This is a genomic window from Meridianimaribacter flavus (assembly GCF_004366715.1).
Classification (GTDB): Bacteria; Bacteroidota; Bacteroidia; order Flavobacteriales; family Flavobacteriaceae; genus Gaetbulibacter_B; species Gaetbulibacter_B jejuensis.
Genome location: NZ_SOQZ01000003.1, coordinates 381,591 through 439,261, shown reverse-complemented (window position 1 = coordinate 439,261; position 57,671 = coordinate 381,591). Strand labels below are relative to the sequence as shown.

The 57,671-nt window shown below is 32.3% G+C and carries 39 protein-coding genes, 1 tRNA gene and 1 pseudogene (1 of these 41 only partly in view); 14 read left to right on the top strand and 27 right to left on the bottom strand.

What is annotated here, in order from left to right:
- A protein-coding gene (locus A8975_RS08955) for a sodium:solute symporter (protein ID WP_134199923.1) crosses the window boundary here: on the top strand, positions 1 to 1,590 show its 3' portion. Its footprint begins 111 nt before the window's first position; 1,590 of the gene's 1,701 nt are visible here — the last part of the coding sequence; its start codon lies beyond the left edge, outside the window; its stop codon occupies positions 1,588 to 1,590.
- The gene (locus A8975_RS08950) at positions 1,574 to 2,560 is read left to right on the top strand and encodes a Gfo/Idh/MocA family protein (protein ID WP_134199921.1); all 987 of its coding nucleotides are present in this window, start codon (positions 1,574 to 1,576) and stop codon (positions 2,558 to 2,560) included. The genes A8975_RS08955 and A8975_RS08950 overlap by 17 nt, the downstream gene beginning before the upstream one ends.
- Positions 2,561 to 2,611: 51 nt before the next feature.
- Here A8975_RS08950 and A8975_RS08945 read toward each other — a convergent pair whose 3' ends face one another.
- Positions 2,612 to 3,433: a DUF2911 domain-containing protein gene (locus A8975_RS08945; RefSeq protein WP_243832964.1), complete on the bottom strand. Its 822-nt coding sequence runs from the start codon at positions 3,431 to 3,433 to the stop codon at positions 2,612 to 2,614.
- Between the two features lie 248 nt (positions 3,434 to 3,681).
- On the opposite strand from A8975_RS08945, the gene A8975_RS08940 reads away from it, so the two are divergent.
- Positions 3,682 to 5,418: an FG-GAP-like repeat-containing protein gene (locus tag A8975_RS08940; protein WP_134199917.1), complete on the top strand. Its 1,737-nt coding sequence runs from the start codon at positions 3,682 to 3,684 to the stop codon at positions 5,416 to 5,418.
- A 68-nt stretch (positions 5,419 to 5,486) separates the two neighbouring features.
- Here the strand turns inward: A8975_RS08940 and murA are convergent, their stop codons facing one another.
- From murA to A8975_RS08925, 3 genes are all read right to left on the bottom strand, one after another.
- Positions 5,487 to 6,803, bottom strand: a complete 1,317-nt coding sequence (murA, locus tag A8975_RS08935; protein ID WP_129761673.1) for a UDP-N-acetylglucosamine 1-carboxyvinyltransferase — start codon at positions 6,801 to 6,803, stop codon at positions 5,487 to 5,489.
- Between the two features lie 6 nt (positions 6,804 to 6,809).
- Entirely contained in the window at positions 6,810 to 7,448 is a 639-nt protein-coding gene (locus tag A8975_RS08930; RefSeq protein WP_134199915.1) for a DUF4290 domain-containing protein, read from the bottom strand.
- Between the two features lie 86 nt (positions 7,449 to 7,534).
- Positions 7,535 to 7,828: a DUF493 family protein gene (locus tag A8975_RS08925; protein ID WP_134199913.1), complete on the bottom strand. Its 294-nt coding sequence runs from the start codon at positions 7,826 to 7,828 to the stop codon at positions 7,535 to 7,537.
- Positions 7,829 to 7,998: 170 nt separating this feature from the next.
- Between A8975_RS08925 and A8975_RS08920 the strand changes: the two genes are divergently transcribed.
- The 5 genes from A8975_RS08920 to A8975_RS08900 all read left to right on the top strand — a co-directional run bounded on the left by A8975_RS08920 (position 7,999) and on the right by A8975_RS08900 (position 12,550).
- A complete protein-coding gene (locus tag A8975_RS08920) occupies positions 7,999 to 8,538 on the top strand; it encodes an AAA family ATPase (protein ID WP_134199911.1) in 540 nt (179 codons plus the stop codon).
- Positions 8,539 to 8,540: 2 nt separating this feature from the next.
- Positions 8,541 to 10,439 (top strand): ATP-dependent DNA helicase RecQ, encoded by a 1,899-nt coding sequence (locus tag A8975_RS08915; RefSeq protein WP_134199909.1) that lies wholly within the window; start codon positions 8,541 to 8,543, stop codon positions 10,437 to 10,439.
- A 3-nt stretch (positions 10,440 to 10,442) separates the two neighbouring features.
- Positions 10,443 to 11,393, top strand: coding sequence for a methionyl-tRNA formyltransferase (fmt, locus tag A8975_RS08910; protein WP_134199907.1), 951 nt, complete (start codon positions 10,443 to 10,445; stop codon positions 11,391 to 11,393).
- A 195-nt stretch (positions 11,394 to 11,588) separates the two neighbouring features.
- A complete protein-coding gene (locus tag A8975_RS08905; protein ID WP_129761679.1) occupies positions 11,589 to 11,861 on the top strand; it encodes an HU family DNA-binding protein in 273 nt (90 codons plus the stop codon).
- 125 nt (positions 11,862 to 11,986) lie between these two features.
- The gene (locus A8975_RS08900) at positions 11,987 to 12,550 is read left to right on the top strand and encodes a YqgE/AlgH family protein (RefSeq protein ID WP_129761680.1); all 564 of its coding nucleotides are present in this window, start codon (positions 11,987 to 11,989) and stop codon (positions 12,548 to 12,550) included.
- Here A8975_RS08900 and A8975_RS08895 read toward each other — a convergent pair.
- Positions 12,547 to 13,392 carry an aminotransferase class IV gene (locus A8975_RS08895; protein ID WP_134199905.1) on the bottom strand — a complete coding sequence of 282 codons (846 nt, stop codon included), beginning with the start codon at positions 13,390 to 13,392 and terminating at the stop codon, positions 12,547 to 12,549. The genes A8975_RS08900 and A8975_RS08895 overlap by 4 nt on opposite strands.
- A 54-nt stretch (positions 13,393 to 13,446) precedes the next feature.
- Positions 13,447 to 13,839 carry an START-like domain-containing protein gene (locus A8975_RS08890; RefSeq protein WP_129761682.1) on the bottom strand — a complete coding sequence of 131 codons (393 nt, stop codon included), beginning with the start codon at positions 13,837 to 13,839 and terminating at the stop codon, positions 13,447 to 13,449.
- Between the two features lie 136 nt (positions 13,840 to 13,975).
- Here A8975_RS08890 and A8975_RS08885 point away from each other — a divergent pair.
- From A8975_RS08885 to A8975_RS08870, 4 genes are all read left to right on the top strand, one after another.
- Positions 13,976 to 14,049: transfer RNA gene (locus A8975_RS08885), tRNA-Met, on the top strand.
- Positions 14,050 to 14,313: 264 nt separating this feature from the next.
- Complete coding sequence (locus A8975_RS08880; protein ID WP_129761706.1) at positions 14,314 to 15,438, top strand: T9SS type A sorting domain-containing protein; 1,125 nt, start codon at positions 14,314 to 14,316, stop codon at positions 15,436 to 15,438.
- Positions 15,439 to 15,908: 470 nt separating this feature from the next.
- Entirely contained in the window at positions 15,909 to 16,655 is a 747-nt protein-coding gene (locus A8975_RS08875; protein WP_134199903.1) for a hypothetical protein, read from the top strand.
- Positions 16,656 to 16,754: 99 nt separating this feature from the next.
- Entirely contained in the window at positions 16,755 to 17,249 is a 495-nt protein-coding gene (locus A8975_RS08870; RefSeq protein WP_131508545.1) for a YqiA/YcfP family alpha/beta fold hydrolase, read from the top strand.
- An 84-nt stretch (positions 17,250 to 17,333) separates the two neighbouring features.
- Here the strand turns inward: A8975_RS08870 and A8975_RS08865 are convergent, their stop codons facing one another.
- From A8975_RS08865 to A8975_RS14560, 18 genes are all read right to left on the bottom strand, one after another.
- Positions 17,334 to 18,680, bottom strand: coding sequence for a hypothetical protein (locus A8975_RS08865; protein ID WP_134199901.1), 1,347 nt, complete (start codon positions 18,678 to 18,680; stop codon positions 17,334 to 17,336).
- The gene (locus tag A8975_RS08860; protein ID WP_131508542.1) at positions 18,680 to 22,030 is read right to left on the bottom strand and encodes an AAA domain-containing protein; all 3,351 of its coding nucleotides are present in this window, start codon (positions 22,028 to 22,030) and stop codon (positions 18,680 to 18,682) included. Before A8975_RS08860 ends, A8975_RS08865 begins: the two co-directional genes overlap by 1 nt.
- Positions 22,031 to 22,133: 103 nt before the next feature.
- Positions 22,134 to 25,343 carry a type I restriction endonuclease subunit R gene (locus tag A8975_RS08855; protein ID WP_134199899.1) on the bottom strand — a complete coding sequence of 1,070 codons (3,210 nt, stop codon included), beginning with the start codon at positions 25,341 to 25,343 and terminating at the stop codon, positions 22,134 to 22,136.
- 1 nt (position 25,344) lies between these two features.
- Positions 25,345 to 26,790 carry a 5-methylcytosine restriction system specificity protein McrC gene (locus A8975_RS08850; RefSeq protein WP_134199897.1) on the bottom strand — a complete coding sequence of 482 codons (1,446 nt, stop codon included), beginning with the start codon at positions 26,788 to 26,790 and terminating at the stop codon, positions 25,345 to 25,347.
- Between the two features lie 5 nt (positions 26,791 to 26,795).
- On the bottom strand, positions 26,796 to 28,880 hold the full coding sequence (locus tag A8975_RS08845; RefSeq protein WP_134199895.1) for an McrB family protein: 2,085 nt from the start codon (positions 28,878 to 28,880) through the stop codon (positions 26,796 to 26,798).
- Positions 28,881 to 28,892: 12 nt separating this feature from the next.
- The gene (locus A8975_RS08840) at positions 28,893 to 30,191 is read right to left on the bottom strand and encodes a restriction endonuclease subunit S (RefSeq protein ID WP_134199893.1); all 1,299 of its coding nucleotides are present in this window, start codon (positions 30,189 to 30,191) and stop codon (positions 28,893 to 28,895) included.
- Positions 30,188 to 31,780 (bottom strand): type I restriction-modification system subunit M, encoded by a 1,593-nt coding sequence (locus tag A8975_RS08835; protein WP_134199891.1) that lies wholly within the window; start codon positions 31,778 to 31,780, stop codon positions 30,188 to 30,190. Before A8975_RS08835 ends, A8975_RS08840 begins: the two co-directional genes overlap by 4 nt.
- A 9-nt stretch (positions 31,781 to 31,789) precedes the next feature.
- Entirely contained in the window at positions 31,790 to 34,027 is a 2,238-nt protein-coding gene (locus A8975_RS08830; protein WP_134199889.1) for a hypothetical protein, read from the bottom strand.
- A 389-nt stretch (positions 34,028 to 34,416) separates the two neighbouring features.
- The gene (locus A8975_RS08825; RefSeq protein WP_134199887.1) at positions 34,417 to 35,148 is read right to left on the bottom strand and encodes a hypothetical protein; all 732 of its coding nucleotides are present in this window, start codon (positions 35,146 to 35,148) and stop codon (positions 34,417 to 34,419) included.
- A 359-nt stretch (positions 35,149 to 35,507) separates the two neighbouring features.
- On the bottom strand, positions 35,508 to 36,890 hold the full coding sequence (locus A8975_RS08820) for a DUF4407 domain-containing protein (RefSeq protein WP_134199885.1): 1,383 nt from the start codon (positions 36,888 to 36,890) through the stop codon (positions 35,508 to 35,510).
- Positions 36,877 to 38,298 (bottom strand): protein kinase domain-containing protein, encoded by a 1,422-nt coding sequence (locus A8975_RS08815; RefSeq protein ID WP_134199882.1) that lies wholly within the window; start codon positions 38,296 to 38,298, stop codon positions 36,877 to 36,879. Before A8975_RS08815 ends, A8975_RS08820 begins: the two co-directional genes overlap by 14 nt.
- Before the next feature lie 9 nt (positions 38,299 to 38,307).
- Positions 38,308 to 38,958: a hypothetical protein gene (locus A8975_RS08810; protein ID WP_134199880.1), complete on the bottom strand. Its 651-nt coding sequence runs from the start codon at positions 38,956 to 38,958 to the stop codon at positions 38,308 to 38,310.
- A 1-nt stretch (position 38,959) separates the two neighbouring features.
- Complete coding sequence (locus tag A8975_RS08805) at positions 38,960 to 39,967, bottom strand: protein kinase domain-containing protein (RefSeq protein WP_134199878.1); 1,008 nt, start codon at positions 39,965 to 39,967, stop codon at positions 38,960 to 38,962.
- Positions 39,968 to 39,969: 2 nt separating this feature from the next.
- Complete coding sequence (locus A8975_RS08800; protein WP_134199876.1) at positions 39,970 to 41,205, bottom strand: hypothetical protein; 1,236 nt, start codon at positions 41,203 to 41,205, stop codon at positions 39,970 to 39,972.
- 17 nt (positions 41,206 to 41,222) lie between these two features.
- Entirely contained in the window at positions 41,223 to 42,071 is an 849-nt protein-coding gene (locus A8975_RS08795) for a vWA domain-containing protein (protein ID WP_134199874.1), read from the bottom strand.
- Positions 42,072 to 42,286: 215 nt separating this feature from the next.
- Positions 42,287 to 42,952: a response regulator transcription factor gene (locus tag A8975_RS08790; RefSeq protein ID WP_134199872.1), complete on the bottom strand. Its 666-nt coding sequence runs from the start codon at positions 42,950 to 42,952 to the stop codon at positions 42,287 to 42,289.
- The gene (locus A8975_RS08785) at positions 42,952 to 44,604 is read right to left on the bottom strand and encodes a tetratricopeptide repeat-containing sensor histidine kinase (protein ID WP_134199870.1); all 1,653 of its coding nucleotides are present in this window, start codon (positions 44,602 to 44,604) and stop codon (positions 42,952 to 42,954) included. Before A8975_RS08785 ends, A8975_RS08790 begins: the two co-directional genes overlap by 1 nt.
- Positions 44,605 to 44,629: 25 nt before the next feature.
- Positions 44,630 to 44,800 carry a hypothetical protein gene (locus A8975_RS14560; RefSeq protein ID WP_166667456.1) on the bottom strand — a complete coding sequence of 57 codons (171 nt, stop codon included), beginning with the start codon at positions 44,798 to 44,800 and terminating at the stop codon, positions 44,630 to 44,632.
- Positions 44,801 to 45,159: 359 nt separating this feature from the next.
- Here A8975_RS14560 and A8975_RS08780 point away from each other — a divergent pair, with 359 nt between their 5' ends.
- The gene (locus A8975_RS08780; protein ID WP_134199868.1) at positions 45,160 to 45,849 is read left to right on the top strand and encodes a hypothetical protein; all 690 of its coding nucleotides are present in this window, start codon (positions 45,160 to 45,162) and stop codon (positions 45,847 to 45,849) included.
- An 88-nt stretch (positions 45,850 to 45,937) separates the two neighbouring features.
- Here the strand turns inward: A8975_RS08780 and A8975_RS08775 are convergent, their stop codons facing one another.
- The 3 genes from A8975_RS08775 to A8975_RS08765 all read right to left on the bottom strand — a co-directional run bounded on the left by A8975_RS08775 (position 45,938) and on the right by A8975_RS08765 (position 54,651).
- Entirely contained in the window at positions 45,938 to 46,942 is a 1,005-nt protein-coding gene (locus tag A8975_RS08775; protein ID WP_129761731.1) for a PorP/SprF family type IX secretion system membrane protein, read from the bottom strand.
- Positions 46,943 to 46,951: 9 nt separating this feature from the next.
- Positions 46,952 to 52,948 (bottom strand): PKD domain-containing protein, encoded by a 5,997-nt coding sequence (locus A8975_RS14715; RefSeq protein WP_134199866.1) that lies wholly within the window; start codon positions 52,946 to 52,948, stop codon positions 46,952 to 46,954.
- Between the two features lie 188 nt (positions 52,949 to 53,136).
- Positions 53,137 to 54,651, bottom strand: a complete 1,515-nt coding sequence (locus tag A8975_RS08765; protein WP_134199864.1) for a hypothetical protein — start codon at positions 54,649 to 54,651, stop codon at positions 53,137 to 53,139.
- A gap of 476 nt (positions 54,652 to 55,127) precedes the next feature.
- Between A8975_RS08765 and A8975_RS08760 the strand changes: the two are divergent.
- Positions 55,128 to 57,671 (top strand): annotated as a pseudogene (locus A8975_RS08760) (hypothetical protein); the annotation flags it as partial.

Genomic DNA, 57,671 nt, shown 5'->3' with positions numbered 1-57,671 from the left:
AATACTGCACATTGGTGGACTATTGGACTCTCAGTAATGGCAACACAAGCGAGTGCTATTACGTTTTTATCAACTCCTGGTCAAGCGTTTAATGATGGCATGGGCTTTGTTCAATTTTATTTTGGACTTCCTATTGCTATGGTTATTATATGCATGGTGTTTATTCCATTATACCATCGACTTAAAGTATATACAGCTTACGAGTTTTTAGAAAACAGATTTGATTTAAAAACAAGAACTCTAACAGCAATACTCTTTTTAATACAAAGAGGTTTAGCTGCAGGAATAACCATTTTTGCACCTGCTATAATCTTATCAGTTGTATTAGGTTGGAATCTGCTTTTACTCAACATTATTATTGGTGTATTGGTAATCATCTATACAGTTACAGGCGGTACAAAAGCAGTAAACGTAACTCAAAAACACCAAATGCTGGTTATTTTCTCAGGAATGATTGTCGCTTTTATTTTAATCATCAATAAGCTACCAGAAGATATCACCTTTAGCAATGCCATAGAAATTGCAGGAGCTAGTGGCAAAATGGATGTTTTAGATTTTTCATTCGATCTTAATAACCGTTATACCTTTTGGAGTGGAATTATTGGTGGTACGTTTTTGATGCTCTCCTATTTTGGAACCGATCAAAGTCAAGTACAGCGTTATCTTTCTGGAAAATCGGTTAAAGAAATGCAATTAGGACTCATTTTTAACGGCTTGTTAAAAGTCCCTATGCAGTTCTTTATTCTATTGGTTGGCGTTATGGTGTTTGTGTTTTATCAGTTTAATGAATCACCTTTAAATTTTAACCCTTTAGCAACTGAAACCGTTTTAAATTCAGAATACGCTGAAGACTACAAGCAACTTCAAACACAGCAACAAGAACTTTTTCATGTTAAAAAGGAAGCTATTAATTCGTTTAACACTACAGGAAAGTCCATTTCAAAATCTACAATTGCAAACTTCAATACTGAAAATGATAAACTAAGAGCTGAAGCAAGAGTTTTAATTGACAAAGCTGCTGAAGCCAAAAACCTAAAAATTGAAAGTAATGATAAAGACTACATGTTTATTTCTTTTATCTTGAAGAACCTTCCTCGTGGTCTTATTGGGTTGTTGCTTGCTGTAATTTTAAGTGCTGCAATGTCTAGTACTTCTAGTGAGCTCAACGCATTAGCATCTACAACAACTATAGATTTATACAAACGAAATGTAAGTGAAAAATCTGAAGCTGAAATGGTAAAAGCCTCAAAATGGTTTACTCTAGCTTGGGGATTAATGGCAATAGGTGTAGCTTGTGTTGCTAATCTTGCAGAAAATCTCATTCAGTTGGTAAACATCATTGGTTCTATTTTCTACGGAAATGTGCTTGGTATTTTCTTACTTGCTTTTTTCTTTAAACACGTTAAAGGAAACGCGGTTTTTATTGCTGCATTATTAACTCAAGTTATTGTTATTGCTCTGTTTTTTTTAAACCATTTTAGCCTTATCAATCTACCGTATTTATGGTTAAATTTTGTAGGTTGTCTTATTGTTATTGTATTAGCATTAGGTATTCAATTGAATCAAAAAACACATGTCACAACAAACTAAAACCATACGCTGGGGAATTATTGGTCTTGGAAAAATAGCCAATAAATTTGCCCAAGATATTTTAACAATTGACAATTGTCAATTATATGCTGTAGCTTCCCGAAGCCAAGAAAAAGCTAACGAATTTGCTAAAACTTATAATGCCGAAAAAGCGTACAACAGTTATGAAGATTTAGCTAAAGACCCAAATATTGACGCTGTTTATATTGCTACTCCTCATGCGCTCCATAAAGAAAACGCCATATTATGTCTAAAAAATAAAAAAGCGGTGTTATGCGAAAAGCCTTTTGCTATGGATAAAAATGAGGTTGAAGACATGATTACAGTAGCAAAAGAAAACAATGTACTGCTCATGGAAGCCCTATGGACGTATTTTTTACCACATTATAAATTTGCTCTTCAACACCTTGAAAATAAAACCTTTGGAAACATCACAAAATTAGAAGCTGATTTTGGTTTTAAACCAACAGTTGACATGAACTCTCGTGTGTTTAAAAAGTCTTTAGGAGGAGGAAGTCTTTTAGACATTGGTATCTATCCTATTTTTGCAGCATTGTCTACTTTAGGTCAACCAAATACCTTAGAAACGAATGCTACTTTTTTTGAAAATGGTGTAGATTCGTCTTGTACAATAACTTTTGACTATAACAATTCTGTAAAAGCACATTTAAAAAGTACACTTTTAGAAAAAACACCTACTGAAGCTATATTTTATTACGAAAACGGAATTGTAAAAATAAACAGTCGTTTTCAAGAGCCTTCGACAGTGAGTTTAATTCCTAATGAAGGCAAAGAAGAACATTTCGATTTTGGATATACTACCAACGGTTATAATTTTGAAACCATACACTTTAACCAATTACTTAGAGATGGAAAAACAGAAAGCGATGTTATGTCGTTTGAATTTAGTAAAACTCTAATTACAATGTTAGATACTGTAAGACAAAAAATAGGTTTACATTATGAATAAAAAAAAGCGCAACAATTGTTGCGCTTTTTTAGTATTATTATTGGTTTACAATTACATTGCTCCCCATTCTTTTAATGAATCTGTATTCATTTTCACATAATCATCATTTCCTGCTTCTTTGGCTGCAGCTAAAGATTTTTTTGCTGCTTCAATAGCCCCTTTTTTATCGCCTGCAGCAGCATAGATTAACGACTTTTTTCTTAATTGCCAAAATCTAGGAGTTTCTGTCAAAGACATTGATTTGTCTATCCACTCTTTAGCTTTATTAATATCTTTACCTTCTTCTAAATAATAAACAGCAGCTGCATAATAATCATTAGCACTCGGTCCATTCATTACTCTGTCAATAGAAGAGGTTACTTTTGTATCTGTTGGTACAGTAAACGGTACAGCAGCATAAGTTTTTTCCCAAATAAACTCTAATGCAGCACCACTATTTGATATTTGATTAACATCAATTGTATACGTTTCAACATTAAATGGTACTTCGTAAGTTTTAACAGTAGTTTTAGCTGCTACTTTAGCATCATCCCAATTTTGAGGATTTCCCCAGTTATTTGTATCAGTGTAGAAAAATACTTCCCAAGAACCTTTCATAGGCTTAACAAAAATCGCATAAGAACCAGCCTTAAGTGTTTGTCCATCAATAGTAACATCATCACTAAATGTCACCATTGTATTTTTATTAGCTCCTGCTCTCCAAAGTTTATCATAAGGTACTAAATCTCCAAAAATAGCTCTTCCTTTTACTCCTGGACGAGAATACTCTAGAGTAACATCAGTTAAACCAACCCTTTGTTCAAGCTTACTAGCAGGACTAGATTGTGGTGTTTCAATTTGAGCATTCACGCTAAATGTAAACGCAATTGCCAAAGTGAGTAGTAATAGTTTTTCATTTTTGATTAGATTTTGATTAGAATTAATGTATCGCTTTTAAAAAATTAAAATTACAAATTAGAAAGCCCTCTAGATGTTAATAAAACCTTAAATTAAAGCATAAATCAACCATCTTGACCACAAAAAAAGACTAAACATTCTACAAACTTTTAAATAACAAATTAACTAACAATTAGACAATTATATAATAAAAACACTATATTTAATCACAAAAAAATCTCATCATGATAAAAAAATTACTTTTAAGTAGTATACTACTTTTTCCTTCTATTTATTTCGCACAAGTAACATTTACTAATGCAACTTCAAATTTGGTAAACCCTAATTTAACAAGTGGAGTAGCCATAGGAGTTTGCGATATGAATGGAGACGGTTTAGATGACATCATTAGACTGGATGATGCTAGATATCTTCAAATAGAATATCAAAATACGAATGGCGTTTTCACATGGTTAAATTATGGAAATTTAGCTGGTACTGGTAATGAATGGGGACTTTGTATTGCCGATGTTGATGAAAATGGCTATAACGATATTTTCACAGGAGGAGCTTACAATGGCAAAAAGCTATTAATTGCAAATTCAACTGGAACAAATTACACTTCAAATTCATTAAGTGGTTCAAATATTTTCATTCAAAACCTTAATTTTATTGATATTGATAACAATGGTACAATTGATATTTTTGCTTGTCATGATGAAGGTGTTTCATCTGCGTACAATAATGATGGCAATGGCAATATGACACAAGATAATGCTGGTTTAATAAATGCTGTTTCTACGATTCCTTCTGATAATTCAGGTAATTATGGTTCTATTTGGGTTGACTATGATAATGATGGCGACCAAGACCTTTATATCTCAAAGTGTAGACTTGGAGTAAGTAACCCAAACGATGGTAGACGTGTCAACCTATTATTTCAAAATGATGGCAGCGGTAACTTTACCGAAGTTGGTGTCGCAGCTGGTTTAGTGCCTTATGCACAATCATGGTCAGCTAATTTTGAGGACATAGACAACGATGGCGATTTAGACTGCGTGTTAATAAACCATGATGTTAGCAGTATTATATACGTAAATAATGGTAACGGTACGTTTACAGATATAACTGCAACTTCTGGGATTGCTACAGAGTTGAACGATTTAGGTAGTGGAGGAATTCAGGTTATTATGGAAGATTTTGACAATGACACTTTTATTGATCTTTTTATCACTAGTAGATATGCTTCTCATGCACTATTTAAAAACAATGGCGACCTTACTTTTTCAAAAATGCCATCACCTTTTGGTTTAGGCAATGACAATATACAAAGTGCTGCTGTTGGAGACCTCAATAACGATGGTTTTATTGATGTTGTAGCTGGTTTTGCTATAGGCTATAACAGCCCAACAAACGACCCAGACATTTTATTCTACAACAATGGAAACTCTAATAATTGGAGTGAAATACGTTTACAAGGAGGTCCAAGTAATATTAATGGTATTGGAGCAAGAATAGAATTACATACCGCTACTGGTATTCAAATTAGAGAAGTACGTTCGGGTGAAAGCTACGGAACCATGAACTCACTAATGACACATTTTGGTTTAGGAACACAAACTGCAATCACTAAGATAGTTGTTAAGTGGCCTTCTGGTATTGTTGATGAATTATTTAATCCTAACATTAATGAATCTATATTAATTATTGAAGGTGCAACACTTGGAGACAATCAATTTACTAATACTGATATTAAAATTTATCCTAACCCAACAAAAGACAATGTAACTATTGAAGGCTTAAAAGATATTACTAATGCCTCTTATTCAATCTTTGATATTTCAGGGAAAATGATAAAAAACAATAGCATGTTTTTTAACAATGAAGCTACTATAAATTTATCTAGTTATGATAGTGGTGTATACTTTGTACATCTTAAAACTGATAGTAAAAAACTTGTTTATAAGGTTGTAAAAGAATAACCTTGTATAGACACATACAAAAAAAGGCTTCGAAATTTCGAAGCCTTTTTTATACTTATATTTTAGGTTTAGTTACCTTCTACTCTAGTAATTTTTGCACCAATTGCTCTTAAGCGTTCATCAATATTTTCATAACCTCTATCAATTTGTTCAATATTATGAATTGTAGATGTTCCTTTAGCTGATAAAGCTGCGATTAATAACGACACTCCTGCTCTAATATCTGGCGATGTCATAGTCGTTGCTTTTAATGTAGATTTAAAATCATGTCCAATAACAGTTGCTCTATGTGGATCACATAGTATAATTTTCGCTCCCATATCAATCAATTTGTCCACAAAAAACAGTCGACTTTCAAACATTTTTTGGTGTACTAATACACTACCTCTAGCTTGTGTAGCCACTACCAAAACAATACTTAATAAATCTGGTGTAAACCCAGGCCATGGCGCATCAGCTACAGTAAGTATTGAACCATCAATGTAACTTTGTATTTCGTAACCATCAGTATGCGCTGGTATATGAATATCATCACCTTGTTTTTCAACAGTAATACCTAGTTTTCTAAACACATTAGGTATTTGTCCAAGGTCATCCCAACTTACATTAGTAATGGTCAACTCACTTTTTGTCATTGCAGCAAGTCCAATCCAGCTTCCTATTTCAATCATATCAGGAAGCATTCTATGTTCAGTTCCTCCTAAGCTATCAACACCTTCAATAGTTAACATATTAGAACCTACTCCAGTTATCTTTGCTCCCATTCTATTGAGCATTTTACAAAGCTGTTGTAAATAAGGCTCACATGCTGCATTGTAAATTGTAGTAGTCCCTTCGGCTAAAACTGCAGCCATAACAATATTTGCTGTTCCTGTTACTGAAGCTTCATCTAAAAGCATATAAGTACCTTTTAGTTTTTCGGCTTCAACACCATAGAAATAGTCTTCGCGATTGTATCTAAATTTTGCACCTAAGTTTATAAAACCTTCAAAATGGGTATCTAGTCTACGTCTACCAATTTTATCACCTCCAGGTTTAGGAATATATCCTTTTCCAAAACGTGCTAAAAGCGGACCAACAATCATAATTGACCCTCTTAAACCTCTACCATCTTCTTTAAACTCGGCAGATTCAAGATATTTTAAGTTAACCTCATCTGCTTTAAACGTGTAAGACCCAGAACCTATTTTGTTGATTTTTACACCTAGTTTTTTTAATAATGCGATAAGTTTATTGACATCAACTATATCTGGTATGTTATTAATAGTTACTTGCTCTGGAGTTAGTAAAACTGCGCATAAAATTTGAAGTGCTTCGTTTTTTGCGCCTTGAGGTTGTATTTTTCCTTTTAATTGGTGACCTCCTTCAATTACAAATGTACCCATGAAATGTTAGTAGCGTTTTCTGTTACGATTAGAATTACTTTTTTTGTGTCCTTGTTTTTTAGAATACTTCTTTTTACCTCTCATTAAACTTGTTGAGTCCGAAAGGTCTTCATCACTATTCTTAAGGTTTATTTTACCACCTGAAAGTTCAAATAAATGATCAAAAATCACATCGTCTTCAACTGTATCTTTGTTCCAGTTTAAGAAGCATTTTTTCATGTGGTTTGCAATGGTATAGATTAAAGCGTCTTTTAGCTCTCCTTCTTCCCATGTATTAGCAACGTCAATCATCGTCTTTATATTGTTTCCATAAAAACGATATTTAGGATGATTTTGTGGGTATGTTAAAGGCTCTGGTCTTGCTTGCAACTCATCTTTTAATGGTTGTGGATATGGCGAATCTGCATCTAGCTCAAAATCGGCCATAATAAATAATTGATCCCAAAGTTTATGTTGAAAATCTGGTACATCTCTTAAATGAGGTTGCAAATTTCCCATTACAGATATAATGGCTTTTGAGACTTTATTGCGCTCTTCTTTTGTTGGAAGTTCTTTAGCGTAATTAATCATTTTCTGCAAGTGCCTTCCATATTCCGGAATGATTAAATGCTCACGCTCTGTATTGTATTCTAAATCGTTTATCAAAATAAGATATAGGTATTTTATTACTGTGCATGTAGTTGTTTATGCACTAGCGCAAAATACAAAAAAATAATTAGTTCTATCTTAAATTATAATGAAATTACGCCTTCTACTTTTTCGGTAACTTCCTTGTATTTTGCAATAACAGCATCAGGATCTCTCATCAATAAATTAATCGAAACACTAGTATATTTACCGTTTTTAGATTCAATAGTATTTATAACTGCTCCCATATTATCAAAAAGCGCTTCTATTTCAGCTATTTTAGCTAGTTCTGATTTTACTATAAATTTATATAAATACTCTGAAGGCCAACTAGCTGTATCGTATAATTGTTCTCTTAATTTGTTATAAAATTCCTCTGTTCTTTTATCTTCTGCCATAGTTTTCATTTAAGAATGTAAAAATACATTTTGCATTACTTTATTCTGTTATATTTTTTAGGTAATTGCTGCTTCAAAAATATTATGCAATTAAACCTTTGTTTTGTTAAAAAATAATTATTTTCGACCAAAACACATTATACGCTTTATATAGCTAAAATCTTGCCAATTTGAGTACGAAAACAATTGTTATTACTGGAGGACCAGGTACAGGAAAATCTTCTATAATTAACGAACTAAAAGAAAGAGGATATACTTGCTTTGATGAAATTTCGCGTCAAGTAACACTTGAAGCTAGAAAAAATGGTGTAGAGCAACTATTTTTAACTGAACCTTTACTATTTAGCGAGCTTCTTTTAAAAGGTAGAATTAAGCAGTTTGAAGATGCAAACGCTCACAGCTCCAATACTATTTTTCTTGATAGAGGTATACCTGACATATTAGCATATATGGACTATATTGGTGACACGTATCCTGAACCCTTTATTGAGGCTTCTCAAAACCTTGTCTACAATCATGTTTTTGTTTTAGCACCTTGGCAAGAGATTTTTATTAGCGATGCTGAACGCTACGAAAACTTTGAGCAAGCAGTAGAAATACACAAACATTTACTAAACACTTACAAAAGATTCAACTACAATTTAATTGATGTTCCTTTTGGTCCTATTGAAGAAAGGGCTAACTTTATACTAGAGTTGTTAAATTTATAGTGATGCAACATCCTATAACCATACTTGAACATTATTTTAACCACACTAGTTTTAGACCACTGCAAGAAGACATCATTAATGCAGTACTAGATAATGAGGATACTTTTGTATTACTCCCTACTGGTGGAGGAAAATCTATTTGTTTTCAAATTCCTGCGCTTATTAAAGACGGTATTTGTATTGTTATTTCTCCATTAATTGCCTTAATGAAGGACCAGGTTAATGCACTTAACCAAAAAGGAATAAAAGCAATGGCTTTAACAAGTGGCATTTCTTATGACAGACTAGATACGCTTTTAGACAATTGCATTTATGGAAACTATAAGTTTTTATACTTATCTCCTGAACGTTTGCAACAACAAATTGTAAAAGATCGTATACAGCAAATGAATGTAAACCTAATTGCTGTTGATGAAGCGCATTGTATATCGCAATGGGGAAACGACTTTAGACCTGCTTATAAAAACATAAGTATTTTAAGGCAATTACATCCATCTGTTAATATTATTGCACTTACAGCTACTGCAAAAGCAAATGTTGTTGATGAAATTATAACCGAACTGGATTTTATTTCACCAAAAGTATTTAAAGCCTCATTTAGTCGTCCAAACATTTCGTATCAAATTATTGAAACCGAAGACAAGTATTATAAACTTGAGCAAGCTTTACAAGCCAATAAAGGATCATCGATTGTTTATGTAAGAAATAGAAAAGCGACCGTTGAAGTAAGTGAGTTTTTAGCAAAAAAGGGGTTTAGTTGTACTTTTTTTCATGGTGGTATAAATACTAAAGAAAAGCAAGACCGTTTGTACCAATGGACCAACAATGCGGTTGAAATAATGGTTGCCACAACAGCTTTTGGGATGGGAATAGACAAAGCCGATGTAAAAAATGTTATCCACTTTAATTTACCAGAGAGTCTTGAAAGTTATTATCAAGAATCAGGTAGAGCAGGAAGAAATGGTGATGATGCTTATGCAATTTTATTAAAAACAAATGCCGATGAACAACATTTAAGAAATCAATTTTTAAAAACATTACCATCAATAGACTTTATAAAACTGGTATATAGAAAACTATGCAATTACTTTCAAATCTCTTATGGCGAAGGCGAACAAACTCAGTACCAGTTTAGTTTTGTCAATTTCTGTAAAGCTTATGACTTTAAATCTTCATTAACCTTTAACGCTTTACAAATATTAGACAGAAATAGTGTAATTAGCTTATCGCAACAATTCAATTATAAAACCAAGCTACAATTTATTGTAAGTAATGCTGCATTGTTCAATTATCTTGAAACTCATGAAAAGCAATCAGTAATTATAAAATCTATACTTAGAACTTATGGCGGAATTTTTGAACATTTACTTAATATTAATGTTTCCATAGTTGCCAAAAAAGCATCAACTACAGAAGAACACGTTCTTAAAGTATTAAGCCAGCTTAAAACCGATGAAATTGTAGACTTTCAATATTCAAACACTGATTCTGAACTTACTTTTCTACAACCTAGAGAAGATGATAAAACCATAAATAGGATTGCTGCAAATATTGAAAAACAACATCAGCTAAAGCACGATCAAATTGAAGCTGTTTTACACTATACAAATACTAGTTCTGTTTGTAAAAACATTGTATTGTTAAATTATTTTGGCGAGAAAACATCAACTAATTGCGGAATTTGTTCAGTATGCAAATCCAAAGAAAAATCTAAACATTCAACAGATACTAAATCCGTTAAAAATGGTATTATTGTTGCTTTAAAAGAACAAGACTTGTCCTCAAGAGCATTGATAGAATTGCTTCCGTTTGATGACACCGAAATATTACACACTTTAAAATTATTGTTGGAGCACAACATTATAAGCATTACTCCAACAAACACATATAAATTAAATTAATCTATGACTGAAAAGTTACGAATAGTATTTATGGGAACTCCAGATTTTGCAGTTGCCACTTTAAAAACTTTGGTTGAACACAATTACAATATTGTTGGTGTAATTACTGCACCAGACAAACCTGCTGGTAGAGGACGAAAACTAAACGAATCGGTAGTAAAGGTATATGCACAATCACAAAACCTTAATGTGATGCAACCTACAAATTTAAAATCTGAAGCTTTTCTAGATGAGTTAAAAGCACTAGATGCTAATCTTCAAATTGTAGTTGCTTTTAGAATGCTACCAGAAGTGGTTTGGAGCATGCCTAAATATGGAACGTTTAACCTCCACGCATCATTACTTCCTAATTACAGAGGTGCAGCTCCAATACATTGGGCTATTATTAATGGTGAAACTAAAACTGGTGTTACCACCTTTTTTATTGATGAAAAGATTGACACAGGAGCTATGATTCTTCAAAAAGAAACAACTATTTCTCCAAACGAAACTGTAGGTCAATTACATGACAAGCTAATGAGTATTGGTAGTGAATTGGTTATTGATACTGTTAAGCAGATTGAAAATAATGAAGTTACTACAACTATTCAACCTAAAAATGATAACCTAAAAACAGCCTACAAGCTTAATAAAGACAATTGTAAGATTGACTGGACTATGCCTTTAGATGCTATTTATAACAAAATACGAGGTCTTAATCCGTTTCCTTCTGCTTGGAGCTTTTTAGAAAACAACGGAGAAACTGTTAGTGTTAAAATTTTTGAAGTTGAAAAGGAGCATACAGCCCATTCAAATACTGTTGGTTCATTAAAAATTGACCATAACAGCTTAAAAGTTTCAGTCAAAGACGGTTACATTATTATTAAAGAAATTCAGCTTCCAGGAAAGCGAAAAATGGATGTAAAATCATTAATAAATGGATATTCATTTAATGACGACGCTAAAGTGCTGTAAACCCTTATATTTACTGATATATTAAAAACATCGATAAAAAGCACCTTCTTTATTAACAAATTCTCAAAGTTATTAACAAAAATTTGCATTTCCCTTGCTATTACTTGCGTGAATGGATATTCCGTATAAATTTGTACGAGGATTAACAATAACGTTTAACCCAACTATTATTTTAATAATTAAAAATTTAAATTTATGAACAAAACAGATTTAATCAATGGAATGGCAGAAAACGCTGGAATTACTAAAGCTGCTGCAAAAAAAGCATTAGATTCATTATTAATTGATATCGAAGGATCTTTACAAAAAGGTAACAGAGTTTCTTTAGTAGGATTTGGTTCTTGGTCAGTTTCTAAAAGATCTGCTAGAGAAGGAAGAAACCCTCAAACAGGACAAACAATAAAAATAAAAGCTAAAAACGTAGTAAAATTTAAAGCTGGTTCAGATTTAAATAATGCTATCAACTAGTATTTTAATTTCTTTAAAAAAAGCCCACTCCCTAAAAGTGGGCTTTTTTGTTTTATAGAGTTTCCTAGTCAAAATGTTGGTTTTTATTAAAATATGTTTTAGTTTTAATACAAAATCATTTGCCTATGATTACTTTAAAGCCCGAAAAAGGATACTTACTCATTGCCGAACCTTCTATTATTGGTGACATGTCGTTTAACAGATCAATAATTTTACTTGCTGATCATGGAGATGAAGGCTCTATTGGTTTTATTTTAAACAAGCCACTGCAATACAAACTAAAAGACTTAATAACAGACACTGACGCCAATTTTAAGATTTACAATGGTGGACCAGTAGAACAAGACAACTTATACTTTATCCATAAAGTTCCCGACTTAATACCAGACAGTATTGAGATTTCTTTAGGAATATATTGGGGAGGAGATTTTGAAGTTGTTCTAGACCTTATTAATAATAACAAGCTTAAACCCTCTGATATTAAATTCTTTTTAGGTTACTCTGGTTGGGAACCTAACCAACTAGATATGGAGTTACAATCTAACTCTTGGGTAGTTTCAATGAACATGTATAAAAATGGTATTATTGAAAAAAGCTACGATAATTTCTTTTGGAAAGAAAAAATGCTAGAGTTAGGTGGTGACTATTCTATTTGGTCCAATGCACCTGAAAACCCTAGTTACAACTAAGATAGTCTTACCTTAATATTTAATTTTTCAACCAGTAAAGTAGCTACATCAGCTGTGAAACTTTTCTTTCTATAATTGGTTATAGGCTGTATTCCTGTGATTACGTTTGTTGTAAACAGCTCATCTGCTTTTTGAAGCTCAAAAGGAGAAATTGATGCTTCTAAAAGCTCGTAATCTTCTAGTTTTGTAATTATCTCAATAAGTTGTTTTCGCATTATTCCTTTTAAGCAACCATCTTCTAGTGGTGGTGTTTTAATGGTTTTTCCTTTTACTAAAAACAAGTTTCCATTAAGTGCTTCAACTACATTTTTATTGGTATTAAGCAGTAAGCAGTTTTCAAAACTGTTTTCTTGAGCATAAATGCTTCCTAAAACATTAATAATTTTATTATTTGTTTTTATAGTATTTAGTAAACCAGGAGACATATAGTAGTCTTTAAACAAATCGACAGTATAAGGTTTTGTATCTATAGTGTAAAACTCGTTTTCTAGTTCATCAACTACAATACTGTAATTTATTTTTTTAGTAATTGGTGTATACTTACCTCCTTCTCCTCTATCAATGTTTAATCTAACGCGAGCAGCAGACTTTGCTAAACCATTCACTGAAATTGTTTTGATAATTTCCTGCTCTAAAAATTCCATTGTAAACTCCATAGGAATTTCCATACGCAGAATACGCATAGAAGCCATAAGTCTAAAATAGTGATCTTCCCAAAAAAATATTTTGGAGTGCACCACTTTTAATGTTTCAAAAAGTGCGTCTCCATACTTATAACCTCTATTTTCTAGTGTTATATTTACTTCGTTTTGGTCTAAAATAGTTCCGTTTAAATTAACCATAAAAAAATCCCGATTAAAAATCGGGACAAATATATCAATTATAAAAGTGTTTGTCTAAGCAGAACCTAAAACTTGTTTTAAATCTGAAATTTGATTATCCCAAAGCATTTTGGCTTCGTCAATTTCATCTTCTTCAGTAAAATCTGTCACAATTAAAGACACGTCTTTAGTTATTTCATCTACTTGAATTTTAATTTCAAAAAAATATGATGCTCCATCTTCATCGTCACTCATCCATCTAAATTTTATACGCTCGCCACTTTTTTTACTTAACATTTTTGCTTTCTCCTCACTACCATCCCAAATAAAGGTATATATTTCTCCTCTAGAATTTACATTATCAGCAAACCATTCAGATAATCCTGAAGGCGTTGAAATATATTGATATAACAACTGTGGAGACGCGTGAATAGGGAATTCCATTTCAAACTTAATCTTTTCGTCCATAGGTAAATTTAATTATAGTGCTCAATATATACATTAATTGTTTAGTTTAAAAACTAATTTTTAAAAAATATTTTAAGTGTATTATGTTTGTTGACATTAATTTTGTTTTTATATTTGCAGCCGCATTAGAGCAAATGGCGAGGTAGCTCAGTTGGTTAGAGCGTCGGATTCATAACCCGGAGGTCTCGAGTTCAAATCTCGATCTCGCTACAAAATGTTAAATCAAAACAAATCAACGGTTTAGTTCACACTAAACCGTTTTTTTATGTGTATTATTTATGAATTAATCTGCTTAAACTTTAATGCACTTTATTTTTTATATGAAAAGGGCACGATTTTAATACTAAAGTATTTAATCAAAAACTATAAATACTGTATAGCTTAAAAATAAGATTTTTACTACATTGCGACTCAAAACGATACCGCTTAAACTTAACACGTTTTAGTTAACATTAAACCAAATTATCAAATCAAATGAAACAAACCTACTTATCTCTTGCCCTATTTTTTTATTTATTCTATGCCAACACTGTTAATGCCCAAACCGATTTAATATACCATGTTGATTCTGGAGAAGGTATATTTACTACTCACTTAGATGGTACTTCAAAAAACTCATTAGTTTCTTACACAGCTAGCTCTTCTTCTTTAGCGCATGATGTTGAATTAGATGTTGCCAACAGCCATATATATGTGCTTGACTTTAATGGCAGAAACTTAATGCGATATGATTTAGATGGTAACAACTCTACACTTATTTACTCCTACTCAACAATACCAAGAGATATGGAATTAGATACCACAAATGGTATAATTTATCATACTGTAAATGGTGAAGTATTCTCAACAAATTTAGTGGGCAACAACAAAAACTCTCTTATAACATATACACCATCAGCTACTAATTTATTGGACGAACTAGAGTTGGATGTCAATAATAATCATATGTATCTTTTAGATGTTAATGGAGATCATTTAACACGATACAATTTAGATGGTAGTAATAGTACTCTTATATATAGCTATACAGGTGGCACACAATACCCTAGTGACTTTACTACAGACCTCGCTAATAATTTAATTTACCACATTAGTAGAGATTTTACCGCTGGAGAAATTTTTACAACAGATCTATTAGGGAACTCAAAAACTGTATTAACGACCTTTACTGCAGGTGCTTCGCTTTTATATGTTGATATTGAGTTAGATGTTGAAAACAACCATATGTATCTACTTTCAACAAATGGAGATTTACTGGATCGTTATAATTTAGATGGTTCTAATAAAACTACAATACAGAGTTATCCTGGTAGTTTCCCTAAAGATATTGTTATTTTTAAAGTTGATTCTACATTATCTTTAAATGACTCTGAAGTTTTTAATGAGACACTCTCTCTTTACCCAAATCCGTCAAGTGATTTTATTCAAATTATGAATATAGAATCGAAGCTTTCTTATACTATTTATAATGCATTAGGTGCAGAAATTGAAAAAGGTAGTATTACCAGTGAAGATCAAATTGATGTTCGAGGATTCGTAAATGGATTGTATTTTATAACATTTGAGAATGGGACAGCGCTTCAGTTTATAAAAAAATAAGACTTCTTTTGTCTTTTAAAGTCGAAAGCCACAACGTGTATACTAGTTGTGGCTTTTGTTTTTATAGTTGTTTTTAAGAAGTAAGCTCTACAAATGCCCTCAGTATTACCCGCTCTAAAAAATTACGATTCAAGCTTCTTTGAGCTCATTTTAATTTTATTTTTTCCTATTAATAGAAAGTCCCTATACTATCCTAAGACAGGTGTGTTAATAGATTTTGTTGCAATAGTGTCTCTTCTATTTCTAATGTATTAACATGCTATACTTTACTGCTTATTTTATACTAAATCACTGGAAGTTGTAGTAGATTAGGCATAAAAGATGGTTTGGTATTGGTGGTGACCTGGGTTTGTATTAAGGTTAATGCAAGGAAAACCCGAATAAAACCTGAATATCACCTAGAGTTAATACGCTATATACACGCTATACCTATTGATTAACTCGCTAATTTTCACTACCTTAGACGCATTATGGCACGACAAAAAGGCATATTGAAAATTAGTGGTACACTAGACGGTATTAATTATTACTTCATTAAAGGTGTTGGCTATGCTAGAAAGGCAGGTGGTGGTTTTAATAGTAAAGCTATACGTACACAACCCAATATGCAGCGCGTACGCGAAAACGCTAGTGAGTTTGGGCATTGTAGTCAAGTGAAAAAGTGTTTACGATTAGCTTTAATGCCTTTTTTACATGGGTATAAGGATAGTACTTTGCATGGTAGAATGATGTCTTTACTGATCACAGTAAAAGCTCTTGATTTGGTTTCGGAACGTGGGTTTCGACGTGTTGGTATTGGGCTACAAACTGCAAAAGGGAGGACCCTTTTGCGACAGTTTGCATTTACTCCTCATCACAAGTTGCTTGAAGCTTTTACAAAATATTGTCATTTTGATTGGGCCTCACAAAAGTTATCTCTTTCTGATTTAAAGATTAGCGGTTTTAAGTCTCCTAAACCCGCTACTCACATTGGAATTAGTCTTGGCGTTATGGATTTTGACTTTGAAGGTTTGACCTCTTCATTAGAGGTTTCGCCCACACAATTTTTTGCTATTGACTCTGACTCCATCTCTTTTGAATTGATTCCTGAGGTTGTTGTTGCTCCAACATATATTGGTCTTGTTGTTCTTGGTATACGCTATTATGAAGTCATTGACAATGAGGTTTATACTTTGAATAGCCAAATTGGTGTAGGGTTGTTGGATGTTAGGGTATAGTTATATAACTGTGAAGACTTTTGTTTGAGTCTGTTTTTTTTTAAATACACTACATTCCTAGGTTTTCTTATAGTATATTTGATTTTAAGTTAAAACACAATGAATATCTTATATCTACACGGATTAAATGGTAGTTTAAAACCAGAAAAGCGCAACATACTTGAGGCTTATGGAACTGTTATTGCGCCTTCTATTGATTATCAGAATAACTCGAATGCTATTTCATGGCTTTACGACTCATATGCAAACAAAAGTATTGATGTTGTTATAGGTAGCAGCATGGGTGGATTTACTGGGTTTCACCTTAGTAAACTGATGCAAATACCAGCACTACTTTTTAATCCTGCCCTAGCCTCTAGATCTGTTGTGCAACAACTACCAAATACGCCTTCTAATAATGGAAGTACTATTTCTATGGTGCTAGGTGCAAAAGATACTGTTATAGACCCAAAAGGCACGCTGTCTTTTTTAGGCAACACCTTATCACAAAAGCAGCTTTACAAGCTAACTATTCTCCCAAATATGGAACATCGTATTCCACTAGATGTTTTTGAGGAGGCTGTTTTAAAATTTTTAAAAAATAAAAGGGCATAAAAAACTTGTAATTACACCCTTAAAGAAAATAAATCGAATTTAATATACGCATTTATTACTTATATTAATCTCATCTAAATTTGATTATTTCAAGTTAAGGTTAATTTCATATTCTTTCAGGGTATTTTCCCATTTCATTTCCACATTTTGAGGAATTAATGTGCTTTCTTCGTTTGCTATTTTTTGACCTTGTTCTTTATTGAATGAGAGGAAATTAAAACTTCCGTTTATATAGTAATCGTTGTCCTTAATAATTAGTTTTTTGTGAGTTCCTGTCATTTTAGAATTACCTATTTTATCAAAATGAGTAGGCAAATGTATTAAATGAAAGTTTACATACAGGCTAGTCAATCGCTCCATTTCCTTTTCAGCTTTTCTATGATGTTCATCTTTTTCTTCAATGCCGTATAGTACAATCACATTCACATTCCGTTTCAATGCTTGTTCAAAGGCTTCAATATATTTCAAAGTTGCACGCTTTATCCAAGGGCTTTCTATCAGTATTTTAGATTTAACTGTTTTTAATGCTTCAGCAAATTTTTCTTGCGTTTCCCAAACGGATAATGTTTGAACTTCTGTGTCCTTTTTCTCTGTAAAGCCTGAATGAAAACTTTCTAAATTTTCTTCTTGAATTTTTGAAAAACTAGTTCTTTCAGAATCCGATAATAGATCGATTAACTCCTGATGTCTATTTTTTAAAATTCCAGTTAGCCTTTTTTGTTTAGAAACATCTTTGTCTGTATTTCTAATTTCCATATATGGTTCTAACTCATTTTCTTTTTCCTTTATTGGAATATACTCAATAAAATAGTACATACAGAATTCTTTATTTTCACTATCAAAATTAATATTTGACTTGTCATAATCTACTAAATAGGCTGCCCCTTCATTCTTATTTTTATAAATATCAGAAAGCTGTACACTCCTATCTTTTAATAATTCAGGGGTTCTATTAGGATATGTTATTTCAGATGGTAATTTTTTAACGTCCTGTTTTATTTGATGTGTTTTGAAATCTTTATTTAGAACTTCATTTGATATTCCATCAATTAAAAATTCGAACTCTTCCTCTTCTAGAATTTTTAAAATACTATTATCTTTTACAAATTCTTCTCCTTGTTCGGTTACTGACCAAACGCCCGAAGCAAAATTCACAAAACCTCTTTCACGTAGAAAGTATAACTCTCTTAATATGAAGTCCTCTTTATTAAGTCCTAAAAACTTAATTATTTGTTCTTCTTTGTTGTAACCTGCTTTTATTGTTCTTAAAAAAACTGAATACACTTGCTGTATTGACTTTTCAGGCGATTTATTTACGGTTGCGTTTATACGAACTCGTCTGTAAGGATAAGCAAATGGTATAATTTCGTTTATTCTATAATCGCTTGGACATTGATTATCCAGCTTTTTATGTATTTCTTGTATGTCCATTAAAATATTTGTTCAACGTTTTTAACAACCCAGTCTTTCTTCAATTCACTTAAATATTTTTGTAATGCTGGTTTTTGATTTTTATCCTCCAAATTTTTTGGTGGTTTAACACTTAATATACTGTCTAAATTACCGACAATAATTAATAGTCTTTTTTGCCTTGATAAAGCAACATTTATACGATTTGCATTAGATAAAAATCCTAATGTTTGTTGCTGACTTCTTACTAAATCAAAAATGATAATATCTTTTTCTAAACCTTGAAATTTATCTACTACATCTATAACTACATTGTTAGATTTCACATTTTTTAGTTTACGATAATCAACTTTACGATTAAGAACTTTTGATATTTCTCTTTTCTGTGCTGAATATCCTGAAAGAATACCAATTGTGTAATTCTTTACTTTATTAAATTTATCTAAACCATTTAGAAGTTCTGGAATTAATTCAGCACTTAATTTATTTCTAGAGGAACCATTTCTGTCAACTTCACTTTTGTATGAATTACCAATATCAAGAAAGACAATTGAACTATCAATTTTTAAATCAAGATTATGTTCTTTGTCTGTGTTTCTTTCAACTGGTTCTATCTTTTCTTCAAAAGGCTCGTAAAAGCATTTTGAAGTAAGTAAAACTTGGTCTTTTGAACATCTTCTACATTCTTCTAACTGACTTTTAAAGTCGTCCCCAATAATTTCTATAATATTTTCAAATAAACTTGGTCTATTAAAATAATCATCCCAACTATCGAATTCATCCGTATCATTTTTAAACTTTTTTCTTAACCATTTTTCAACTTCTCGATTTGCAGTTAGCATTGGTCTTAATTGCCTGTGGTCGCCAACTAAGACTAGTTTATCAGCCATAACAATGGGTATTAAAGCTTCTGCTGTGGTTGCTTTACCACTTTCGTCCATTATGACATAGTCAAACTCAAAATCATATTTTTGATATTTTTTTGACGCAATATGATTAGTTGTTGCTCCAATTACTCTAATACTATCTATTAATTTTTGATTGAGATTGCTATTTTCATCTAACGAACTAATTGCATATATCCAATCTGTATATATTTTTTGTTTTAAAAAATAGTCGCTAAAATTTACTTTTACCAAACCATTGATTGATGTTATAAACTCTGTTTCAGAATTTAAAGATTGCTCTAAATCTATAAAGGTTTTAGAAAATGTTAACGCCTTTTCTATATCTCGTTTTTTTACATTCCATTCTACATCAAGTGAGAGTATTTCAAAAATTTGTTGAATAATCAAATTTTCGTTTTTAAGTTTTTTTTTGATTTCAGACTTATATAAATTCCAATTCGCTTTTGCTTTTTTCTTAACCTCATTTTTCCAACCTTCAATTTTTCTGTCTAAAGTATGTTTTTGTAAACTTTTAATTGGTTTTCTGACACCACTTAATCGGACAATTGGAACTTTTTTTTCTAACAGGTTTTCTAACACATTATCAACTGCATCATTTGTTTGAGAAGTGATTAAAATTTTAGCATCAGGATTGTTATTTAAAATTTGAAAAACAATTTCTGTGATTACAGTTGTTTTTCCTGTACCTGGTGGTCCTTGAATAACAGTTAAAGGTTCTCTATGTATTGCGTTTAGTATTGCTGTTTGTTGATTAGCACTATACTCAAGTGGAACATTATTATCATCAGTCTGATAAACTTTCTCTAAGCCATATTTATCTATAGGTTTATTTGGAATATCTAGAGGATTAAAAATATAATGTATTAAATCTCTATTTTGAACTTCATTATGTTCTACTTTTCTGATAGCATCTTTTTGTCTTCTTTTCTCAACCTCTTGTTTACTTGTATCTTCAAATATGTATCCATTTTTCGGTATTTTATTAAAATTTAAACCTTCACAATCTCTAAACTTTAAAACTCGTGATCCACTATTGAAATTATAAGCAACTCCAGAAAACAATAATGGCTCTTTCATCTTTTTTTCGTCCGCAGTATCACTTATAATAAATTGAATAGGATCTTTATTTTCTTTGTCTAAATTCCCTGCCTTTTTAATGTGAGAGTCGATTAAACCATTTTTACTGTATTTTTCATTGTCTTGAATTTTAAATGAAATTTCATGGTTTCCTTTTTTTTCAAAACTTACAAACTTAAGTCTCAATGAGTTTGTTTTAATTACATCCAATTCTTTGTCAATTAAATCTTTAAAAAACTTTAACTCTTTAGTAATTTTTCTTTTTCCTTTTCTATAATCTCCTTCGTGCTGTTTTTCTTTTTGTATTTTTTTTAAAAAAGGTGTTAAGTTGAAATGTTTACCATAACTATATTGCGAAGTGTAAACTATTGGTAAACCCAACATTGTTCCGTTTTTTAAAACTCTATTATATTTATTTTCATCTCCTGACTTATGCGCATAGTTTCTAATTAGTAATTTGTTTTCAGAAATCAACCATAGGCAGTGGATATTATAGTTATAAGTTATTATGTCAATTAATATATTTCCTCCTGATTTTGGGCTAACATCAAACTTTGGTGTAAAATCAATTGTTTCGTCAATATATTTGTTGTTAAGTTCTTCAATTAATTCTGAATTAAATTCACCATCAATTAAAACTGTATTCACATTATCAAACGATATTTCGTTTACTATTTTAGATAATTGTTCTAAAAAAGCAGTGTAGTTTAATCTATTAGATGGTAATTGTTCACAACTTTTATCTATTAGTTTTTTTATTTCTTCAAATTCATTAATTTCATTCTTTTCAAAATACCATTCAATAACTTTACCTATAGAATAGATATCAGATTGATAAGAGAATCCCTTTGGGATATTTCTATCCCATTTTTCAGGTGGTGCAAATGCTTTTGCGAAAATCTCTAATTCTTGTGATTGGCTTAATGTTGCGGAAATATCTGAAACTCCAAAATCAATTAAGTAGAAATCAAAGTTTTCATCTACAAGTATATTTGCAGGTGTTATATCTCCGTGAGTAAGTTTATGTTTTTGTTGCAATTGCTGTAAGCAATTTGTAATTTGTTCAATTCCTTTTAAAAAATGCGTTGGTTTAATTTCAGAAACACTTTCTTCTAAAGAAGTTGCGGTTTTGTTTTCGAATATGATGCAATAAGCACTTTGATTTTCATCCCAATCATATTCAAAAATTCTTGGCAAAGAATTATGAAATGCTTTTTTTAAGTGTCTTAATTTGTTGTAAAGAATTTTACTCGGTTGCGAGTTTTGCTCAATTCCTTTTATCCATTTGGCAAAATAAATTTCTCCACTTTCATCTGTTACTTTTGCGGTTGATGAATAACCTCTGTTTTGGATTTCTCCGTATTGTTGATATTTGTTTAAAATCATTTAATTAAATTATATCCTAGATTTTTATAAATGCATAAATGAGATGGTAAAACTAAACTTTGATTTTAGATGAACTAAAAAAGATCATTTAAAAATATTACTATTAGCTAACATTGGAATAAACACTCTTTCCACTCCCATAATAGTTAGTAAAGATATGCTGGTAAACATTGGCTGTTTTTATTCCTACTTCTTCATCAGAATATTGCTCTTGTGGCAAGTACAGTAAATTGTCATAAATTAAGCTCTTTACTTGTGCTTTAATTTGACGACTCTCTCTCCAATTATCTATTTTAAGTTTTTCAGACTTTAATGTTTCCAATGTTTTGGCTGCTACTTTTTTTACGTCTTTAATTTCTTTACTTGATAATTCTTTACCCTCTTTTAGCAGATCAAAAATAGCTAGGGTTTCTTGATCTTTTAAATTTTCACGAACTACACGTTGTTCTTCAAAAGAAAGATCTTTTATAAAATCACTTAAGTTCTCAAACGTCTTCATGGTATCTTCAAGACTTTTTCCTTTGTTATATTCTTCTATGATTTTTTTATATCTATCGTAAAATTCTATCCGTAACGGATTTTCTTTCATCATTTGTTCTAAACGTTGCTCAATCGCATCCTGTAAATTAAACACTAAAGTGTTCTTTCGTGGTGTCTTAGCAAAAGCTGCTCTTAATTTATCAAAATCTAAGGATGCTAAATCAACATACACTTCTTCTTCATCTTCTTTAATTATATTATCTTGAATAGTTACACTTTCGCTCACAATCGCTTGAAGATCCATTATGATTTGCGTTACATCTGCTCCTTTTACATTTTGATTGAGAGCTGTATAAATGGCTTCAATTGCATTAAAATCTTTAACATGCTTCTTTAATTTATCTGAAGGAAATAGTGCTTTGTATTTTCTAAATACATTACGCGCCATCGTCTCAAATGTAGTTCTTGTAGTCTCATTAAGACATACAGCATCTGTTGCTTGTTTTATTTTAGCAATTTTAGACATTGGCTTCGCATCTTTTAACTCTTGTAAAGAAAAATTAAGTTCCTTTAAATAGGCTTTTACGTCTTTAATGGCTTGTTTTAACTCTACCTCAACATCTTCTAATGGTTCTACTGGTTTTCCTGGCTTATTTGTATTACCTGAGCCTTTACTTCCTTCTCCATAAATAGAATACGCTTTCTCTAATTGTTTATACACATTACCATAATCGACAATTAACCCATTTTCTTTCTCGTCATCATACACACGATTGGCTCTTGCTATAGTTTGCATTAAGGTATGTCCTTTAATAGGTTTATCTAGATATACTGTAGAAACACATGGCGCATCAAAACCTGTAATCCACATGGCACAGACTATTGCTAAACGAAACGTATTATCTTCGTCTTTAAACTCTTTTTCAAGATTACGCTCAACCATTTTTTTTCGGTGTATTTCAATGTCTAAATTCATTTTCTTGAACTTATCCACTTCATTTTGTTCACCACTAACCACCACACAAACTTCAGTTTCCTTAACTTTGTTATACTTTCGTTTTAACTCCTGCTCTTCCTGCTGGTCGGTTGCGTTATCTATACGCTGTTGCAATTCTTTAAGGTATTCTGGCCTATATTGTTGTACTAAGTCGTACATTTTTACTGCAGTAGGTTTATCTAAAGCCACATACATGGCTTTACCTTGATAACCGCGTTCGTTAAAGTGCCAAACCAAATCTTTCGCAATAGCTTCTAATCTTGGTTGAGAAGTTAATATTGGATAATCTCTACTAAAAAGGTATTCTAATTTCTTTTTTTGATCATCATCTAAATCTTCATTTTCAAACACTTCTGCCATACGTTCATCCAATTCTGGATTAGTAATGTCTAGCTTTTCACCTCTATTCAAGTATCGCAAAGGAAGCGTTGCTTCATCTTCAATCGCACGTTTAAAGTCGTATATAGACACATACTCACCAAAAATGTTTTTGGTTAGCTCTTCTTCTTCTTTTATAATGGGCGTACCTGTAAAGCCTAAATAAGACGCATTTGGTAATCCATGAAAACGCATATTTCTAGCATAGGTACCTGACTGTGTACGATGGGCTTCATCACTGATGACGATAATATTTTTACGCTCTGTAATAAGTGGATATTCGTTTTCTATTTTGGGGTCTATCGAAAATTTATGAATCAACGTAAATACATAACGATGATTTTCGGCTAACAACTCTCGCAAATGCTCACGACCTGTCATACCTTTTTTCTTTCCTGCTATTATATTTTTATCATTAACAACACCAACACCAGAAAACGTATCGTACAACTGGTTTTCTAACTCGGTTCTATCAACCGCAATTAAAAACGTATAAGAACCACCGAGTTTACGATGAATTTTTTCGCATAAAAACACCATAGAATAGGATTTACCAGATCCTTGCGTGTGCCAAAACACACCAAGTTTACCTTCTAGGTCTTCTATATTATCAACATTGTCTATAACTTTATTTACACCAATGTATTGATGATTTTTAGCCATTAATTTAATAACATCACCTTGAGAATCGTCAAACAAGAGAAAGTTTTCAAAAATATCCATCAATCGATGTTTGGCGCAGGTACCACGTAACATCGTATCTAAGCTAACTTCTCCTTCTTCTTCCTCTTCTATACGTTTCCATTCTAAAAAGAATTTGTAAGGGCTAGTTATGGTACCTACTTTAGCATCTGTACCATTACTCAAAATCACAAATCCATTGTTATGAAACACATGTGGTATTGTATCTTTATAATCTTTTAAATTATCGTTGTAGGCATGACGTAAATCTTGGTGATGCGCTTTTAGCTCAAAAAACACTAAAGGAATACCATTTACAAAACCTACCACATCTGGTCTACGTAAATAGAGTTCACCTAAAACCTCAAACTGTCTAACCGCTAAAAAGTGATTGTTTTCGTAGCTTTTAAAATCAAATACCTTTAGCTTGGTTTTAACCAATTCGCCTTTAGTATTGGTATAGCTAACTGGCACACCATTTTTAAGATAGTCGGTTTTTTCTTTATTGATTCTTCCTAAGGTTTGATCTGCTACGTTTTGGGTAATTAACTCTATTGCCTGTTCATAAGCTACATCTGGATGATTAGAATTGAGTTTTTGTAATGCTTGTAATAGATAGCGTTTTAAAACCACCTCGGTTTTATCTTCTCTACCTAATAAACCATCTTCTCCAAAGGTTTCTTTGGTCCAAGCGTAGGTAATTGTCCACCCTAATTCTTCTAACACATCTTGTGTAGCCTGTTCTATTAAACCGTCTTCTGAGTATTCGTAGCTCATATTATGTTACTTCAAAATATTGTTCTTTTAAATTTAAACTACTTTCAATCAATGTATCAATCCTAGTTAAAAATTCTTGCTCAGAATTTAACAATTGTTCCATATTCATATTTTCATTTACAAAAACACCATCAACAATAAACTTAATTGTATTTGAATCTTCTTTACCAAACAAACTATTTGAATATGCTTTTTCTTTATTTAAAGGTTTTGATAAAGGATACAATAAACCTCCAATAATGACATCTTGCTGAAAATATTGAATATAAGTATGTATTTGGTAAAAGTCGCTTCTATCTAAATCTGAATATTTGCTTTGTTTTGTTTCTAAGTGCATCTTTTTAAATTTTGCATCAAAAACAATAATCTTATTGGAATACTTATGTTTTAAGACTAAATCTGGAAACATTTTACGACTGTAAAATAAGCCTTGATACAATTTCAATTCCTCTTGTCCTGTTAAATACCAATCTTTAAAATGTCGACTTAAAAGTTTTTCTAAATAGACTTCAAATAATTGTGAAACATCAAATAAATAACCTGAAGTTTCAAGCGTATTATTCTCTTTTGGATTTAAATCATGCTCTAACAATATTATCTCTGCATATTCAATAACGTTTTTAAATGGTGCATATAATGGATTATGAAGAATTCTATGTTTTTTTGCCTTATGTAAAGTTTCTATATTTACATATTGACCAGAGTAATTTTGTTTTAGCAATTGATTAATATTAAACAATTTGTTATTAATATCCTTACCAAACTTTCTTTCTAGCTTCTTTAAAGTTAAATACAAGACATCACAAATTTCTTTAATATAAACTTGCTCTCTATATGTTGTTGTTAATTCTCCTTGAAAAGGAATATCTTTTTTTAGATACGCATTTAAATCTATTTTTCCTCTTACCTTGTGACTGCGTTGTGTAATACTTTGGTATTCTTTAGGCAAACCTAAGACCGAAGCTTTTTCTAAAGACTCTATGAATAGATAAGATATAATGTATTGAAAATCATTGTATTCTTCTTTCCTAGAGGCGTTTGAATTTTCTTTATCTACATAAATATCATTTACAAAATTTAGCATTCTACGAAGAAAAACATCACCATGTCTAGTTGTTATATTAAATTTGCAGCCTTTATGATAAACCACACCAGAAAATAAGCCAGACTGTATAAAATACTCTTTTTGATTTTCAGAAATTTCTTTAGTATAAAGTTTTAAAATTAAATTATCTTCTTCTTTATTTTTTTGATTTTTAAATCCAACAATTTGTAATTTCTTTAGTTTTGTGTTATTTGTTTTTAATTCAAAAACCGAAGAAAACAAATTATTAACTAAATCTCTTGATTTTTTTTTTGAGCGTATTCCAGTCTGTTCTCTTAAGTATGCTTCACTTAATGGATCTTCTTCATAGTAATTATGATTATTGGGAATACTTATCTCCATTCTTTTTATTTTTTTGAAAATGGTTCTTTAAAAGTGTCTAATGCTATATCTAGTTTAGCATCTAATTCGCTTTCTGGATATAAAGCTCTTAGATATTCTTTTAATGTTGGTTTTAAATATAAATCAAACAACTGTTTAATATTGTTTTTTGAAATAATTGAACGCTTTCCAATATCTTTCATTTTCATAAAAAAGGAATGACCAAACTCATAAGATTTCCCTAATCCCAATTCTTGAGAAATATATAAATTTAGTTTTTTGCAAGCTGCGACATAGTCTTCAATATTATCAAAATCACCGCCATTTCTATATTTGGTCTCATCTGAAATAACATTATAATCACAATCTTTTCTTATCCATTTAAAACGTCTTCTTAAAGCCAAATCGAAGGTGTCAATACTTTTATCAACATCGTTCATCATTCCTATAAAAAAAACGTTACTTGGTATTCCAAAAAAAGCTTCTCCATCAATAAGCTCATAAGCTAATTTATTTTTTTTATCTTCAGATAATTGTTCTATTAACGATGAATATTGAGTTTTAATTAAATTTGATGTATCATTATTTATAACATCGTGTCTGTAATCTTTTTCTAATCTAGATAAAGTTTCACCAAAAACAGAAGACAAATTAGCTCTGTTAATTTCATCTACCACAAAATAATAAGGTTTCGCAGCTCTATTTTCTTTTAAAGCAATTAAACACTCTTGCTTTGCTTCCTTACAAAAAAGCTTAAAAACACCATCTACTAATTCAAATTTTATATTACCATCTTTTGTAACACCTTTTGGTTTAATACCTTCAATAAAATCTTCGTAGGTAAAAGATGGATGAAATTGTAAAATTTTATACCTAGTTTTCTCTCCTTGACAGACAAAATCTAAACTATTTGTTACTTGATAAGTTTTCCCTGTCCCTGGTGGACCATATAAAATAACATTTGGTGAATTTTCATCTGCGATGCCTTTAGTGTTCGCGTAATTCCAAAGAAATCTTGATAATAAAAAACGCTCTATAAACGTTGTGTTATCTAATGAAAACAGTTTAACGAAAATACTTGTTAGCGCCTCGTTTTTTTCTAGGTTAGAATAATGATTTCCACCTATAAACTCTTCATATAAATCATTTATAACATCGTCTGAATAAATATTTATAAAGTTAAAAGGATGGTTAATTACTAGTAATTTTCTCAAAACTTGTTTTGCTGAATAATTATCATGAGTTTCAATAAATTCTATTTTACTTTCTACATTACCTTCATTAACAATAGTTGTAAGAATCTTTTTTATATTATCATTAAAAAAAACTGAAGCAGTTTCTTTATCTATATTACCTTCTTTTTCACCTCTTTGTAAATGTTGTTTAATTGTATAAGTATGACCATCTTTATTTAGTTTTACTTCAAAATTTATAGCGTTACCAGGTTTAGACGAACCAAATACACGTCTAGTTGTACGTTCCAAAAAATTACATAAATAGCCTCCTTGATTACTTCCAGTATTAGACAACACATTAGTATAATCATCTAACTCAAAACTACCATCTTCAATTTTATTTTTATAAAAGTTAAAATCTGTAATAATGCTTTGGTATTCAGCTTCAATTTGGTTTAAATCTTCTTTTGGTGATGATTTATAACTGTTCCATAGATTAATAAGTTCGTCTTGTCTTTTCTCACTTAACACATTATTTTTTTCCATTTCTTCTTTTATAAGCAAATATTCTTCTTTAGAAATCCCTACAATTCTTAATCTTTGATTTTGGTTATCTAGTTTAGGTTGTATTTCACTTGTACTAAGTTTATATAACCATTTTTTTATGCTTTTTAGTTTGAAGAAAACAAAAACACCATCTTCTGTATTCTTTTCTTCTAAAGGTTTTTCTATTACAGCTTCTCCCCAAAATACTTTGGTGTTAAATTCTTTAAAAACAATAACATCTTCTGGTTTTGGTTTATTAACATTACCATCATTTAACTCAAAATAATAGTTTCCTGTTTTAAGAATGTTTTTAGTATCCCAAAAAGAACCTTCATAAGTTCCTTTTGGTTTATTAGCGAAAATGAAATAGTTTACTTCTTTGTCACTCATTTACTGTAATTTTTAATATTCACTTTTCTCCTCTGCCACCATACCCAAACTATCATTAACTTCATACTTCAAGCTTCCAATTTCAGGCTTCTCTACATCTATCATCCCACTCATTAAGCGTGGTAACAAGATATCTCGCGCTTCTTTTAAGTGTTGGTTTTGATTTTTAAGTTTTTCAATAAAATTAAATAGAGGAATAGCATATAAGTTAAATTTTTCAATAATAACTTTATTTGGTTTGTTTAGTTTTAAGGATTTAAATGTCCCCTTATTAAAACCGTCTTGTGCTGTTCTTTGGGTTTTATTAAGCAAGTTTGATTGAAAAAAATCAGATTTCAAATACCATCGTAAAAATTCTCTATGGGATTTTTTATAAGGCACAACCTTAACCAAAGCAACATTATAAACTCCTTCAATACCATAACAAATTCTCCCTACAGAAGCACCATATCTAGCTATCATAATATCTTCCTTTGAACATCTACGTAGTTTAGAATTATTTCTAACATAAGCTATGTGGGAATCTGTGTAATAATCACGAATTTGAACCATTCTAACATAACCATCTTTTTGAACATCTAACCAACTGCTTTTTGGTGGTTGTGTTCCTCCTTGAATATCAAATAAATCAGAAGCCTTCACCTTTTCCCAACCCTCAGGCAATCCAGTGTCTTCATCAAACTTTGTGGTTTCATGACCAGGAAATTTAAAGCGTACAAACCACTCTTCATAGGTGAGTTGTGCTTGTTCTTCTAATAGTTTAATGCGCTTTAGGTTGTTTTCTATTAAATCATCATAGGCGGATAAAATGGATGCTATTTTGCGTTGGGTTTTTAGTGGTGGTAGGTTGATTTTGGTATTTTCCAAGACACTTTTTGTTAACGCATTTCTTGTAGCGCCTGCACCAGAAGCAAAAGCTAACAAGGTCGCTTGCATTCGCGGTGAGATTAATGAATACATCAAATATCTCGGGTTTAACTTTTCTTTTCTTGGTCTAATTATTGAAACATGTTGATTTACTCTTCCAGGTATAAATTCTCGTGGTGGTATACAACATCTAGCGACAGAATCACCAGTAATATTCAATAATACATCATCCTCAACAACTTCAACATTTTTCATTTTAGAAGCAATTGTATCATTTATATAGGCTAATCCACTTGTTGAAAATTCTCCATTATAAATATTTTGACTTCTGAAAATAGGTATTCCTTTCTCTACGTATACACTTGAACCTCCTCTTGGTGTAACTCCACTACCTATTTTTGAAGTAACTTCAATTAATCTTACTTCACTCCATCCTTCCCTCATAGCTTGACACTTTGTATTTGTTGCATTAGGGTATTGGCTTCGGTGTTTAGTTGGGCTAGTTCGGTATGTATGTCGCGCATTCTGCCTTTATAGTCAAAGTCCATATCTATATCAATCTTTACACCTACGTAGCGTCCTGGTGTAAGGCTGTAGTCTTGTTCTTTAATTTCGTCTAGTGTGGCTATTTTGCATAGGCCTTCTACGTCTTGGTATGTGCCTTTTGGGAAGTGTTCTGATAACCAAGCGTTCTCGACTGCGCTCGAACTGACAGCTTCAGGATTATTGGTTCTAAAAGCGTTCATAATAGCGGTTAAACCTTCTAGTTGGTCGTCGCTAAAGTCGTTAATGGTAGTGCTTACTTTTCTAAAGGTGTTGCGGGCATCTATCATAAGCACCTTGTCTTTGTTTTCTTTGCTCTTGCCTTTATTAAAAAACCACACGTGACACGGTAAGCTACGCGTGTAAAAAAAGTTGTTGCTTATAGCTACAATACATTCTACATCGCCTGTTTCTATCAGTTTTTGGCGTATTAGTTTTTCGGCATTACCAGCATCGGTAGCACTACTAGCCATAACAAAACCTGCTCTACCAGTTTCGTTTAAATACGAATGAAAATACTGCATCCATAAATAATTACCATTGCTTATGGTGCCTTTTCCCGTTAGTGGTGCGCCAAAGGGTAAACGCTCGTCATCTGCTAAAAATTTATTTTTAGCGTCAATTTTATCTACGTTAAATGGCGGATTTGCCATAACAAAGTCGCACTTACCATTAAGGTTATGCGGATTGCTATAAAAGCTGTTGCTTTCTATAATCTTGCCTTCTATACCGTGTATAGCAAGGTTCATTTTGGCTAAACGTGTGTTGTTGCTTTTTAACTCTGTACCATACACGGTAATGGCTTCGTTAACGCTTTTGTTATCGTGGTCTTTTATAAAATGTGCGGTTTGCACAAACATACCGCCAGAGCCACAAGCTGGATCGTGTACAATACCATGATTAGGTTGTATAAAATTAACAATAAGGCTAACTAACGATGGTGGTGTAAAGAATTCACCTCCCTCTTGAGCGCCTGCTCCTTGCATTGAGAATTTCATTAAGAAAAACTCATAAATGCGTCCAAACACATCGCCTTTAGCATTTTTTACGGCGTCTTTATTAAATACACGTACTAAATCGCGCAGTAGTTTGTCATCAAACTCTTGGTAGCTTTTTGGCAGAATACCTTCTAGATCTGGGTATTCGGCTTCAATAAGCTTCATGGCATTATTAATAGCTTGTGCTATATCTTCGCTTTCTGGTAAATTGGCTAAATAATCGTATTTGGCTTTTTCTGGTAACATAATGGCACCAGCTGCGGTATAATCTTCTTTATTGGCTTCTCGTTTTTCTCCAGTACGCGGATTTATAGGAAGGTTGTTTTGCACTTCAATTTTGGCATCTTCATATCGGTTTTGTGCAAAACGCAGTAGTACTAGACCTAATAATGGGTCTTTGTATTCGGCAGCGGTCAATTTAGAATTGGCTCTTAGGTCGTCTGCTGCGTCCCAAAGTTCAGTTTCTAGTTGTTTTATGTTTTGTTGGGTCATTATATTTAGTTAGTCTTTTAAAATTCCGTCTTTATATTTTTCTTTTTTAAGCTTATCACCTGCTTTGTTGTAGTAGGTTGTTGTTCCATTACGCAATCCATCTCTAATTCGTCGTTCTTCATAGTTACCAGTATCATCATCTGTATAGATAAACTCACCATCAAATAATTGGTTGGCATCTAAAGTATAATATGTTTCGGAATTAGCTTTATTACTGTGGTCTTCGTACTTAGTAATAATCTTTACATTTTGTTTTGGATAGTTATGCTCCCAAGTACCTGTCATAGCTGTTTTGTACATGTTACCTTTAAAAGAAATACTTCCGTCAGCATGGGCTAATAAAACAATACCATCTTGGTAGCTTTTACTAGACCCTTTCATTTCTTTATGAAACAATTCTTTAAAATCGAAATGTGGGACTTTTTCAGTTGGTTTAGCAATATGGTAATCGGCTTCAAATCTGCCACCTTCTTTAAAGTAATTGATGAAACGCACTTTGTATGCGCTTTGGGTTTCTGATAAGATTTTATAGACCTTTTCTATGTTTTGCCCTAATGCATCATAAACTCTGAGTTCTTTAAGTTCATTACTTGTAAATAACTTTTCTTCTTGTTTTATACCTTCAAGGTTGTATTTGGTATATAAGCCATTTAAAAGATTGTATTTATAATTACTCTCAACTAGAATATGCTCATCGTTAAGATATTCAATCCATTTCCCATCTTTAGCTCCGCTTTGGTAGTTTCCTTTTTTATAGACGTATATTGGGTCTTCTTCTGTTTCTATGGTATAGCTTTCAATCCATTCTCCATGTTCTTTACCATAAATATAATTGCCTTTATAGCGTAAATTACCTAGGCTATCTTTTAGAACATACTCTCCATGCAGTTCATCATCTTTGTAATTAGCTAAGAGGTGTAATTTTGTATATATACGCCTTTTGCAAGAGTCTACAGGTTTGTTGTTTTCATCTACTTCATTACACTTATACGTTTCATAACGCAATTGCGAAAATCGTTCTGACAAACCATTGCGCATACCATTGGTATAATTCTCTACAAGATAAAGCTCTTGTGAATAAGGTTCTTTATCTTCATTATCATCTTTATAAAATCTTGAATAATGGAATTTCCAAGGCCCTGTTTTTAAGTCTTTACTATAATTTCCTTCGCTTAAACCACCAGCAAGATCATAATGCTTCCAATATCCTGTTTTAAGACCGTTTTGATATTGACCACTATCTGTAAGATATAGCTTTGTTGTATCGGTTTGTATTATACCTCCTGCTAACAATTTTATTAAATCTCTATAGCGTCTAAAATTTCCGTGAAGCTTGTCGTTTTTATAAGTTGTAATAATTAAGGTGTCTTCTGAAATTTCTTGCGCAAAACCATTTTTTAAGTCATTTTCAAACATCACTTTTGAGAGTACTCGCTGGTTCTGGTCTTCATCGAAATAAATTAATTTAGTCTCACCTTCTAATTTCCCTTCTGAATAGTTTGTAATCAATTTGACCTTTATGCGGTTTGTTTCTTCGTAATAAAAATAATCAATGGTTTCTCCGTGTAATATTCCTTTTTTAAAAAACTCAATTTTCTTAATTTTACCATCTGGTTTATACTCAATTGATTTACCATCAAGCTCACCTTTATTTAAATTATATACATTTACCAGATTTCCTTGATCGTCATAATCCTTCCATAGCCCTTGTTTTTGGTCGTCTTTATAAACACCTTCAATACGCAAATTACCATTTTTATAGTACCCTTTATAATCGCCTTCAAACTTACCATCCTTAACATTGTAGATGATTTCCACTTGTTGGCTATTATCAAAGTATAGTTTTTTTAAACCATTACCAGGATCATAAGCACTCGATTTTTTGATAAGTGTAAAACTATATGCTGTAATACTTTTATCGAAACTGGAATAACTATCTTTTTCTCGTTTTTCTGTAGATATGGTGAGTAAGAATTTTGAACTAGCATAATTTGAAATTAATTCGTTGTCTTCTATTTCACTATCTTTTAGTTTATAGCCTTTAGAACTTAAAGATTTCTGAATAGCAGTATATGATGGCTTATTGAAAACAGAATAGCTCACTTTATTTGGGAAACCCTCATACGTGTATAGATAGAACCATGCAGATGCTTTATCATCATAAGATTTATCGTAAGACCAAGTAATAGTATTGTAACTCTCAGAATCTCCTTTTGAAGACTCGTAATATTCCCATCCTTTATTCATCAAGAACTGGTTAACACTTTCCCAATTCTTTTTCTGGCAGATATTTTCTAAATCATTTAAAGAAAGTTTTTGGGCTTGAACTGTAGAAAAAAAAAGACATAAACATGCACACAGAAATCGTAATTTCATTGATTGATTGATTTTTTTAATTAATAGCAAAATCATTACAACAATTTGCAATGATTTATTAAACTTAGAATTAATTATTAAGGAACTTTAAAGGTAAAAAAAAAGTGATATCCTCAAATACTTTAAAGGTTTTAAATTACCCTTTCTTGTTTCATAAAACAACTACAAGGTATTAAACATGGCTTATTGCTGTTTACGGATTTTCATAATGTAAAAACGTACTTAATAAGGACACTTAAATTAAACTTTTAAAGTGATAGTTAGTCATTATCCTTATCAAAAAAAAACTCATGAATCTTAATTAAATCCCCTCTTCCCATTTGCACTAGGTCTTTAGTTTCTTTTAAAAAAATGCCTAATGAGCGTTCGTTATAGAGTAGTTTCATTTTATCATTATAATCGGTAACCACATACATATCACCTGACAATTTATAAAAAGGCACCACTAATTTACTTTTTATCTTTACACCTTTGTTTACTACCTTACCTTCTTTTAACGTATTTTGGAGTGTTGCATCATCTTTTTCTTTTGAAGACACTTTTACATAGGCTATCATCATGTTCATCCATTCATTGGCATCAATAAGAAACCACTGTATTTTGTCAAAATTAATACCGTATTCGTTTATCCAACCTTGACTTGTAAATGCCAACAGCACGTGTTTTTTACCGTTAAGTTCTGGTTTATCTTCTGGCTCAAACTCTTGAATAGTAAAAGACACTACAGAAACCGAAGACATATCTTTAAGTTTTTTACCATCAAAGTCTAAGGTTTTAAGGCTAAAACTTTCCATTTCGGGCAAATTAGTCAATACCCATTGTGTCGCAGTTAATTCTGCACTTTCTTTCATTTGTTCAACAGCTGCTATCCCAGAACCTATTGCAAGAAGACCTCCAGCTATACCAAGTACTGCATCACCATCGTTTTGTGCTTTTACATTTTGGAAGTTGCAAAGTAGTAGTAAACTTATTACCAGAATTAATTTTTTCATTTTATATGATATATTAAAGATTGTTAGTTAGTACTCAATAAGACTAAAAAATTGCCTCTCAAAAATAAAATTCAACATGTTTAATTCCTTACGGAATTCCGTAAACACCGATATAAAACACAAAAAAGCGCACCAAAAACATGATGCGCTTATACTCCCTATATATTAATTTAATACAAACTAATAGTAAGACAAAGTTATAGTCAAAACACTGCTAAGCGTTACTGTTATCCGTAACAGTCTTTAAATTAATCCTAAATCTTTAGTGATTGTTACTCTTTTATCAAATAGAGGTCTATGAATAAATATAGAGATTAAAAAAAACTAATAGAATTAAAACTAACCTTAGCTTCAATTATTTAATAGCTTGTATTACATTTATTATAGTTAATAATATGGTTTACCCCGTTTTCTAGCTTATTCAATTCTTCTTCTTTCCATTTTTCTACCGCCAATTCTGCAATTTCTGCCTGTGCCAATGCAATTTTATTTAGCAAGGCTTTGTTTCCTGCAATTTCTGCATCTAATTTATTTTGGTTTTTCTCTGTGGAAATTTTTATAAAAGTATTGATATTGTCATTGATGTCAGAAATTTTCTGTTGTTCTTTAACAAATGATTCGTGTTTTAGTCTATCCATCATATCATCATAAGGACCAGATTCTGCCATCAGTTTAAATAGAACAGGAGCAACTTCAATGAAAATAAAGAGGAGTGTAATTAACCATTTTGCCCAAAAGACTGCCGATTTCTCACTTGTTAATATACTCATAGCTTCAAGATGTGCTGCAAAACCATTATAATTTTCAGTTTTATTTTCGTAGCCAATATTCTTTTTATCTAAAGTCTTCTGTTTTGAAGCTATTTGCTCATTTAAATTTACTTTCTCCTGTTGTTTGCTTGCCAGCAAATTATTAATTCTATTTTTCTCATCAATTATTGCATTCCCTTTATTGTTGTTTAAGTCTTCTATGTTGTCTTGAATAGATTGTACTTCTTTTCTAACTTTATTTCTTTCAGCTTGATTAGCTCGCAATACTCCTAGTCGTTTATTTATGATTGCATTGGATAACGAATCATTTTTAGCTTGTACATAAGAACTATATGATGAGTTTACCTTTCTTTGCCATACTTCAAGAACTGATTGTTTATTTTTTAAATCAACTTTTTGTTCTGCAATAGAATTTTCAAAAAATTTACCCGCGTTTTCAGATAGGCTAGTTTTATCATAAGTTAATTTATTGATGTCATTGTCTATTGAAGTCCTTCTTTCTTTTAAGTTGTTTAAATTTGAGATAAAAGTCGTATCGCGATTTTGCAATTCTACAGCTTTATCAATTTTTAAACGCTCAACAACAGTTTGAATTTCAGTTTCAAAAATTTTTAACTCCAAAGGTGTTGAAATAACAAAACCTAAAAGTATTGCCATTAAAAGTCTAGGTGCTGCTAATTTCCATTCTTCAACAGTAATTTTTTGAGTTCCGTCTCCTTTACCAATAGTGGAAACAATGTATCTATCTAAGTTGAAAATTAACAAACCCCAAAATGCACCAAAAAAAAGTGATGGTACTACCGACTTAAAAGCTGTGAAAAAGGCATAACCTCCAGCAAAACTTGCCATTAAAGCTGTAAAGACAATTGTGCCACCTACTCCAAAATACTTTGCGTGGTCAGTTGGACATTTTTCTAAAACTTCGATGTTGGCACCCGCACACCACCAAAAAAACTTGTTAATTCTTTTCATTCGGTTGATTGTTAAATATTTTGGATATGATTTTACTATTATTTACTGCTTTAAAAATTTTATTTAAACCGCTCTTTTTTTCATTTAGGCTACTAAAATTTTTATCAAGCGAATTAAATTTGATTTCTTCAAAAGAACTAGTAACAGTATTGTTCAAGTTCACATTAAGGTTGTTTGAGAAATTAATTATTCCTAATTCTATATTTGGAAACTCTGGAAGATTTACCCCTAAATTGGTCGTTTTCTCAAATAATGGAATAGGGACTTGAATACTTTTAATAATCGGAGTAGGAAAAACTCTTAATTCAAGTTTTTCAACCACAGTTTCGTTAAAACCAATTGCAGTTAAAACATATTCAAATTTGTCTTGTGGTTTTAAAACTACACTTCCAAAATGCTCAACTTCATTTACACCATTGTTTATCAAGACTTTTAATGCGTTTTTAACTTCCCAAGTAAGAGTAATCTCGCTACCTTGAATTAATACTTCTTTATCACTTGTAAATGTTGTTATGACAGGAGGTGCTAAATAGAGGGCAAAGGGTTTTAATTCCGTATAATTTGCCGTTTTTAGATATTCAATTAGAATGTCAAGTAACTTATCTGTTTTTAAGGATAGCCCAGATAGGTCTTTATAAATATTTGAATTTTCTAAATCTTCAAAATCAGTTTCAGAAAACAACAAGTATTGTGTGTCTTTGACTTGATATTTCTCCCAAAGGTCTTGTTTTTCAGCTATTCCAAGAATTGACAGATAAATAATCAATTCTGAAAAGTAATCTGCTTTTAATGTAGCTCTCCCACCTTTGAAGCGAGTCGGATGCTGATAACCTTTAAGACCAGTTACAAATTCTTTTTGACCTTCAATTTCTGGAATGCAAATAGAATCGTAATCAACGAGCTTTATATCGCCTTTTTCGGTTACTAAAATATTACCTTCTTGTAAATCTCCGTGAGAAATATGATTGTCTCTCAAATCTTGGCACATTTTCAAGAAACTATCTGCAAGTGAAACTAAAAGTGAAGGGTTGGCAAGATTCTTTTCAATGTATTCTTTGAATAGCATCCCATCTAACCATTCCATTCTTATCGTATCAACCAATTCTCCATTTATAAGGAGTCCTTTTTCGTCATATATAAACTCTGCGAAATAGGGTAACTTTTTAGAGGTTAAGTATTTTGAAATTTTTAAATATCGTTCTTCATTTTCGCCCATAGGAACGTGCCAAACACGAAACGCCCATTTTTTAGATTTGTGGGTTAGTTGAAAAACCATATTGAAACCGCCTACATAAACAAATGGATTTCCATTTTTATTTATTCGCGCTTTTGCACCTTTTAAAGCAGGAACTTTTAAGAAAAGGTCTAAATTCTTTATTGCTGTTAATATATCCTGCTTATTAGCCATATATAGGAGTTAAAACTTGTTAGTAATATTTTTGGCATTTGAATTCTTTGCTTTTTGTTTACTAGGTTTAGCTTTAATAGCGGCAGCAGGTGAGATAGAAACTGTGTTTTTTGCTGTAATATTTCCCGAATTATTATGAGCTTGAATAAGATTAATTAAATTGATTTGACCATCTAAAATTTCGGGATAAACTTGTATTGGAGGAAACGAATAAAGAGTAAGTTTAAACCTATTCCAAAGTTGTCTAAAATTGGATATTTCATTATTGTAGCTAGTAATATTTGTTGAAATGGAATTAATGAAATTAATAACCTTATCGTCCTGCGTTATTATGTTCATAGCTGTTGGAGGAATACTAATGCTATTTAAATTCACAATACGTATTAGGCTTTCTTGTGTGGCAGCATTAGTGATCTGGTTAAAATAATTGTTTTCTATTATTCTAATGAGGTCTTTATTGTTCGTGGCTCTTATAGTTGCTTCAATGTCGACTATAATTTTGTTTCTAAGATTTATTGAATTGATGGAAATATTTCTAATTGAATTTTCAAACCTTCCTTTGCCTCCTAGCATTTTATAGAACTTGTATATTGAATCGTCTTCAAAATCTCTTAAAATCTTTTCACATTTAATTATATTTTCTTGAAGCTTGATTATCATATTAGAATTTGTTGGTTATATCATTCTTGTTGGGTAAAACAACTTGTTTTTTTTGTGCTGGATTCGGTTGGTTATCCCACTTATTAAAAATATTGTCTTTAGCAGCCTCACGTTTATTAATTAGTAATTCTTCTAAAGGACGTAATTGATTGATGTCAGTAGCTGCAAGTTCTTCAACTAATTTTTCTGTAAGTTCTGAAATAGCTGTGTTGGTTGATTTTAAATGATTGCTGATTAGTTTTGAATTACTAGGATTTGCAAAGTCATCTTTTGAAAAAAGTAAATCTTCTGTTTCATAGTAATCATCCCATAATTTTGGCGTGTCTGCATAAATTAAAAGGGATAGATAAATTACAAGTTCAGAAAAGTAGTCTAATCTTGGATTGACACATTTATTGCTATGTCTTGCGGGATGCTGATAACCTGGTAAACCTTTGATTGTGTCAGTCATTCCGTTTAAAGGCTCAATAAACATTGAATCATAATCAATAGCCACAAGTGTGCCATCATTTTTTACCAAGATGTTTCCGTGTTGTAAATCTCCGTGAGCAATATTCTCTCTATGAAAATATGCTGTCATTTCTTTGAATTTTTCTGCTAAATCAAGAATTTTAGATGCGTTTGTAATATTGGAGTTGATATATTCTTTTAAAGTTTGACCATCAATCCAATCCATTAGCACAATTGGATGTAACGTTCCATTCACCAATACTGCATCATCAATATATTTGAATCCTGCAAAATAGGAGTTGTTTAATTTCTCCAAATAATTGGATATTTCAAGCGACCGTTTTTTTGCATCTCCTATGTCAGCAATCCAAAGTCGAATAGCTACTTTATTTCCTGTTTGTTTATGAAATGGAAAAACAGTTGTGTAGCCACCTGAATACTGAATTATCCTAGAACCTTTTTGAATAATGGAACCACCAATTATTTCGGTTGATTTAAAACTGACGTGTGGATTACGCATTGCGGTTACAATGTCTGTTCTGGAAGGATAATTTGACATAGCTAGAATTTATCTGTTATATTTTGAGAAGGCTTGTTTGGTGTTTTAGCACTTGATTCAGGTTCTTCTTTACTATTTTGTTCACTTTCTTGACTTTCGTTCTTTTCTGGATTTTCAGATTTCTCAATCTCGCTATTATTTTGTTCGCCTTTAGTTGAAGGTTTTTTTTCTTCTTGATGTACTCCTGTTGCTTTTATTTTTTCATCAGCTTCGATTTCTTCCTTTTCATTTGACAACTCATTTTCTTCTTCGCCAAATATTCTTTTGAAGAAACCTTTCTTTGGCTTTTCGATTTCAGTTTCTAATTCTTCGGAAAGTTTGTTTTCTTCAGGTTCAACTTGTTGTAATTGTTCTGTTTCTATTGCAGAATTTGAGTTTTCTTTTTGAACCACTAATTTTTGTTCTTTAGCTTTTTCAGAATCCTCAATTTCTTTTTGTTGAATTTTTATAAGGGCATCAATGTCCGAAACGTCCTCTAAAACATAAGTAAGTTTATCTTTCTTATCTTCTTCTATCGAGATTATCAAAATGGCTGAATCGTCATTACCTAATTTCTCATTGTGTCTTTCCTCATTTACAAAACGCTCAAAATCTTTTTGATTTTGCCAAAGACTAATCTTATTTAACGCATCTTCCTTTTCATTTAAAAACCATTCTGCTAAAGCATCTGTCATCAAATAAAATGAGCCAGTTATCAAAGGATTCTCTTTTAACTGTTTTTCTCCTTTGTGATTTTTACCTAAACTGTTTAAATAATCTGGAAAGTTGTCAAAAACAATAGGCTCTTGTTTTGAAGATAACACAATACACTCCTTCGAAAAATCTTTGAATTTATTTGGAACGAAAAACAAAAAACTATCTCCTAAAGCGTTTGCCTTCCAAAACCAGTCTGTTTTTTTCTTGAAAAATCTTAAACCAACAAAAGTTGCCAACCCAGATTCTTTTCTATTAAAAGCATTTTTTGTGAACCACTTGGCATCAGGCTTATTAACGACTTCAGTTACTTGATTTAGCCAGTCCTGTTGACAGTCTAAAATAAATTGAGCTTCATCAAATTCTTTAGAATCGACCCACTTTTTAACTAATACATCTGCCCATATTTTCGGAAAGAAAGATTTAGATACACCATCAGAAATAGCGAATTTATTTTGCGATTTATTATAGGCATATCTATCTGCACAATCATAAAATAATTCTGATTCTTTTGACGCGATATATCCTTTAATTGATATTTGCATTTAAGTCAATTTAAAGGTTATGCAATTTTGTCTGAACCACCAGAAGAACCAAAATTGATAAACTGTATAAATAATTCAGGGTCTGCATTTGATACAAAACCTCTTGACTCTGGTAAAGCTTTAAAATCTTGTTTCACGGCAGCTTGCTTGTATGATTCAGGAACTTTACTTGAAACTTTAAACAAGAATTTCGCTTGATCGTCTGACAGCTCACTTTCTTTTTCATTAAAACTATGAGTTTGTCCTTCTCCTAAATGGCAATTGAAAATTAAAGGATTTCCATCTGCCGAATTGATGTTCATTATTTCTTTTGAAACAGAAATGGCGTTATTCATTGCTGTATCAATAGAATCTCCAGTATATGGTAAACCATCTGAAATATTTATAATAATTGGTGCTGGATTATCAGGTTTCTTTTGAAGCCAACCTTCAATTAATTCTTTTGCAAAAGAAAGTGCATCAGCCATTGGAGTCAAGCCATTTGCTGTAGGTTCGATAAAAATTGGCATCTGTTCATCTATTTCGATTAAGCCACCAGCTCCATCTGAAACTTTCTTTTTTAACTGCTCCATTCTTAATGGATTGTCAGCAAATGAACTTAAGTAGTCAGACCTAATGTCATCAACTGCAAGAGCACTACTGCCACCATATCCAATCATAGAAATGAATACACGGTCTTTTACTTTTTCACCGTCCATATTAGTGTTAATCAGTTCGTTTATGGTACGATTAATAACAAGTGCGGTGAATTCAGCTCTAGTTTTTCCTTCTGCATAAGATTCCTGCATTGAACCAGATTGGTCTACTAAGAAGATGATGTAGCCAGGAGTTGCTGAACTCCATTGTTTTGAATTTGAATTACTCATAAAAATTACTTTTGTTACTTGATTATATAATCAAACTTACCCCTATTTATAATTTGTTCCTTACGGAATTCCGTAAACACCGATATAAAACACAAAAAAGCGCACCAAAAACATGATGCGCTTTTACTCCCTATATATTAATTTAATACAAACTAATAGTAAGACAAAGTTATAGTCAAAACACTAATAAGTATTACTGTTATCCGTAACAGTCCTTAAATTAACCCTAAATCTTTAGTGATTGCTACTAAATGGATTGTATTATTGGCTTTAAATTGAACTTTTAATTTATTAAGTCTTTTTTCAATGGTACTTAAGCTATTGGGTGAAATATTTTTCGTTTTTAAATCTTCGCTAATATCATCTTGAGACCATCCTTTGGACAGAAGGTTGATAAGCTGAATATCAAACTCATCTATCTCCATATTAGCATTTGGGTGTAAGGCTCTGTCTACTTGTGGAGATAAAAACACCTGGCCTAAAGCTACAGATTTAATAGCTTCATATAATTCTTTAGAGCCATTACGATCTTTGCAGACATATCCATTAACACCATATTGATTTACCAACAGCCTTACTTTTTGAAGTTGATCTTTCATGGAATATACTATGATGCTCATGTTTGGAAAGTCTTCTCTTACTTTTTGAATGAGATCTTCTCCATTTTCCAAATTAGCATTTCGATGATCTCTTTTAAAGGACAAATCGGTTATTAACAAATCAAATTCTGCAGTTTCTAGCTGAGCCTTTTTTAGTTTTAAATATGCTTCATCACAATACTGTGCACGTTCTATCACATTAACTCCAGCGCTTTTCAGTATTTGTGTTATACTAGAAAGAATTGCATCGTGATCGTCATTTATTAAAACTTTTTGAAACATTATGAAATATTTATTATTGCTTTAAATCCTTTATTTTCTTTGGATTCAAAAGTAATTGTTCCATTAATTGCTTGAATACGGTTTTCCGTATTTTCTAGTCCATTTCCTTTTTTCATAGTACAGCCCACTCCATTGTCGCTATATTTTATTTCAAGTTTACCCTTAGTTTCCAGAAATGAAACAACTACCAAAGAAGCCTTACTATGTTTTTTCATATTAATTAATAACTCTTGTAGCACCTTGTAAACTGTGATTTTATTTATTTCAGAATATCCCTTCCATACAATGTCTTTTACACCTTTAATAATTACATTAGTATCAGTATCATTGTAACTATTCATTAACTCTATCAAACTATCTTCAAATGAATTTTTCACATCTATGACACTGTGTTGTTTAGAAATATCTCGTGCTTTATAATATAAATTGTTTAACTCCTTTATCAGTTTGCTTTTTTGTGAGTTCTCTTCCTGATTATCGAACTTTATCATTACTTGAAACACTTCATTTGCAATTTCATCATGTACTTGATTTGAAATGCGCGATTCAGTTTCGACAACTTGTAAGAGTTTGTCTTTGCTATGTTTTGTTTTTAGAAAAACGTATAAAATTAAAGATAGTAGTACTGCACCAATAGCTACTAGAGAAGCAATAACGGTTTTTGACTTTTGTTTTTGTTCTTGTAACTGACTTAATAGTAGTTTTTTTTCAAAATTAGAATAATCATATTTGAGCAAAGCGAATTTATTTTTCGTCTCTTTTTCTGCTTTATTTATACTATCATTTACTTTTTTATATTGCGTAACATAAGGATCTTCACTTAATGTTATTAACAACCCTAAAGCATCTTGCCTGTAGGATGCCGACTTAATTTTTTCTGCTATTTCAAATGCTTTCAACGCATTTTCTTTAGCCAAACTACTATTGCCTGTATTAAAATAGTATTGTGCTAAATGTGTATAACTTTTATACTTAGAAACTGTATCTTTAACAAAACTCCTCATTTTTAAAGCTTGCTTCATTAACCTTAATCCTTCATCAGTATTAGATAACTTTGAATTTATAAATCCTAAATTATCCATTACAAGCGCAATAGTTAATGTATCGTCTATTCGCTTTGTTAAATCATAAGCCTTAGACAATGCTTGTTTAGCCTCATTAAAATCATTATGTTTTTTATAAGTATTAGAAATATTATTATAGACAATAGCACTATCTTTTGCATTTACCGACAACTCTAACACCTTATTATAAAGGCTTAAAGATTTCTTTTTATTTTGTTGCTCATAATAAAGCATTCCCAAAAGATTATAAAAGCTTTTTTGATAATGTATACGATTTGGAATAGTTGAATGCTTGTTCAAAACACCTATAGCTTTAACTGATATTTGCTCGCTTTCATCATAAGCTCCCAGTTTATAATTGATACTAGACAAATAATACATGCTATTTAATTGGCTAGGTATATCGCTTTTTAATTCAGCTTTTTTTAGTCTTTCATTGAAGAATTTATACGATTGAAATACATCTGTAGCGTTTTTGGGATATAGAACTTTATTTTGGTAAAAATATAAGCTATCCAGTGCTTGTTGTGAAAAACAAGAATTTAATCCAAGACATAAAAAGAGGAATGAAAATAGTATCTGTTTCATTCCTCTAAAATAACAACTTTTTTATTTAATCAACTGGGTCGATTGGAGGTGGTGGCGGTGGAGGTGGTGGCGGAATTTCGCCATTTTCACCACAACACGCTTGTGGGTTTACTTCTTCAGAAATACTCTCAGGATTGCAGCCATAAAATAGCATATTGACCCCAAGAACACATATTATTACATATACTTTTTTCATCTTGATACTCGTTAAAAATTAAACATAGGTGTTGCCCTCCGAGTTCTACTCGGATAGAATCTTTACGCAACACTACTCTCTGGGTAAAGAGGAGCTCTTCTCTTTAATTGGGAAGTGTGATTTTAAAACAGCAAGTATGTATTGTCTTCCCATGCAACACGACACTATACCATTCAAAATCAGTTAGAAATAAATTTCATAACCTTATATCAACTAAGGTTTTATTACTAATTCTACAGCAAATGAAAAAAGATTATATAAAGCTGACTGGAAACACTTTGGAAAGTTTTTAGAAATGTTTTTCCTTTAATTTTCCCAGTGAAATCTTTAATTTTAACATTACTAATTACCAACACATTATGTTAAAAAATTTAATTATTGATGCTTTTAAAAAAGGGGAGGAACATTTAAAACATCAAGGCATTGCCTCACCTACCAACACTGCTATTTCAGAATTTTTATCTACTTTTCTGACTGATGATTTTAAAACACCAATTAGCTCAAAAACTTTAAGGAATTATTATAAAAGTGCACAAGACAGTTCTGAAAGAGATATAAGTATATCGCGCGCTGACGTCATTCAATCATTATGTGAATTTCTAAACTATGAGAGCTTTAAAGACTATTCTATACAACATGGCCTCAATGAAACGACATCCAATCGTTTTATTAAATCTAAAACGTATTGGGTAATTGGAGGTGTTGCTATTGGGTGTATTGTACTTCTCTTTCTATTTTTTTATAACAAAACTGAGCCAAGACTAATGGTATGGGATATAGACCACTATAAAGAAGTTAAACTTGATTTAGAACTATATGATTTAAAAGATTTAAAATACTACAAACAAGAACGTATCGATCATTTTAAAAAGGTTCTTCCGGATTGTAATTATGCTTTTTTTAATGATGATGGTAGTGTAAAAATTTGGTATGGAAAAAACCGTGCTAAACAATTAGAATATTTTACTGATTTGGGATTGCATCCTGAAACTGGTAAAACCCTAAAACCCATTACAAAATACATGATAAAAACTCATATTTGTGAATAGTCTAATCTTTTCTGAGTATCGCTATAAAAGGAAACCCCAAATTATAATTTGGGGTATTTATTTGATATACTAATTTATTTCTCAAGCATTATCTTTTTCTGCCTCTTTGGGTAGTACAACTACGACATCTTGATAAGTAGGTGACTGACAACTCATACACGCCATTTGTTCTTCCTATTTGAGATGTATTAAAATCGTACGATACTCCAAATCTAAAATCAGTGTACTCCAAACCAAAAAACGCGTTTACTGAAGTTAACAAATGACTATTAGAGCTACTTCCATTTGGGTTTGAAACCGCAGTAATTGCAGCTAAAAACTGATTGACCTGAAACATCGCACCTAAATCTAAACGATTGTACTCGCCTTGTTGCATGTAATTAGTTGTCATCATTATACTATAATCGTTTAAAAAGGGAAAACGATAAGTCGCATGAAGTGAATAAAAAATATCTAACGGAAGATTTTCACCTTGTACAAAAGAAATATTAGGTCTATTAAGATGCTTTACAGAAGCCCCAAACCAATAGGCGATTCCATTATGCTCTTCTTTTTCAAAAACAATTCCTGAAGAGATATCTAAAAAGAAGACGTTGTCATTATTTAATGCTAAAGGATCTACTGATGTTGAGCTTACTGTTCCTGTATTTATATTGATTTGGTCAGCAAGAGTTAGAGAACTAAACCTAAAGTCTTTAAAACCTGCTCCTACCTCAACTGCAGGTCTAAAATACCAACCTCCATTAAGGTTAACTCTATGCGCATAATTGGCATTGATTTGATGATGTGAATAATTGGTAAACGACTCGTGGTGTCTTAATCCACTGAGTCCAAAACCAAACCCTTGTCCTGAACCGTATTCTATAGATTTATTCCAAAAAAAGTACTGCGTGTTGATTTTTAAGTCCAAATTAGGCCATTGCGTTCTGTGTAACAGCCCTAAATGGGTTCGACCGTTATCTTCAAACCCTGAAAACGCAGGGTTTAAGGTTTCTTGCACAAAAAATGATTGTGTAAAAATAGGATCTTGTGCACGTGCAACATATCCAAATAAAAACAATAAAATAGTTAGTAGTGATTTTTTTATCCTCATTATAACGCTCTATTTAATAAATACAAATGCACCTTGTTTTGTAACCGTATCGCCATAAAATGTTTTGGCTGAAAAGGTGTAGTAATAGTTTCCGTTTTCGGCTTCTTCTTCTTTTACTTTTCCGTCCCAACCTCTAATATCATCTCCAGACTCTGAGTAGATAAGGCTTCCCCAAGTATCATATATGTTAATTTCTAAGGTGTTTAAGCCTACATAAACAGGTCCAAAATAATCGTTTAAAGTATCTTCATTAGGTGTAAATGCATTAGGCATTATAAGTTTATAACCAGGTTCAACAATAAGCGTTATTGTATGGGTGTATACACATCCAAACGGATAGGTTACTGTTTGCGTAACCACATAGTTTCCTACTTCTAAATAGGTATGTGTTGGATTTTCTTCAGCTGAAAAATTGCCATCTCCAAAATCCCACAGAATGCTCTCAAAATCGCCAGTTGCAGTATTTGTAAACTGTATAGGATCGCTAATAGCATACACTCCATAGTTTTCAAACCCAAAAGACGTAGTCTCGAATCCTGGGTTTCCTAAAACTGGGATGTCTACATCAAAACTATAATTGGTAGTACAACCCTGACTATCTACAACTTCTAAAAGCACTAGTCCGTTAATATCAGTAGTCATTAATTCATTGTTTGCTCCACTAACTGTACCGCTTGACCAATTGTATTGAAATGGTGGTACTCCTCCACTTGCCATAGCTACAAATGTTTGGTTAACAGTTTGTGCTTCACAATCTACATCAGACTGTGTTTCGACTTGCAACTCTAGAGGTTCAAACCTTGTTACGTCCCAGCTTCCTTGAACTTCGCAACCATTAACGTCAGTAACTACAACTGTGTAGGTATTTGGAGGTATGCTATCTAAATCTTCGGTAGTTGCACCATTAGACCACAACACATCAAATGGAGGTGTACCTCCTTGAATGAGTAAATTTATTGCACCACTGTTGGTATCATCACAATCAAGCGCATTAGTAATGTTGGCAGATAGTACCAAAGGATTGATATCAAAAATTGTAAAACTTTCTTGAATGACGCATGGTGTTCCGTCAGTAATAGTAACTGTATACGTCCCAGGTGCTAAATTATTACGCTCCACTCCTGCTGTTGGGTCGTCATTCCAATCGACCGTAACAGGGTCAATTCCTCCAACTAAATTTAAAGCTATACTTGCATCGTTTTCTCCTGCACAAGACATTTGAGTAACAACAGGGTCTATTAGAAAAACTGGAGCTTCTTCAATTTCTATCGGAACATCTCTTTGACAGTTTTCAGCATCAGTAATTGTAATGGTATAAATTCCTGCAGAAAGGTTTGTTTGACTATTACCTGTACCAAAATTACTCCAAGCGATGTCGTAAGGCGGAACACCTCCTGAAATGTTATTGATTGTAATTGATGCATTATTATCTCCATAGCACTCTATTTCGGTAGTTGTCACATCAATATTTATTTCATCATTTTGAATAATCGTAACTTCTAAAACAGCAATACAGTTAGAACTATCTGTAACCGTTACTGTATATAAACCAGCAAATAAAGTATCAATATCTTGGTTAGTACTCGCATAACCGTTTGGTCCAACCCAAGAAAAAGTATAGTCTGGTCGACCACCTGAAGCTTCAATTGTAATAGCACCTGTATTATCTCCAAAACACAACACATTGGTTTGGTCTAGTAAACTTACCGTTAACAAAGGAGGTTCATCAATAACAAACTCTTGAGTTATTGGTCCACAGCTATTACCATCGGTTACTGAAACTTCGTACACTCCAGGACCTAAATTTGTTACATCTTCATCCGTTGAAAAAGGACCTCCATTAAGCGTCCAGTTATAGGTGTAAGGCATTGTTCCTCCTGAAATATCAATACCTATTGACCCATCATTTGCACCAAAGCAAGATATTGTATCAGGATCAAAATTGACAGCACTAAACACAAGCTCATCTGGTTCAATAATTTCAAAAGTTTCGGTATAAGGACAACCTCCATCATCTTCTATGTTAAGCACATAAGTTCCTGCTTCTAGATTAAAAACATCTTCGTTAGTACTTGTAAATCCGTTAGGTCCTGACCAATCGATATTATAAGGATTTCCTGTTGAAAAAGGCACACCTCCAACAATATCAATTTCTATTGACGCATTATTAGACTCAAAGCAGGTATTATTAATAACTGTTGTAGTTACAGAAATTGAAGGATTTACAGTAACTATCACTTCAAAATTTGCTCCTACACAATTTCCTGAAATAGGCGTAACTGTATAAGTTACAGTAGAAGGATTAACTGTTGTGTTTTCTAAAAATTGTGTTATTGAAGCTACAGGCGTTAACTGCTCAGAAGCACCAACACTACTTCCTGCAGGAGTAACCGTTGGCGTAGACCAAGTATACATTGTATTTGCTGGTACTGTATCTCCATTGGTAGCATCTGGATTGTGTACAAACGCGTTACCACTACAAATTAACACTGTTGCATCGCTAATATCTGGTGTTTCGTTAACAGTAATTTCAGCAACTGCAGAAATCAACTCTGAACAACCACCTGAATTAAACGTTATAATACAGTAATAAAATGTGGTTCCCACAGAAGACACATCAGGTAAATAACTTGCTGTTGTTGCTCCTGCAATAGCTGTTCCTGTTGTGGTGTCATTAACTGTATTTTCATACCATTGGTATGTTGGAGTTCCTGTTCCGTCTACGTAAGCTACTTGAAGCGTTGCTGTTGTTTCTCCTAAGCATAATACATCAGACATTGGTTGAGTTGTAAATTGCGCGCCTGCACTAATTTCAACTTCAGCAGTATCACTTACTACCTCACAACCAGACACATCTTGCTGCACCACGCAGTAATAGTAAAACGTGCCTACAGTATCAACTGGTGGTGTGTAAGTGCTACTTGTTGCTCCTACAATTAGGGTTCCTCCTGTATTACTATTTACAGTATTTACATACCATTGATAACTCACTGTTCCTAAACCTCCATTAGCAACAACTTCTAAATTTTGTACACTGGTATTTTGACATAAACTTTGAGATGCAATAGGTTGCGTTGTTACTACAGGATCATCAACCACTACCACTTCTGCTACATCGCTTACCAAACCTGCACATCCACTTGCTGTAAACACAACCTCAACATAATAGTAATAATTTCCAGCTGTTGTATATGCTGGAGGTGTATAATTTGCCATTGTCGCACCTGCAATTGGTGTTCCTCCTGTTGTACTACTAGTAGTGTTACTAAACCATTGGTATGAAATTGTTCCTGTTCCTCCTGAAGTGACTACAGACAACTCATCTGCTAGACCACCAACACAAACAGATTGCGTAGCAATAGGCTCAACATCAATTTGAGAAGAATTAACTACTTCAACTAGAGCTGCATTAGACGTTATCTCATTACAACCACCAGTTGAAAACGTAATTACGACATAATAATACATCTCTCCAACAGTATCTGTTGGTGGTGTATATGTTGCTGAAGTTGCACCTGCAATAGGTGTTCCTGTTGTAGTATCGTTAACCGTATTTTGATACCATTGATAGTTTGGTGTTCCTGTTCCTTGAATGGTTACCGACAAATCATCAGGTGTTCCATTTAAACATACCGAATTTGGTATGGGTTGATCTGTGATTAATGGTGCAGGTTCTACTGTGATTTCAAAATCTACTGGAGCTCCATTACAACCATTAATATCAGGTGTTACTGTATAAATAAGAATGATTGGATTAGATGTGTTATTTACAAGTGTTTGAGCAGGAATTACATCGGAAGTTCCTGATGGCACATATCCTGTTAAACCTGCAGGATTATTTGATACCCAACTGTATGTTGTAGCACTATTATCAGACGTTAAGTTAATAGCTGCGGTTTCGACTCCAGAACAAATGGATTGCGTTAAATTGGTATTTGTAATTGTAGGTGTTTCATTAACCGAAAAATCTTGAGTTACTGTTGTTGTACCACAACTATTAGTAACACTGAATGTTATTGTGTAGTTACCTATTGTATTATAAGCAATGGTTCCTGGGTTAAGTGTATTGGACGTTGCAGGAACACCTCCAGGAAAGCTCCAACTGTAAGTGACCGTTTCAGATGCTGGAGCACAAGACACAACTGTTGCTACAGGATTTACAGAAGCTGTCCCACAACTATCAGTAACTGGATTTAAGGTCGCTGCTGGAGGTTGTTTAACTTCAACTATTTCAGATATTGTGCTACTTCCACAAGCATTAGTTGCAGTTAGTGTTATTGTATATATTCCTGCATTATCAAATTGGAACGATGGGTTTACAGAATTTTCGTCTGTACCATTAGTAAAACTCCAAGATTCAGTAGTACCACAGAAATCAGGTGTATAAGCTATTTCCCATAAATACGTTTCAGCACTACAAGTCATAGATGTATCTGTAGTATTAGTAGCAGCTACTATAAATGGAGCACAACCATTATTAGCATCTAATGTAAAGTCGGCTACTAGTTCTGGTTCTACACAAATGGTTTTAATTATTTCATCGGTTTCACCACAAAAATTTTCGGCATATAAGGTAATGTTAAAAGTTCCTGCTGCAGTGTAAGTGTGCGACGGATTTTCATCGGTAGACGTATTGCCATCTCCAAAATCCCAATAATACAGTGAGTTTGTGGTACAGTTTTGGTTATAACCTCCTGTGGTTAAATTAGTAAATTGAACAGGTACATCTACACAAGCAGGCGATTCAAATTCAAAATCTACATCAGGCTTACTTAATATAATAATTGGTCCTGCTGTTAAATCGGTTTGTCCGCAAGAGGTCACAATACTCAAAAAGACTGTATAGTTTGGACTTGGACAATTAGATTCAGTATAGGTATGTGGTATTGGATAATTTTGTGATGCAGCAGGATTTGAGGCATTATAATATGTAGATGCTTCTAACTGTGTTTGCGTGTAAGTAACTTGGGTGCCATCTCCATAATTAACATAGTATACAGTGTCTGGTGGGTTAATTCCCCAAGACCCAATAGCAAAATCTATTGGAGACACAGGCAAACAAAGGTTTACTGTATTTCCAGGAATTTCAATCGCTCCTACTGGATTACTTGAATTTTTAATTAAAATCGTTTCGGTATTTATACAGCCTGTATCGCTATAACCAGTAACAACCATATTAAAAGACCCTAACTCCAAATAAGTATGCGAAAGCGGAAACGTCACGTTAGTTTCTGTTGTGCCATCTCCCCAATCAATGTCATAAGATACGATACAGCTATCTGAAGGTGAGGTATTCCCAACGTTTACAGTATATTCAGGATCTGATGTGTTATTTCCACAATTATCAAAAGGTGGACTAAATTGTGCATCTAAATCTTCAAAACTCATATTAGGCTTTTGTTCAACACTAATGGTTTTAGAAATAGACGCTGTACATCCATTAGTATCGGTTACAGTAAGAGTTGCTGAAAAAGTAGAAAACCCACAACCTTCAGCTACATATTCGTGTGACGGATTTTGAGCAGTTGAAGAATCTCCATCTCCAAAAGCCCAATCGTAAGTATAAGGTCCATTTCCTGTTACATTAGGCGTAAATACAACTGGTGTTCCTGAGCAAGCTCCATTATTACTAAATGTAAAATCTACTGTAGGAGGTGTCCCGACAACTATAGTTACTGTGCCATTTTCGTTAGTTGCGTCTCCATTAGCATCAGTCACTGAGATTAACTCATAAACAAACGTTCCTGCTGTTGCTGTACTTGCATTAAGAGCTACCGAATTATTGCTACCAGTTGTAGAAACCGTTAAAGACGCTCCACCATTTATAGTATACGTAAAGGTATAAGGTGTAGTTCCATTAGAGCCTGTAAATGTAACTTGCGGATTAGGACTATCGTTAAGACACACGTCTGCATCTCCATCAATAGTAGCGTTTGGCATCATTGCATTGTTTAAACTAATTAAATCTTTATTGTACAGTGACTGAGTGAAAACGTCTTTATTCATATTAAAGACACTAAATAAACAACACACTATGCAAAGCGCTATTGCAAGTAAACGGAATGTATTTTTGTTCATAAGCAAATGATATTAAATGGCTTAGAAAAAATAAATGTAGTTAAATTCTTATTAAATTAACATTTGTTGTATATTAATTTTAAGTCAATTCAACACTTTGACTATAGGTTTAATTTTTAAATTCTCACAAAACGCTTTTCGGTATCGCTATATTCAAATTCATAAATATCATACTTACCATGATTAGAATCTTTTTCAAGCTTTTGGGCCACAATCATTTTATGTCCATCGCTTCTTAGGTTAATCATACCATGTCTTGTTAAGTAAGAATTAATCTCTTTATATTTTTTTGTAGCATCCTCTTTAAGCGCCTTTATGGCTTGTTCATTTTCGGGTGTATCAATAAAATTATTGAGTAAGTTTTCATAATCTTTTTGAGCTCGCTCCCATGTTTGGTATTTTAAAACCAGTTCTGGTATTGTAGCTGTTGAGAACTCTTTATTGGATCTAGCCAACTCAGTACTAAAAATCAAAGGTTTTTTACTATATCCTGTTTTTCCTATTGCACCTAAAGTATCAGGTCTTGGGTGACTATAGTTTTCATCGTCACCACTAGAGATTACAGTTCCTAATGCATTAACATGCTCTAAAAATTCATAATTGAACAAATGACTTCCATGATGGCACGCTTTTGCAATATCAACTTGAAGTTTATCAGACGCTTCATCACCCAAACATGTATTAATATACTCGCCAGCTTCTTCATTTATATCGCCACCTAATAGTACTTTGAGCTTTTTGTACTTTAGCTTTAATAATACTGAATGTCCGTTTTTGGTTTTTCCTTGACTACCAAAGTATGGCAATGCTTTTTTTCCGTCAATATTTGTAAGAATTGGACTTAACACTTCTAATGAAAAACTTGTATCAGAACCATCACCTACTATAAATCCGTCATTACTATTTAACCCTATAAACTCTGGGTCTTGTAGTTGATTGAGTGTTTTAAAAATAGTTTTACAATATTGCGAACCACTACCGCTTAAGTTTTCGTCATCACTCAATACACTTTTTACTTCATCATCTGAAAACAGCAACGTCGTTATGTAATCTTTACCATCAGAAAGTTCTTCTTTTTTGCCTAATTGAGTGTTCCAGCCTTTATCAATACGCTTTGGTCTTTGAACTATGCCACTGTGATAAATTTTATCAAACTCAACCGCTGGAGCTTCAAAAATTTGTGAAAACCCTAAAAAATGATCATTATCAGGATGGCTCAACAATGCTTTAAATTTAAAGGGCAACGCTGTGTTTTTATCTAAGTTAAATCGCCAATACAAATAGCGATACATATTATCGCCTTTACCAGCATCGATAAGATAATGTTCATCATTAGGAGTGATTAAATGACATCCATCGCCTTGACCTATATCTACAAAATTGACTTCTAGAACACGCTCTTTTTGAAGATCGTTAATGTGTATCCAACCTAATTTATTTCTTGATTTTACTTTAACATGATTATTAACAACTTCTAAATCGACTATACTTATATAATCACCAAAAAGAAGGTGCTGTGTCCATTTTCCATCTTCATTTTCATCAGGATAAATTTTCGCATCCGGAAACGCTGCAAAAGAATAATTGGAGTTATTTTTTACATTATACTTTGAAGTATCTAATTGAGCCATAATTAATATTTTAGAGTTAAAAAATGAAGTTAACTAAACTCCATGCTATTAACTCATCATTTAAAATGACTATTAGTATATAGGGAAGGGATTATAAATTTACAAAAATCTTTTTAAGCTCCTAGTTTTGCTATTAATTAAGTATTAAATTATCAAATCATGTTAGTATTTTAACTCTATTTCGCACTTTAATACAGCTTAACAAACCAACTCTATACTGCTGATTAACAATCAATTAAACTCATAACAATCATCGGGTAAAATTGCATTTTATCGAAGAATAGTTTTTCTCTATTTTTTTTAACAACCGTCAAAGTATAAATAAGCATTTCAACGAGTATTTTTCATGTAAGGCTATATTGACAATAAATTTGGGCATTCCCTTTTATTTATACAATTAATAGCTATTTAACAACTAAACAATTAGCCCCATTTATTAAAACAAAGACAAATAGTTTATACAAATTATAGCTAAAATGAAAAAATATTTACTTCGCATCATTGCAATTGTAATTGCTTTGATTTCTAATTTAAGCATTAGTCAATCCAACATATACGAGAGTTATTTAATACTAGATATCAACAGTGCTGGAAACACCTATTATAATTTACAGGCAAATACAGGAAACCAAGATTTTGATGGTTTAAATCTTGGAACTTTTACCTCATCAAATAGTTTAATACTTAATGGCGCTCAAAATCAAACTTATAAATGCTTTAGCGACAATATTTTAAATAGCTGGTTGGACTACAGGATTTATTTAATAAGTGATGCTCCTTCAGCTTTTATTCCTCACGAAATTTTATTTAACACTGATGACGGAACTTCTAATCATTGTGGCGGAAACAGTATAGATCAAACTTGGGAATCTTCAGGTGCTAATATTAATATTTTAAACGGATTACCTTCAGGTGATTATTACCTTGAAGTTTATACTAGGTCAGAATATGATACAAATAATGACAATATCCCTGATGGAACTCACTACGCTAGCAATGGAGGAGCTAACTACAGAGCTACTTTTAGGGCAGATAATCCGCCAACAGCTAACTGTAATACTACACTAACAGTTTATCTAGACGCTACAGGTAACGCATCAATAAACACTACTGATATCAATAATGGTTCTACTGATGACTTTGACACGCCTACTTTATCAATTGATGTCAACTCATTTGACTGTTCCAATATTGGAAGCCCTGTAATTGTTACCTTGACCGCTGAAGATTCTTTAGGTCAGACTGACACTTGCACTACAACAGTAACAGTTGTGGACACTATCAATCCTGACACACCTGCATTAACAGATATAACTGCTGAGTGTAATGCTACTGTTACAGCTCCAACAACAACTGATAATTGTGGTACTATCATAACAGGAACAACTTCTGACGCAACAACATTTAACACTCAAGGAACGTATACTATAACTTGGAATTTTGATGATGGTAATGGAAATGATATAGATGTTATACAAAACATAGAAATCGATGATGTTACTGCTCCTGTTCCTGATGTGGCGACGCTTGCTGATATGACGGATGAATGTGAAGTGACAGCTTTAACGCCTCCTTCAGCTACTGATAACTGTGGTGGCTATGTTACAGTAACACATAATGCGACTTTACCGATTACCACTCAAGGTACAACTGTAGTGACTTGGACTTATGATGATGGGAACGGAAACTCGTCTACCCAAACTCAAGATGTAGTTATAAATGATGTTACTGCTCCTGTTCCTGATGTAGCGACACTTGCTGATGTGACTGCTGAATGTGAAGTGACAGCTTTAACGCCTCCTTCAGCTACTGATAATTGTGGTGGTACTGTAACGGTAACTCATAATGCCACTTTACCAATCGCTACTCAAGGTACAACTGTGGTAACTTGGACTTATGACGATGGTAACGGAAATACGTCTACACAAACCCAAAACGTGGTTATTGATGATGTTACTGCTCCTGTTCCTGATGTGGCGACGCTTGCTGATGTAACGGATGAATGTGAAGTGACTGCTTTAACACCTCCTTCAGCTACTGATAATTGTGGTGGTACGGTAACTGTAACTCATGATGCCTCTTTACCAATTACTACTCAAGGTACAACTGTAGTGACTTGGACTTATGATGATGGTAACGGAAATACATCTACACAAACTCAAAACGTGATTATTGATGATGTTACTGCTCCTGTTCCTGATGTGGCGACGCTTGCTGATGTAACTGCTGAATGTGAAGTGACTGCTTTAACACCTCCTTCAGCTACTGATAACTGTGGTGGCTCTGTTACGGTAACGCATGATGCCACTTTACCAATTTCTACTCAAGGTACAACTGTTGTGACTTGGACTTATGATGATGGTAACGGAAATACATCTACACAAACTCAAAACGTGGTTATTGATGATATTACTGCTCCTATTCCTGATGTGGCGACGCTTGCTGATGTGACTGCTGAATGTGAAGTGACAGCTTTAACGCCTCCTTCAGCTACTGATAATTGTGGTGGTACTGTAACGGTAACTCATAATGCCACTTTACCAATCGCTACTCAAGGTACAACTGTGGTAACTTGGACTTATGACGATGGTAACGGAAATACATCTACACAAACCCAAAACGTGGTTATTGATGATGTTACTGCTCCTGTTCCTGATGTGGCGACGCTTGCTGATGTAACTGCTGAATGTGAAGTGACTTCTTTAACACCTCCTTCGGCTACTGATAACTGTGGTGGCTCTGTAACAGTAACACATAATGCGACTTTACCGATTACCACTCAAGGTACAACTGTAGTGACTTGGACTTATGATGATGGAAACGGAAATACATCTACTCAAACTCAAGATGTAGTTATAAATGATATTACTGCTCCTGTACCTGATGTGGCGACACTTGCCGATGTAACTGCTGAATGTGAAGTGACTACTTTAACGCCTCCTTCAGCTACTGACAACTGTGGTGGTACGGTAACTGTAACTCATGATGCCTCTTTACCAATCGCTACTCAAGGTACAACT

Excerpts from the sequence above, each read along its gene's own strand:
- A8975_RS08850 (WP_134199897.1), bottom strand. The coding sequence starts at position 26,790 with ATGGAGATAAGTATTCCCAATAATCATAATTACTATGAAGAAGATCCA.
- A8975_RS08845 (WP_134199895.1), bottom strand. The coding sequence starts at position 28,880 with ATGAGTGACAAAGAAGTAAACTATTTCATTTTCGCTAATAAACCAAAA.
- A8975_RS08855 (WP_134199899.1), bottom strand. The coding sequence starts at position 25,343 with ATGAGCTACGAATACTCAGAAGACGGTTTAATAGAACAGGCTACACAA.
- A8975_RS08790 (WP_134199872.1), bottom strand. The coding sequence starts at position 42,952 with ATGTTTCAAAAAGTTTTAATAAATGACGATCACGATGCAATTCTTTCT.
- A8975_RS08810 (WP_134199880.1), bottom strand. The coding sequence starts at position 38,958 with ATGATAATCAAGCTTCAAGAAAATATAATTAAATGTGAAAAGATTTTA.
- A8975_RS08865 (WP_134199901.1), bottom strand. The coding sequence starts at position 18,680 with ATGGACATACAAGAAATACATAAAAAGCTGGATAATCAATGTCCAAGC.
- A8975_RS08900 (WP_129761680.1), top strand. The coding sequence starts at position 11,987 with ATGATTACTTTAAAGCCCGAAAAAGGATACTTACTCATTGCCGAACCT.
- A8975_RS08780 (WP_134199868.1), top strand. The coding sequence starts at position 45,160 with ATGTTAAAAAATTTAATTATTGATGCTTTTAAAAAAGGGGAGGAACAT.
- A8975_RS08775 (WP_129761731.1), bottom strand. The coding sequence starts at position 46,942 with ATGAGGATAAAAAAATCACTACTAACTATTTTATTGTTTTTATTTGGA.
- A8975_RS08905 (WP_129761679.1), top strand. The coding sequence starts at position 11,589 with ATGAACAAAACAGATTTAATCAATGGAATGGCAGAAAACGCTGGAATT.
- A8975_RS08820 (WP_134199885.1), bottom strand. The coding sequence starts at position 36,890 with ATGAAAAGAATTAACAAGTTTTTTTGGTGGTGTGCGGGTGCCAACATC.
- A8975_RS14715 (WP_134199866.1), bottom strand. The coding sequence starts at position 52,948 with ATGAATAAAGACGTTTTCACTCAGTCACTGTACAATAAAGATTTAATT.
- A8975_RS08890 (WP_129761682.1), bottom strand. The coding sequence starts at position 13,839 with ATGGACGAAAAGATTAAGTTTGAAATGGAATTCCCTATTCACGCGTCT.
- A8975_RS08940 (WP_134199917.1), top strand. The coding sequence starts at position 3,682 with ATGATAAAAAAATTACTTTTAAGTAGTATACTACTTTTTCCTTCTATT.
- A8975_RS08805 (WP_134199878.1), bottom strand. The coding sequence starts at position 39,967 with ATGTCAAATTATCCTTCCAGAACAGACATTGTAACCGCAATGCGTAAT.
- A8975_RS08815 (WP_134199882.1), bottom strand. The coding sequence starts at position 38,298 with ATGGCTAATAAGCAGGATATATTAACAGCAATAAAGAATTTAGACCTT.
- A8975_RS08830 (WP_134199889.1), bottom strand. The coding sequence starts at position 34,027 with ATGAATAAAGGATGGGAATATTACGAGTCTTCAAAAGGAGATTCTGAG.
- A8975_RS08835 (WP_134199891.1), bottom strand. The coding sequence starts at position 31,780 with ATGACCCAACAAAACATAAAACAACTAGAAACTGAACTTTGGGACGCA.
- A8975_RS08915 (WP_134199909.1), top strand. The coding sequence starts at position 8,541 with ATGCAACATCCTATAACCATACTTGAACATTATTTTAACCACACTAGT.
- A8975_RS08925 (WP_134199913.1), bottom strand. The coding sequence starts at position 7,828 with ATGGCAGAAGATAAAAGAACAGAGGAATTTTATAACAAATTAAGAGAA.
- A8975_RS08840 (WP_134199893.1), bottom strand. The coding sequence starts at position 30,191 with ATGAGGGAAGGATGGAGTGAAGTAAGATTAATTGAAGTTACTTCAAAA.
- A8975_RS08880 (WP_129761706.1), top strand. The coding sequence starts at position 14,314 with ATGAAACAAACCTACTTATCTCTTGCCCTATTTTTTTATTTATTCTAT.
- A8975_RS08870 (WP_131508545.1), top strand. The coding sequence starts at position 16,755 with ATGAATATCTTATATCTACACGGATTAAATGGTAGTTTAAAACCAGAA.
- A8975_RS08895 (WP_134199905.1), bottom strand. The coding sequence starts at position 13,392 with ATGGTTAATTTAAACGGAACTATTTTAGACCAAAACGAAGTAAATATA.
- A8975_RS08825 (WP_134199887.1), bottom strand. The coding sequence starts at position 35,148 with ATGAAAAAATTAATTCTGGTAATAAGTTTACTACTACTTTGCAACTTC.
- A8975_RS08795 (WP_134199874.1), bottom strand. The coding sequence starts at position 42,071 with ATGAGTAATTCAAATTCAAAACAATGGAGTTCAGCAACTCCTGGCTAC.
- A8975_RS08800 (WP_134199876.1), bottom strand. The coding sequence starts at position 41,205 with ATGCAAATATCAATTAAAGGATATATCGCGTCAAAAGAATCAGAATTA.
- A8975_RS08860 (WP_131508542.1), bottom strand. The coding sequence starts at position 22,030 with ATGATTTTAAACAAATATCAACAATACGGAGAAATCCAAAACAGAGGT.
- A8975_RS08785 (WP_134199870.1), bottom strand. The coding sequence starts at position 44,604 with ATGAAACAGATACTATTTTCATTCCTCTTTTTATGTCTTGGATTAAAT.
- murA (WP_129761673.1), bottom strand. The coding sequence starts at position 6,803 with ATGGGTACATTTGTAATTGAAGGAGGTCACCAATTAAAAGGAAAAATA.
- fmt (WP_134199907.1), top strand. The coding sequence starts at position 10,443 with ATGACTGAAAAGTTACGAATAGTATTTATGGGAACTCCAGATTTTGCA.
- A8975_RS14560 (WP_166667456.1), bottom strand. The coding sequence starts at position 44,800 with ATGAAAAAAGTATATGTAATAATATGTGTTCTTGGGGTCAATATGCTA.
- A8975_RS08875 (WP_134199903.1), top strand. The coding sequence starts at position 15,909 with ATGGCACGACAAAAAGGCATATTGAAAATTAGTGGTACACTAGACGGT.
- A8975_RS08765 (WP_134199864.1), bottom strand. The coding sequence starts at position 54,651 with ATGGCTCAATTAGATACTTCAAAGTATAATGTAAAAAATAACTCCAAT.
- A8975_RS08950 (WP_134199921.1), top strand. The coding sequence starts at position 1,574 with ATGTCACAACAAACTAAAACCATACGCTGGGGAATTATTGGTCTTGGA.